General features: G+C 71.2%; 53 protein-coding genes, 6 tRNA genes and 1 pseudogene (1 of these 60 only partly in view). 22 read left to right on the plus strand and 38 right to left on the minus strand.

Annotated elements, in window-relative coordinates; translation table 11 throughout:
* From ABD366_RS14905 to ABD366_RS14935, 7 genes and pseudogenes are all read right to left on the minus strand, one after another.
* Window positions 1–1,111, minus strand: a pseudogene (locus tag ABD366_RS14905) (exo-rhamnogalacturonan lyase family protein); the annotation flags it as partial.
* Window positions 1,112–1,183: 72 nt separating this feature from the next.
* Complete coding sequence (locus ABD366_RS14910; RefSeq protein ID WP_324771498.1) at window positions 1,184–1,756, minus strand: hypothetical protein; 573 nt, start codon at window positions 1,754–1,756, stop codon at window positions 1,184–1,186.
* Window positions 1,753–2,628 (minus strand): carbohydrate ABC transporter permease, encoded by an 876-nt coding sequence (locus tag ABD366_RS14915; protein WP_324771497.1) that lies wholly within the window; start codon window positions 2,626–2,628, stop codon window positions 1,753–1,755. The genes ABD366_RS14910 and ABD366_RS14915 overlap by 4 nt, the downstream gene beginning before the upstream one ends.
* Window positions 2,625–3,590, minus strand: coding sequence for a carbohydrate ABC transporter permease (locus ABD366_RS14920; RefSeq protein WP_324771496.1), 966 nt, complete (start codon window positions 3,588–3,590; stop codon window positions 2,625–2,627). Before ABD366_RS14920 ends, ABD366_RS14915 begins: the two co-directional genes overlap by 4 nt.
* 13 nt (window positions 3,591–3,603) lie before the next feature.
* Window positions 3,604–4,887, minus strand: coding sequence for an ABC transporter substrate-binding protein (locus ABD366_RS14925; protein ID WP_324771495.1), 1,284 nt, complete (start codon window positions 4,885–4,887; stop codon window positions 3,604–3,606).
* Between the two features lie 212 nt (window positions 4,888–5,099).
* Window positions 5,100–5,171 (minus strand) — tRNA-Val (locus tag ABD366_RS14930).
* A gap of 60 nt (window positions 5,172–5,231) precedes the next feature.
* The gene (locus ABD366_RS14935) at window positions 5,232–5,669 is read right to left on the minus strand and encodes a TIGR02611 family protein (protein WP_324771494.1); all 438 of its coding nucleotides are present in this window, start codon (window positions 5,667–5,669) and stop codon (window positions 5,232–5,234) included.
* A gap of 190 nt (window positions 5,670–5,859) precedes the next feature.
* Between ABD366_RS14935 and ABD366_RS14940 the strand changes: the two genes are divergently transcribed.
* Complete coding sequence (locus tag ABD366_RS14940) at window positions 5,860–6,273, plus strand: SsgA family sporulation/cell division regulator (protein ID WP_004002642.1); 414 nt, start codon at window positions 5,860–5,862, stop codon at window positions 6,271–6,273.
* 255 nt (window positions 6,274–6,528) lie between these two features.
* The gene (locus ABD366_RS14945) at window positions 6,529–7,098 is read left to right on the plus strand and encodes a CGNR zinc finger domain-containing protein (protein ID WP_324771493.1); all 570 of its coding nucleotides are present in this window, start codon (window positions 6,529–6,531) and stop codon (window positions 7,096–7,098) included.
* 33 nt (window positions 7,099–7,131) lie between these two features.
* Here ABD366_RS14945 and ABD366_RS14950 read toward each other — a convergent pair whose 3' ends face one another.
* Window positions 7,132–7,338 carry a hypothetical protein gene (locus tag ABD366_RS14950; protein WP_324771492.1) on the minus strand — a complete coding sequence of 69 codons (207 nt, stop codon included), beginning with the start codon at window positions 7,336–7,338 and terminating at the stop codon, window positions 7,132–7,134.
* A 168-nt stretch (window positions 7,339–7,506) separates the two neighbouring features.
* On the minus strand, window positions 7,507–7,968 hold the full coding sequence (locus ABD366_RS14955; RefSeq protein ID WP_324771491.1) for a hypothetical protein: 462 nt from the start codon (window positions 7,966–7,968) through the stop codon (window positions 7,507–7,509).
* Between the two features lie 177 nt (window positions 7,969–8,145).
* Between ABD366_RS14955 and ABD366_RS14960 the strand changes: the two genes are divergently transcribed.
* Complete coding sequence (locus tag ABD366_RS14960) at window positions 8,146–8,649, plus strand: DsbA family protein (protein WP_324771490.1); 504 nt, start codon at window positions 8,146–8,148, stop codon at window positions 8,647–8,649.
* A gap of 21 nt (window positions 8,650–8,670) precedes the next feature.
* Here ABD366_RS14960 and ABD366_RS14965 read toward each other — a convergent pair whose 3' ends face one another.
* The 3 genes from ABD366_RS14965 to ABD366_RS14975 form a co-directional block, all read right to left on the minus strand.
* Window positions 8,671–9,495 (minus strand): GNAT family N-acetyltransferase, encoded by an 825-nt coding sequence (locus tag ABD366_RS14965; RefSeq protein WP_324771489.1) that lies wholly within the window; start codon window positions 9,493–9,495, stop codon window positions 8,671–8,673.
* Window positions 9,496–9,701: 206 nt separating this feature from the next.
* On the minus strand, window positions 9,702–10,523 hold the full coding sequence (locus tag ABD366_RS14970) for an aminotransferase class IV (RefSeq protein WP_324771488.1): 822 nt from the start codon (window positions 10,521–10,523) through the stop codon (window positions 9,702–9,704).
* A 58-nt stretch (window positions 10,524–10,581) separates the two neighbouring features.
* The gene (locus tag ABD366_RS14975; protein ID WP_324771487.1) at window positions 10,582–11,628 is read right to left on the minus strand and encodes a chorismate-binding protein; all 1,047 of its coding nucleotides are present in this window, start codon (window positions 11,626–11,628) and stop codon (window positions 10,582–10,584) included.
* Window positions 11,629–11,795: 167 nt separating this feature from the next.
* Between ABD366_RS14975 and ABD366_RS14980 the strand changes: the two genes are divergently transcribed.
* The 5 genes from ABD366_RS14980 (at window position 11,796) to ABD366_RS15000 (ending at window position 12,299) form a co-directional block, all read left to right on the plus strand.
* A tRNA-Gly gene (locus ABD366_RS14980) sits at window positions 11,796–11,868 on the plus strand.
* Window positions 11,869–11,903: 35 nt separating this feature from the next.
* Window positions 11,904–11,977, plus strand: a tRNA-Cys gene (locus tag ABD366_RS14985).
* A 1-nt stretch (window position 11,978) separates the two neighbouring features.
* A tRNA-Val gene (locus ABD366_RS14990) sits at window positions 11,979–12,050 on the plus strand.
* A 39-nt stretch (window positions 12,051–12,089) separates the two neighbouring features.
* Window positions 12,090–12,161, plus strand: a tRNA-Val gene (locus ABD366_RS14995).
* 63 nt (window positions 12,162–12,224) lie between these two features.
* Window positions 12,225–12,299: transfer RNA gene (locus ABD366_RS15000), tRNA-Val, on the plus strand.
* A gap of 58 nt (window positions 12,300–12,357) precedes the next feature.
* On the opposite strand, the gene ABD366_RS15005 is transcribed toward ABD366_RS15000, so the two are convergent.
* From ABD366_RS15005 to ABD366_RS15015, 3 genes are all read right to left on the minus strand, one after another.
* A complete protein-coding gene (locus tag ABD366_RS15005) occupies window positions 12,358–12,639 on the minus strand; it encodes a TFIIB-type zinc ribbon-containing protein (RefSeq protein ID WP_324771486.1) in 282 nt (93 codons plus the stop codon).
* Between the two features lie 70 nt (window positions 12,640–12,709).
* Window positions 12,710–13,666: a phosphotransferase family protein gene (locus ABD366_RS15010; protein ID WP_324771485.1), complete on the minus strand. Its 957-nt coding sequence runs from the start codon at window positions 13,664–13,666 to the stop codon at window positions 12,710–12,712.
* Window positions 13,667–13,883: 217 nt separating this feature from the next.
* A complete protein-coding gene (locus ABD366_RS15015) occupies window positions 13,884–14,093 on the minus strand; it encodes a hypothetical protein (RefSeq protein WP_324771484.1) in 210 nt (69 codons plus the stop codon).
* 623 nt (window positions 14,094–14,716) lie between these two features.
* On the opposite strand from ABD366_RS15015, the gene ABD366_RS15020 reads away from it, so the two are divergent.
* Complete coding sequence (locus ABD366_RS15020; protein WP_324771483.1) at window positions 14,717–15,916, plus strand: serine/threonine-protein kinase; 1,200 nt, start codon at window positions 14,717–14,719, stop codon at window positions 15,914–15,916.
* Window positions 15,917–15,929: 13 nt separating this feature from the next.
* Here ABD366_RS15020 and ABD366_RS15025 read toward each other — a convergent pair whose 3' ends face one another.
* The 10 genes from ABD366_RS15025 to ABD366_RS15070 form a co-directional block, all read right to left on the minus strand.
* Window positions 15,930–16,757 (minus strand): TrmH family RNA methyltransferase, encoded by an 828-nt coding sequence (locus ABD366_RS15025; RefSeq protein WP_324771482.1) that lies wholly within the window; start codon window positions 16,755–16,757, stop codon window positions 15,930–15,932.
* A gap of 54 nt (window positions 16,758–16,811) precedes the next feature.
* A complete protein-coding gene (gene cobA / locus ABD366_RS15030; RefSeq protein ID WP_324771481.1) occupies window positions 16,812–18,047 on the minus strand; it encodes a uroporphyrinogen-III C-methyltransferase in 1,236 nt (411 codons plus the stop codon).
* 119 nt (window positions 18,048–18,166) lie between these two features.
* Window positions 18,167–21,619 (minus strand): nicotinate-nucleotide--dimethylbenzimidazole phosphoribosyltransferase, encoded by a 3,453-nt coding sequence (gene cobT / locus ABD366_RS15035; protein ID WP_344441854.1) that lies wholly within the window; start codon window positions 21,617–21,619, stop codon window positions 18,167–18,169.
* Between the two features lie 369 nt (window positions 21,620–21,988).
* Entirely contained in the window at window positions 21,989–23,206 is a 1,218-nt protein-coding gene (gene cbiE, locus ABD366_RS15040) for a precorrin-6y C5,15-methyltransferase (decarboxylating) subunit CbiE (protein WP_324776837.1), read from the minus strand.
* Between the two features lie 144 nt (window positions 23,207–23,350).
* A complete protein-coding gene (locus tag ABD366_RS15045; protein WP_324776839.1) occupies window positions 23,351–23,989 on the minus strand; it encodes a GNAT family N-acetyltransferase in 639 nt (212 codons plus the stop codon).
* A gap of 140 nt (window positions 23,990–24,129) precedes the next feature.
* On the minus strand, window positions 24,130–24,951 hold the full coding sequence (locus tag ABD366_RS15050) for a MetQ/NlpA family ABC transporter substrate-binding protein (protein ID WP_324776841.1): 822 nt from the start codon (window positions 24,949–24,951) through the stop codon (window positions 24,130–24,132).
* Entirely contained in the window at window positions 24,951–25,781 is an 831-nt protein-coding gene (locus tag ABD366_RS15055; RefSeq protein WP_324776843.1) for a MetQ/NlpA family ABC transporter substrate-binding protein, read from the minus strand. Before ABD366_RS15055 ends, ABD366_RS15050 begins: the two co-directional genes overlap by 1 nt.
* Before the next feature lie 67 nt (window positions 25,782–25,848).
* A complete protein-coding gene (locus ABD366_RS15060; protein WP_324776845.1) occupies window positions 25,849–26,661 on the minus strand; it encodes a methionine ABC transporter permease in 813 nt (270 codons plus the stop codon).
* Window positions 26,658–27,704 (minus strand): methionine ABC transporter ATP-binding protein, encoded by a 1,047-nt coding sequence (locus ABD366_RS15065; protein WP_324776847.1) that lies wholly within the window; start codon window positions 27,702–27,704, stop codon window positions 26,658–26,660. Before ABD366_RS15065 ends, ABD366_RS15060 begins: the two co-directional genes overlap by 4 nt.
* Before the next feature lie 428 nt (window positions 27,705–28,132).
* Window positions 28,133–28,783 (minus strand): HAD family hydrolase, encoded by a 651-nt coding sequence (locus ABD366_RS15070; protein ID WP_324776849.1) that lies wholly within the window; start codon window positions 28,781–28,783, stop codon window positions 28,133–28,135.
* A 70-nt stretch (window positions 28,784–28,853) separates the two neighbouring features.
* On the opposite strand from ABD366_RS15070, the gene ABD366_RS15075 reads away from it, so the two are divergent.
* Window positions 28,854–29,213 (plus strand): hypothetical protein, encoded by a 360-nt coding sequence (locus tag ABD366_RS15075; protein WP_324776851.1) that lies wholly within the window; start codon window positions 28,854–28,856, stop codon window positions 29,211–29,213.
* A 1-nt stretch (window position 29,214) separates the two neighbouring features.
* Window positions 29,215–29,664 carry a hypothetical protein gene (locus ABD366_RS15080; protein WP_324776853.1) on the plus strand — a complete coding sequence of 150 codons (450 nt, stop codon included), beginning with the start codon at window positions 29,215–29,217 and terminating at the stop codon, window positions 29,662–29,664.
* On the opposite strand, the gene ABD366_RS15085 is transcribed toward ABD366_RS15080, so the two are convergent.
* From ABD366_RS15085 to ABD366_RS15095, 3 genes are all read right to left on the minus strand, one after another.
* Window positions 29,654–30,169: a GNAT family N-acetyltransferase gene (locus tag ABD366_RS15085; protein WP_324776855.1), complete on the minus strand. Its 516-nt coding sequence runs from the start codon at window positions 30,167–30,169 to the stop codon at window positions 29,654–29,656. The two genes, ABD366_RS15080 and ABD366_RS15085, sit on opposite strands and share 11 nt — an antisense overlap.
* A gap of 39 nt (window positions 30,170–30,208) precedes the next feature.
* Window positions 30,209–30,724 carry a sigma-70 family RNA polymerase sigma factor gene (locus ABD366_RS15090; protein WP_324776857.1) on the minus strand — a complete coding sequence of 172 codons (516 nt, stop codon included), beginning with the start codon at window positions 30,722–30,724 and terminating at the stop codon, window positions 30,209–30,211.
* Window positions 30,725–30,798: 74 nt separating this feature from the next.
* Window positions 30,799–32,010 (minus strand): glycerophosphodiester phosphodiesterase, encoded by a 1,212-nt coding sequence (locus ABD366_RS15095; protein ID WP_324776859.1) that lies wholly within the window; start codon window positions 32,008–32,010, stop codon window positions 30,799–30,801.
* A gap of 185 nt (window positions 32,011–32,195) precedes the next feature.
* On the opposite strand from ABD366_RS15095, the gene ABD366_RS15100 reads away from it, so the two are divergent.
* On the plus strand, window positions 32,196–32,948 hold the full coding sequence (locus ABD366_RS15100) for a lysophospholipid acyltransferase family protein (protein WP_324776896.1): 753 nt from the start codon (window positions 32,196–32,198) through the stop codon (window positions 32,946–32,948).
* Between the two features lie 96 nt (window positions 32,949–33,044).
* Here the strand turns inward: ABD366_RS15100 and ABD366_RS15105 are convergent, their stop codons facing one another.
* Both ABD366_RS15105 and ABD366_RS15110 read right to left on the minus strand, forming a co-directional pair.
* Window positions 33,045–34,574, minus strand: coding sequence for an MFS transporter (locus ABD366_RS15105; protein ID WP_324776861.1), 1,530 nt, complete (start codon window positions 34,572–34,574; stop codon window positions 33,045–33,047).
* Window positions 34,571–35,122: a TetR/AcrR family transcriptional regulator gene (locus ABD366_RS15110; RefSeq protein WP_324776863.1), complete on the minus strand. Its 552-nt coding sequence runs from the start codon at window positions 35,120–35,122 to the stop codon at window positions 34,571–34,573. Before ABD366_RS15110 ends, ABD366_RS15105 begins: the two co-directional genes overlap by 4 nt.
* Window positions 35,123–35,244: 122 nt before the next feature.
* On the opposite strand from ABD366_RS15110, the gene ABD366_RS15115 reads away from it, so the two are divergent.
* Window positions 35,245–35,514 carry a hypothetical protein gene (locus tag ABD366_RS15115; RefSeq protein ID WP_324776864.1) on the plus strand — a complete coding sequence of 90 codons (270 nt, stop codon included), beginning with the start codon at window positions 35,245–35,247 and terminating at the stop codon, window positions 35,512–35,514.
* Between the two features lie 126 nt (window positions 35,515–35,640).
* Here ABD366_RS15115 and argH read toward each other — a convergent pair whose 3' ends face one another.
* Window positions 35,641–37,068 (minus strand): argininosuccinate lyase, encoded by a 1,428-nt coding sequence (gene argH, locus ABD366_RS15120; RefSeq protein ID WP_324776866.1) that lies wholly within the window; start codon window positions 37,066–37,068, stop codon window positions 35,641–35,643.
* 181 nt (window positions 37,069–37,249) lie between these two features.
* Between argH and ABD366_RS15125 the strand changes: the two genes are divergently transcribed.
* The 6 genes from ABD366_RS15125 to ABD366_RS15150 all read left to right on the plus strand — a co-directional run bounded on the left by ABD366_RS15125 (window position 37,250) and on the right by ABD366_RS15150 (window position 43,624).
* Entirely contained in the window at window positions 37,250–38,002 is a 753-nt protein-coding gene (locus tag ABD366_RS15125; RefSeq protein WP_411293908.1) for a L,D-transpeptidase family protein, read from the plus strand.
* A gap of 149 nt (window positions 38,003–38,151) precedes the next feature.
* On the plus strand, window positions 38,152–39,195 hold the full coding sequence (locus ABD366_RS15130) for a bile acid:sodium symporter family protein (RefSeq protein WP_324776870.1): 1,044 nt from the start codon (window positions 38,152–38,154) through the stop codon (window positions 39,193–39,195).
* An 85-nt stretch (window positions 39,196–39,280) separates the two neighbouring features.
* The gene (locus ABD366_RS15135; protein WP_324776871.1) at window positions 39,281–40,000 is read left to right on the plus strand and encodes a GntR family transcriptional regulator; all 720 of its coding nucleotides are present in this window, start codon (window positions 39,281–39,283) and stop codon (window positions 39,998–40,000) included.
* Window positions 39,997–41,043: an ADP-ribosylglycohydrolase family protein gene (locus tag ABD366_RS15140; RefSeq protein ID WP_324776873.1), complete on the plus strand. Its 1,047-nt coding sequence runs from the start codon at window positions 39,997–39,999 to the stop codon at window positions 41,041–41,043. Before ABD366_RS15135 ends, ABD366_RS15140 begins: the two co-directional genes overlap by 4 nt.
* A gap of 47 nt (window positions 41,044–41,090) precedes the next feature.
* Window positions 41,091–42,566: a purine-cytosine permease family protein gene (locus ABD366_RS15145; protein WP_324776875.1), complete on the plus strand. Its 1,476-nt coding sequence runs from the start codon at window positions 41,091–41,093 to the stop codon at window positions 42,564–42,566.
* Window positions 42,563–43,624: a PfkB family carbohydrate kinase gene (locus ABD366_RS15150; RefSeq protein ID WP_324776876.1), complete on the plus strand. Its 1,062-nt coding sequence runs from the start codon at window positions 42,563–42,565 to the stop codon at window positions 43,622–43,624. The genes ABD366_RS15145 and ABD366_RS15150 overlap by 4 nt, the downstream gene beginning before the upstream one ends.
* 213 nt (window positions 43,625–43,837) lie before the next feature.
* Here the strand turns inward: ABD366_RS15150 and ABD366_RS15155 are convergent, their stop codons facing one another.
* The 5 genes from ABD366_RS15155 to argC are packed head-to-tail and all read right to left on the minus strand — an operon-like array spanning window position 43,838 to window position 48,765.
* Entirely contained in the window at window positions 43,838–44,419 is a 582-nt protein-coding gene (locus ABD366_RS15155; protein WP_324776878.1) for an arginine repressor, read from the minus strand.
* A 17-nt stretch (window positions 44,420–44,436) separates the two neighbouring features.
* Window positions 44,437–45,645, minus strand: coding sequence for an acetylornithine transaminase (locus tag ABD366_RS15160; RefSeq protein WP_324776880.1), 1,209 nt, complete (start codon window positions 45,643–45,645; stop codon window positions 44,437–44,439).
* Entirely contained in the window at window positions 45,642–46,592 is a 951-nt protein-coding gene (gene argB, locus ABD366_RS15165; RefSeq protein ID WP_324776882.1) for an acetylglutamate kinase, read from the minus strand. Before argB ends, ABD366_RS15160 begins: the two co-directional genes overlap by 4 nt.
* Entirely contained in the window at window positions 46,589–47,740 is a 1,152-nt protein-coding gene (gene argJ / locus ABD366_RS15170) for a bifunctional glutamate N-acetyltransferase/amino-acid acetyltransferase ArgJ (protein WP_324776884.1), read from the minus strand. Before argJ ends, argB begins: the two co-directional genes overlap by 4 nt.
* Window positions 47,737–48,765 (minus strand): N-acetyl-gamma-glutamyl-phosphate reductase, encoded by a 1,029-nt coding sequence (gene argC / locus ABD366_RS15175; protein ID WP_324776886.1) that lies wholly within the window; start codon window positions 48,763–48,765, stop codon window positions 47,737–47,739. Before argC ends, argJ begins: the two co-directional genes overlap by 4 nt.
* Before the next feature lie 168 nt (window positions 48,766–48,933).
* On the opposite strand from argC, the gene ABD366_RS15180 reads away from it, so the two are divergent.
* Complete coding sequence (locus ABD366_RS15180) at window positions 48,934–49,926, plus strand: aldo/keto reductase (protein WP_324776889.1); 993 nt, start codon at window positions 48,934–48,936, stop codon at window positions 49,924–49,926.
* Between the two features lie 132 nt (window positions 49,927–50,058).
* On the opposite strand, the gene ABD366_RS15185 is transcribed toward ABD366_RS15180, so the two are convergent.
* A complete protein-coding gene (locus tag ABD366_RS15185; RefSeq protein WP_324776891.1) occupies window positions 50,059–52,554 on the minus strand; it encodes an alpha-L-arabinofuranosidase C-terminal domain-containing protein in 2,496 nt (831 codons plus the stop codon).
* Window positions 52,555–52,697: 143 nt separating this feature from the next.
* On the opposite strand from ABD366_RS15185, the gene ABD366_RS15190 reads away from it, so the two are divergent.
* Window positions 52,698–53,147, plus strand: a complete 450-nt coding sequence (locus ABD366_RS15190; protein ID WP_324776893.1) for a DUF6314 family protein — start codon at window positions 52,698–52,700, stop codon at window positions 53,145–53,147.
* Here the strand turns inward: ABD366_RS15190 and ABD366_RS15195 are convergent.
* Complete coding sequence (locus ABD366_RS15195; protein ID WP_344441865.1) at window positions 53,122–54,585, minus strand: aminotransferase-like domain-containing protein; 1,464 nt, start codon at window positions 54,583–54,585, stop codon at window positions 53,122–53,124. The genes ABD366_RS15190 and ABD366_RS15195 overlap by 26 nt on opposite strands.
* Between ABD366_RS15195 and ABD366_RS15200 the strand changes: the two genes are divergently transcribed.
* Window positions 54,584–55,027 carry the 5' end (the start) of a DMT family transporter gene (locus ABD366_RS15200; RefSeq protein WP_324768279.1) on the plus strand. Its footprint extends 492 nt past the window's final position, so only the first 444 of its 936 coding nucleotides appear in the window; the start codon lies at window positions 54,584–54,586; its stop codon lies beyond the right edge, outside the window. The two genes, ABD366_RS15195 and ABD366_RS15200, sit on opposite strands and share 2 nt — an antisense overlap.

The following is a 55,027-nucleotide window of genomic DNA, read 5'->3' on the forward strand; positions in this document are numbered from 1 at the left end:
AGCCGTGTCCCTTCTTGGTGCGCTTGCGCAGGGTGAAGCCGTCGGCGGAGAGCTGGGAGAGGGTGTAGTCGCCCCAGTGGGGGATGTACTGGAGGCGGGTGGTGACGCGCTGGTCCCAGGTGGCGGGGTCGGGCAGCTTCTCCCCCGCGAACTGGGCCGCCTGGACGGCCGCGCCCGGATCGCGGCGCAGCCCCGTGATGCCCTGGACGGCTTCCCGGATCATGCCGGTGTCCTCGCCGCCGATGCGGATGTGCCGGTCGTACGCGGCGTCGCGAAGGGGGACGGTGAAGCGGACGCCTAGCCCGCGGATGAAGTCGCCGGAGGCCTTGCCGGGTTCCTGCGTCCCGTCGAACGTGATCGTGTGCACCATGCGGAACGAGTCGGCGCCCGCGTAGAAGTAGAGCCGGACCGAGAAGGGCAGCCAGCTGCGGTTTCCCTTGCGGTGCTTGCCGTCGATGCGGACGACGGCGCGGACGGGCCCGTCCTGCTCGACCTTCGTCTCCTCGATGACACTCTCGAACCGCTCGTACTTCTGGGCGCCTTGGTCGCCGTCCTCGATCTCGCCCTGGCGCAGCAGGACGAGCCGGCCGTCCTTGGCGATCTCGGTGGAGCCGCGGGTGACGGTCTTGACGAGGGTCGAGCCGCTCTTGCCGAGTTTGGCGACGATGACGCCGGTGTCGACGGTGACGGTGCCGCCCTTGGTCGACACGCTCACCTTCTTCTCGGGCGCGGCGGCGTTCCCGGCGGTCAGGGTGAGCTTTCCGGCACCGGCGCCGGGTCCGACGGCGTGGGCGGTCCACTTCAGCGAGCCGTCCGGCCACTGCGCCAACGGCCAGGTCTGTACGGGTACGTGCTTGCCGTCGGCGTCCGTCAGCGCGAACTCCTGGCCCTTCTCGTACGCGCCCTTGGGCCAGGGCACGCCGACGGTGGAGCCGGGAGCGGCGCCGAGTCCGCCGTCCTCCAGCCAGCCGAGGGTGACGGGCTCGGCCTCGGCGGCGGGGGCGCCCGGCGCGGCCTGCGCCTCCTTGCTGCCGAGGGCCCAGCTGAACTGGGCGGCGGCCCCGGCGACGGCGGCGGCCTTGAGGAGGGATCTGCGGGGAATGGGAGACATCGTCGTACCTTTCCGTGCATGCCAAAGGTGCTGTACGAGAAGGGAGTTGAGGTGTCCTGCGGGGCCGGGCCCTCAGCGGGCGCGTTCCTCCACGGCGACGGCCGCGGCGGCGAGGATGCCGAGGACGGGGACGGCGAGCGGGGCGAGGAATCCGGCGCACAGGATGACGATCGCGAGGCCGCACACGAGGAGGAGGGACCCGGCGGGCGCCCGGACGGTGCGCCGGGCGGCGGCCGCGAGCAGCGGCCGCCAGCGCGCTCCGGGCTCCCAGACGGCGGCGGCACGCAACACGGTGACCGCTGCGGCGAGCAGAGCGAACACCCCCACTGCTGCCGCGAGTTGGCCGCCGGGGAGTCCGGAGCGCGCGACCCGCAGGTCGATCCAGACGGCCGTACAGGCGGCGATCCCTGCGAGGCCGACGAGCCATCCGCGCCGGGCCGCGATCCGCAGGTCGGCCACGAACTCGCGCCATCCGCCGAGGTGTTGACCCAGGTGGCGGCGCAGATGCCGGGAGCCCGCCGCGAACGCCGCGGGCGCGGTGACGACGGGCACGGACGCGAGCGCGATCCATACGCCGGTCAGCAGGCACTCGGCGAAAACGCCGAACCCGACGCGCCGCCGGGACTCCACCGGTGGCGCGCTCATCCCTTGAGTCCCGAGGTCGCCATGCCGTCGATCAGGTAGCGCTGGAAGGCGAGGAAGAAGGCGATGACGGGGATCAGCGCCACCATCGACATGGCGATCATGCCGCCGTAGTTGGAGATGCCCTCCTGGTCGCGGAACATCATCAGGCCGAGCGAAACGGTGTATTTGGAGGGGCTGTTGAGGTAGATCAGCGGCCCCATGAAGTCGTTCCAGGCGTTGATGAAGGTGAAGATGGCGCTGGTGATGATCGCGGGCCGGCTCAGCGGCAGCACGATGGACCAGTACGTGCGCAGGTGCCCGCAGCCGTCGAGCTTGGCCGCCTCGTCCAGTTCCTTGGGCAGTCCGCGCATGAACTGCACCATGAGGAAGACGAAGAACGCCTCGGTGGCGAGGAACTTGCCCGCGACGAGCGGGACGAGCGTGTCGATGTAGCCGAGGTTGCGGAAGAGCACGTACTGCGGGATGAGCAGCACGTGGTATGGCAGCAGCAGTGTGCCGATCATCAGCGTGAAGAGCAGGTTCCGTCCGGCGAACCGGATCTTGGCGAAGGCGTACGCGGTGAGCGAGCTGGAGAGCACGACGCCGACCACGGCGAGGACCGAGTACATCAGCGAGTTGGTGAAGAAACTGCTGATCGAAATACCGGAGATGCCGTCGGCGAGGCCGGAGAAGTTCGACCAGATCGGCTTGACGGGGAGCAGGTCGAGGCTGCCGACGATGTCCTTGCTGGGTTTGACGGAGGCCCCGACCACCCAGATCACGGGGTAGAGGACGACGGCGAGCACGACGAGCGCGCCCACGTGCCAGACGACGGATCCGGTACGCCGCCGCTCGCTCGGGGTGCGGACGACAGGGCTGGTGGCGCTGGTCACTTGGCGGCCTCCGTGTTGTCGTCGTAATGCACCCATTTCTTCTGCGACCAGAACAGAACGGCGGTGACGAGTGCGACCGCGATCACGAGCGTCCAGGCCATCGCGGAGGCGAAGCCCATCTGGGACTCCTTGAAGCCCTTTTGGTAGAGGTAACAGGTGTAGACGAGCGTGGCGTCGGCCGGTCCGCAGCGGGTGTCGGAGACGACGTAGGCGGAGCCGAACACCTGGAAGGCGTGGATCGATTCGAGCAGGACGTTGAAGAAGAGGACCGGGGAGATCATCGGCAGGGTGATGTTCCAGAACCGGCGCAGCGGTCCCGCCCCGTCGACCTCGGCGGCCTCGTACAGCTCCCGGGGCACCTGCTTGAGGCCGGCCAGGAAGATGACCATGGGCGCGCCGAACTGCCAGATGGAGAGGGCGACCAGGGCGTACAGGACGTAGTCCGGGTTCCCGATCCAGCCGCCCCAGTCCAGGCCGAAGATCTTCTGCGTCCGGTCCACGACGGCGTCGTCCGAGAAGAGGGCCCGCCATACGAAGCCCACGGAGACGCTGGCGCCGATGAGGGAGGGCAGGTAGAACGCGGCGCGGTACAGGGCCTGGCCGCGGCGGCTCTGGGCGAGCAGCAGGGCGACGCCGAGTGCGAGCAGCAGTTTCAGGGGCGTGGCGACGACGACGTATTTGAGCGTGACCTGGACCGACTTCTGCCAGCGCGGGTCCTGGAACATCGTCGTGAAGTTGTCGAGGCCCACCCACTGCGGCGGGGTGAAGAGGTTGTAGCTGGTGAAGGCGTAGTACAGCGAGGCGATCATGGGTCCGGCGGTGAGCAGCAGGAACCCGGCGAGCCACGGCGACATGAAGAGGTAGCCGACGAGGGTCTCGCGGCGCCGCCCGCGGCGCCCGGGGGCGGGGGCGGCGGACCGCCCCGTCCCGAGGGCCGCGGGGGCTTCCTTGACGAGCGTCATGACGTACGTCCCCTCAGCCCGCGAACGCGGCCTTGGCCTCGCCGAAGAACTGCTTGGCTGCGGCGGCCGGCTTGTTCTTGCCCTGGGCGACCTCGCCCCCGATGCGCAGGAACGCGGCCTCGATGACGTCGGCCCCTGACGGGTGCGGGGTGATCTTGCCGAGCACGCCGGCCGCGGAGACCTCGTCCTCGTAGGCCGCGACGCCCTTGTTGTTGGCGTCGGCCGGCTTGTACGCGTCGTACTGCTCGGTGGTGGCGAGGATGCCGCGGTCGTAGCCCATGATCTTGCCGACCTCGGGGTCGTGGACCATGAAGTCGATGAACTGGGCGACTTCCTTGGGGTGCTTGGTGCCGGTGAAGGCGCTGAGCATCAGGGAGCCGAGGTACTGGCCGGTGTCCTTGCCGTCGGTGGTGGGGATCGGCGCGAGCCCGTAGTCGGATTCGCCCTCGCCCTCGTAGCGGATCGAGAAGTTGTCCCAGGTGAATTCGGACGCGGCGAGCCCGGCCGAAAGCCCGGACTTCGGCTTGACCTGCTCGATCTTCTTCGGGTCGGCGACGAGGCCGGACTTCACACGCTTGTACCCGTCGTTCCACCACTGCGTCAGATCGGCTTCGGTGAAACCGAGTTCGGTGTCGGTGAAGAAGGCCTTGCCGTTCTGACGGAGATACAGGTCGTAGAGGTACATGATGCTGAAGTAGCCGGTGTCGCCCGCGATCTTCTGGGTGTCCTGGATCTTTTGGAGCGCGTCGAAGTAGTCGTCCCAGGTCCAGCCCATCTTCGGGGCGATGCCCGCCTTTTTGAAGACTTTGAGGTCGACGACGAGCGACATGGTGTTGGCGCCGACGGGTACGCCGAGCTGTTTGTCCTCGACCTGACCGGCCGTCAATACGCCGTTGCGGAAGTTCTTGAGATTCAGATTCCCGGCGTCCGCCTGGGACTTGAGATCCATCAGGACGCCACGCTTGTCGTACTTGCGCAGAAAGGCAACCGAATTCTGGAAAACGTCCGGCGGATTTCCGCCGGAGGCCTGGGTCTGGAACTTCTCCCAGAACGACTCGTAGTCAGTGAATTCGGGCTTGATCTTGATCTTCGGGTACTTCTTCTCGAAGAGCGCGATCGTCTTCTTGATCGCGATCGTCCGCGGCTCCCCGCCCCACCACGCGTACCGAAGGGTCACCGGGCCGTCCCCCGAGCCGCTTCCGCCGCCGCAGCCGGCCGCCGTCAGACCGAGCGCCGCGAGCGACCCTCCGGTGACCTTCAGCAGGCCACGCCGGTCAAGATCCCTGTTCGTAGGCACAGTTCGCCCCTCCACCCTGCGCATTGAATCGTTTTAGGTAAGCGCTTGCCGGGCAAAGGTAGAGACGGGGCGCAGGCGCGTCAACGGTTCGGGCAAGAATCGCGTCGAAGCGCTTCGAACGAGCAGCTCACAGCGGCATCCGGGCCGAGATACCGAACGCGGGAACGCCGAAGGCCCCGGAGACTCGATGTCTCCGGGGCCTTCGGTCCGGGTGGGCGATACTGGGTTCGAACCAGTGACCTCTTCGGTGTGAACGAAGCGCTCTCCCACTGAGCTAATCGCCCGGGCGCAGGAAGAACATTACCCCATGTCAGAGGGGTCTCCGACCACCCGCACCACCCGGCTCACTGCTTGATCTTCCAGGGCATCTCGAGCCCGAACTTCCAGACGTACACCCCGACCAGTACGGCGATGATCACCAGGCCGACCGTGGTCAGGATGATGTTCCGCCGCCGCACCCTGGGGTCGAGGGCGCGCTGCGTGGCCTCCGTGACCTTCCGCTTCGTCCAGCGCAGCACCAATTGGGCCCAGACGAACTCGGTCGCCCAGATCGCCATGCCGCCGAAGATCACCAGCCAGCCGGGACCCGGCAGCGGCAGCATCACGATGCCCGCGCCCACCACCGCGAGCCCCACGATGAAGACGCCGACCTGCCAGCTCAGATGCAGCGCCTTGCGCTCCTGGATGAATCCCGGCGCCCGCGAACCCAGCGGCTTCGCCCCGGATGTGTCCTCATCGGCACCGGCGACCGCACCGGCCGCCTCGTCACTCCCCGTATTCATGGCACCAAACCTACCGGACTCATTCGCGTCACCGGAATGGCCGTTACCCACCAGATAAGACTCGGCCGTACGAGCTACGTAAAGGCGCCCAAAACACTCAGAGGGGTTTACAACGGCACCGTAGGTGGCATGTCGATTTCGCCGACGTGCGAATCCCCGAGCGCACACTGAGCGAAAGGCCCTGGCGCTTATGAACACCACGGTCAGCTGCGAGCTGCACCTGCGCCTCGTTGTGTCGAGCGAGTCCTCACTGCCTGTACCCGCAGGACTGCGGTATGACACGGCCGATCCGTATGCCGTGCACGCCACCTTCCATACCGGAGCCGAGGAGACGGTCGAGTGGGTTTTCGCCCGCGATCTCCTCGCCGAAGGCCTTCACCGGCCGACCGGCACCGGCGACGTCCGAGTCTGGCCGTCCCGCAGCCACGGTCAGGGCGTCGTCTGTATCGCCCTGAGCTCCCCGGAGGGCGAGGCTCTGCTCGAGGCCCCGGCGCGGGCCCTCGAGTCCTTCCTGAAGCGGACGGACGCCGCCGTGCCCCCAGGCACGGAGCATCGTCACTTCGATCTCGATCAGGAGCTCTCGCACATCCTCGCGGAAAGTTAACCGCGCGGGAGGCCCACGCCGGCAGCCGGTCGGCGTGAGCGGAGCGGGAACGCCTCGCGCCTGTCCACTCGGGGAGACGGCGCGGTTCAACAAGTGCAGGAACAATCGCATAGGGCAGACACCGGCGTCGCCGCCGTGGGACTTTCCACGGAGGCGGCGCTGTTGCGTGCGGGCGACTCCCCCGGCCCGGAAGGGCGCTAGGGTCTGTCTGCATCGGCGGGCGCAGGCCCGACCCCCCAGGCCAGGGAGCGAATCGTGCTGATCACCCACGACACCCGGTGCGCGCTCGACACCGTGGTCGATCTGGTGAACACCGCGCCGGACAGCCATGAGGGCTCCCGGGAGACCGACGGCCTCGCGACGGTGGCGGCACTGGCCGAATTCGTAGGAGAGCACGACATCAGCGATGTCGGTGTGCTCGCGGAGCGTGACCTCGGCATGGTCCACGCGATCCGCGCGAAGTTCGCACAGGTGTTCGCAGCACCGGATCCGCACAGCGCGGCGACGGTGATCAACGATCTGGTCGCGGCGGCCGGCACCACACCGCGCCTCACCGACCACGACGGCTACGACTGGCACGTCCACTACTTCGCGCCCGGCGCGTCCGTCGCCGACCACCTGGCGGCCGACTGCGGAATGGCCCTGGCGTTCTTCGTCGTCGCCGGGGAGCAGGAGCGGCTGCGGCGCTGCGAGGCGCCGGACTGCCGGTACGCGTTCGTGGATCTGTCCCGCAACCGCTCGCGCCGCTACTGCTCCAGCCGCACCTGCGGGAACAGACTGCATGTGGCCGCCTACCGGGCGCGCCGCAAGGAAGCCGCGGGCTGAGCCCGCCCCGGGAGTGGCGGGACCCGCGCTCCCTCACAGCAGCAGCAGGTCGTGCAGCGCGGCCATCAGGAAGAGACAGCCGATCACTCCCAGGAAGATCATCAGCGGTGGCTGGGAGAGCGCGAAGAGGCAGCCTCGCTGCTTGTCGGAAGGTGCGGGTGTGGGCGGCGCGGGCTCGCCGGTCGGCGCCTGCCCCTGGTCGGCGTCCAGCTGGTCGGGCAGCTGCGGTGTGTCGAGCATCTCGCTGTGATGATGTCGCGGCTCACGACCGCCGCTTGCCCAACGCACGCTTTCAAGGCGGTAGTTCGCCAGATTACGTGACTTTCACCCGGGCACCTGCGCGAAGAAATCGGCACTGGTCGTACGTGCGTCCAGTCGTCCGGGACCTTCGCCGCGGGGATGGCCGCGTCAGATGCCGTGCTTCTTCAGAATCGCCTCGATGTCGCTGAAGTCGTCGGCCGCGCCGGCCTTCTGCTTCGACTGCGGCTGCGGTTGCGGCTGGGCGACCGGCGCGGGGCGCGCGCCCTGGCCGAGCGAGGGCGCCGAGGCGGCCGGGGCCACGGCCTCGCGGCGCGCGGCCTTCGCCGCCGCCCTGCGTTCCTTACGGGTGCCGCCGCCGCGCCGCTCCACCGCGCGGGTCCCCAGGAACATCAGCCAGGCCACGCCCAGCACACCGAAACCGGCCCACGCGGTCGGGCTGAACGCGGTGTCCGCGACCCAGCCGACGGCGCCGGTCATCACCAGGCCCAGCGGGACCAGGGAGTAGGCGGCCGTGCGGGCGGCCGCGAGGAACCGCTTGCGGTAGGCGGTGACCGCGGCGATGCCCAGGCCCGCCACGGACACGGCGGAGCAGACGGTCTCGGCAATCATCCGGTCCTCCTGGGCTCGGGCGGTTCGGTCGTGGACGCGGCGTTCCGTCCCCTTCCATCCTGCACCGCCGGGGCTGTCCGGGGCCACGGCCCCGGCGGACCTCAGGGAGATCTCGGGGTCGCCTCTCCTCCGCAGGTCCAGGTTGGGGGTGGTGACCCGGCCTGGGAGACTGGCCCCATGAACGCCCCGAACCCGATTCTTGACGTGTGGTGCGAGCTGCAGTGCCCCGACTGCCGCTCGGCCCTGGACGACGTACGCGCGCTGCGCGAGCGCTACGGCGACCGCCTCGAGCTGCGGCTGCGGCACTTCCCGCTGGAGAAGCACAAGCACGCCTTCGCCGGTGCGCAGGCCGCCGAGGAGGCCTTCGAGCAGGGCAAGGGGTGGGCCTACGTCGAGGAGGTGCTCGGCCGGGCCGAGGAGTTCGACCGCGCGGGCGAGCCGTTCCTGATCGAGGTGGCGCGTGAACTCGGCCTGGACGCCGAGGAGTTCGACACCGCACTGATCGACGGCCGGCACATCCTGATCGTCGACGCCGACCAGGCCGAGGGCAAGGCGATCGGGGTGACGGGCACGCCCACGTACGTCATCGGCGGCGAGCGTCTCGACGGCGGCAAGAGCCAGGACGGGCTGCGTGCCCGCATCGAGGAGATCGCCGACCGTCTCCTCGCCGAGCAGCCGTGACGGGGGCGGGGCCCGCCCCCGTCAGAGCAGTTGCTTGTACAGGTGGTGCTGGGTCGGTTCGTAGCCGAGCGACTCGTACAGGCGCAGCGCGGCGGTGTTGCCCGCGAACACGTTGAGGCCGATCCGGGTGGCGCCCGCCGCGATCGAGTCGGCCTCGGCCAGCAGCATCAGGGAGCGCCCGTGGCCCCGGCCCCGGTGGCCGGGCGCCACCTCCACGTCGTAGACGTACGCGCCGTCGGAGCGCTGGGCCAGCCACAGGGTGCCGACCTTCTCCCCGTCGTGCTCCAGGACGCTGAGCAGGACGTCCGGGGTTGCGATGCCCTCGGGCAGCAGGGCGGCGTGGTCGCGCTCGGCCTTCGCGCGGGCCTCCTGCGGTGTGGCACCGCGCTCGACCACGGTGTGCGCGTACCGCTCCTCGGCCTGCGCCAGCCACGGCCCGAACTCCGCCTCCGTCATCCGGCGCCCGCCGCTGCCCCCGGGGAGCGGCGGCGGCAGTTCGGGGAGCGTCTTCGCCATGTTCCGGTTGCGCTCCACGTAACCGAGCGCGGCGGCGAGCCGGAGCACCTCCTGCCGGCCCGCGGGGACCGTCGTCTCGATGCGGCGGCAGTTCCAGGAGCGGGCCACCTCTTCGGCGGCGAGGGCGGCGACGGTGCCGCGGCCGCGCCCCCGGTCCGGCTCGTCGACGCGCAGGTCCAGGACCTGGGCGACGGCCGGGCCGAACACGGGGTGCGTGGCGAGGTGGAGCGTGCCGACGGGACGGCTGTTCACACACACCGCGTAGTGACGCGAGCGTGACCCGTCGGCCGTGCGCTGAAGCGGCTCGGTCGGCCGCAGAGTCGTGGTCATCACGAGTGTTCTACCCGCCCGTACACCGCGGACCACAGCGCTTTTACGGGGCCGGGCGGTCCGTACGCCCACGGGCCCGGGCGGTCCGGCTGGTCCGTAGGTCTTCGGGCCCGGCTGGTCCGTAGGTCTTACGGGCCCGGCTGACCCGTAGGTCGTACGGGTTCGTAGGTCTTACGGGCCCGGGCGGTCCGGCTGGTCCGTAGGTCTTACGGGTCGAGGTGGTCCGCGGCCCGCTCGTCCCAGATGCTCATCGCCTTCGCCGTGACCGGGCCGGGCGCGTCCGGCAGATCGCGGTCGTCGATCCGGTGCACGGCCTGGATGTCGCGCAGCGTCGAGGTCAGGAACACCTCGTCGGCGTCGGCGAGCACGGACAGCGGCAGATCCGTCTCCTTCGCGCCGGTCCACTCGACGGCGAGGGCGCGCGTGATGCCCGCCAGGCAGCCGGAGGCGACCGGCGGGGTGTGGATCTCCCCGTCCAGGACGACGAAGACGTTCGAGCCCGTGCCCTCGCACAGCCGGCCCAGCGTGTTCGCGAACAGCGCTTCGGACGCGCCGAATTCCCGGGCGCGGGCCAGCGCCACGACGTTCTCCGCGTACGAGGTGGTCTTCAGGCCCGCGAGGGCACCGCGCTCGTTCCGCGTCCAGGGCACGGTGATCACCGCGGTGGAGTCGGGGCGGCGGGTCACCTCGCCGAGCGCGACCACGAGCGTGGTGCCGGCCTCGCCGCGGTCGGAGCCGAGCGGGGAGAGCCCGCCGGTGTACGTGATGCGCAGGCGGCCCAGGGCCATCGGGTTGGCCTCGACGACGGCGGCACAGGCGCGGCGCACCTCGTCGAGGTCGGGCTCGGGCAGCCCGAGCCCGCGTGCGGAACGGGCCAGCCGGTCGAGGTGGCGGGTGAGTGCGAACGGCTTGCCGCCGAGCGTCTTCACGGTCTCGAAGATGCCGTCGCCCACGGTGAGCCCGTGATCGAAGACGGAGACGCGCGCCTCCTCGGTGTCCCGCAGCCTGCCGTCGAGCCAGATCTTCACGTGAGGTCCTTCCGCCTTGTCCGGTTGTCCGGGCCTTTTTCCCCGGGCTTCCCCGGAACTACGAACCGCTCGTGTGCCCGTCGTACCCCTCCGACGCTACCGCCAGCAGCCGCGAGGCCTTCAGCTCGGTCTCCCGCCACTCCCCCTCGGGGTCGGAGCCCCAGGTGATCCCGGCGCCGGTCCCGAAGCGCAGGACCGCACCCGCGTCGCCCCGCTCGATCCAGAACGTCCGGATGCCGACGGCCAGTTCCCCGGTTCCGCGGTCCGCGTCGACCCAGCCGATGCCGCCGCAGTACGGGCCGCGCGGCGCCGTCTCCAGTGCGTCGATGATGCGCAGCGCGCTGGATTTGGGTGCCCCGGTCACGGACCCGGGCGGGAAGGTGGCGTCGAGCAGCTCGGCCCAGCCGGCCCCCTCGCGCAGTTCGCCGCGTACGAGCGACACCAGGTGGACGAGCCCGGGGTGCTTCTCGACGACGCACAGGTCGGGGACGGTCATGGTGCCGGGCGCGCAGACGCGACCCAGGTCGTTGCGGACCAGGTCCACGATCATGACGTTCTCGGTGTGGTCCTTCTCCAGGAGGTCCGCCTCGGTGCGGCCGGTGCCCTTGATGGGCCCGGATTCGACGAGGGCGCCCTCGCGGCGCAGGAACAGCTCGGGCGAGGCCGTCGCGATCTCCACGCCGTGGCCGGGCAGCCGGATCGTGCCCGCGTACGGGGCCGGGTTGCCGCGGGCCAGGAGAGCGGTGAGGGAGTCGACGTCCGCGCCGTCCGGCACCGGCGCGGACAGCACGCGGCAGAGGTTGGCCTGATAGACCTCGCCGGTCGCGATGTGTGCGCGTATGCGTCGTACGCCTTCCGTGTACGCGGCGTGGTCGAGCGACGACGTCCAGTCGTCCGACGCCGGCCCGTGCCAGGCGCCGGGGCGTGGGGCGGGCACCGGCTCCCTGCGGACGTCGCCGAAGCGGGCGCAGATCAGGCGTCCCTCGAAATCGGCGGCCACCGCCCAGAAGCCCGTGGAGTCCAGGGCCGCGGGGTCGCTGGTCACCTCGCGCAGATCGGTGGCGAGGAGTTCGCCGAAGCGAGCGAGCGGAGGGAGGTCGATCACGCCATCGAGTCTATGGCGGGTTACGGGACGGTGACCTGGAGTGGAGGTTTCACCGTCGCTCCGCCGGTCGCACCTCAGCACGCTGCGCAAACGCGTTTTTGTACTGGCCCAGGAATCCGCTAGAGTTCAACACGTCGCCGGGACGCGCAAGCGGAACGGAAAGACACGCGAACGTAGCTCAGTTGGTAGAGCGCAACCTTGCCAAGGTTGAGGTCGCCGGTTCGAACCCGGTCGTTCGCTCGATGTGGGGGATCTTCCCGAACCCCTTCACTCCTGGTGGAGTGGCCGAGAGGCGAGGCAACGGCCTGCAAAGCCGTCTACACGGGTTCAAATCCCGTCTCCACCTCCATGCGCGATTAGCTCAGCGGGAGAGCGCTTCCCTGACACGGAAGAGGTCACTGGTTCAATCCCAGTATCGCGCACTGGATCTTCGGACTCCGGTTCGTATGCCATCCACCCCCGCGCGATTAGCTCAGCGGGAGAGCGCTTCCCTGACACGGAAGAGGTCACTGGTTCAATCCCAGTATCGCGCACGCAGCACTACGCAGTACCCGGCAGTACCCTTCGCGGCGCCTGATAGAGTCTGGCCCGTTCCCGCGCGATTAGCTCAGCGGGAGAGCGCTTCCCTGACACGGAAGAGGTCACTGGTTCAATCCCAGTATCGCGCACCAGCAAGAAGCCCCCGGTTCCCGGACCGGGGGCTTCTTCGTGCCCGGGGGCCTTGGACGCTCAGGACGAGAAGAGCATCCGGCCGAAGCCCTTGTTGTGGTGGCCGTGGTGCCCGTGGTGTCCGCCGTGGTGCGGTGCTCCCCACGCCGGGGCCGGGGCGGCCGGGTACGCCTGCGGGGCCGGCGGCGGCGGGGCCTGCTGCTGCCACTGCGACTCCAGGCGGGTCAGCGACTCCAGCTCGCCGTAGTCGAGGAAGATCCCGCGGCAACCGCTGCACTGCTCGATCTGGACGCCATTGCGGTTGTACGTGTGCATCGGTGCGTGACACTTGGGGCACTGCATGGGTCGGGTCAACTCCTCGCCGTTCGGCACTGCTTCGCCGGAACACTTCCCGGCTTCCTTCCTGCGCAGCCTACTTGGCGGCGGCGGAACCCAACTGGGCCGGTATGCCCGCCATTCGGTCGCAGGCGTCGACGACGGCCACCTCCACCTCGTCGAGCGGACGGCCCGCCTCGGTGGCCTTCGCGACGGCGAGGGCGGCCGTCTGCACGGTCAGGGCGCGGGCGGGGACGTCCAGGGCGGGCCACGGGTCCGCGGCGCTCAGCTGTGGCGCCCCGCCCGCGCTCCGGTACGCGGCGAGGAAGCGGGCCCAGTCGTCGGCGGGGAGCAGGCCGCAGGCGAACCAGGCCGCCGGACGGGCCAGGTCCCAGGCCGGGTCGCCGAGTCCGAGGTCGTCGACGTCGATGAGGAGCCAGGGCCCCGAGCCGGCCCGGCCGCGCACCAGCTGCCCGAGGTGCAGGTCACCATGGCACAGGGCGCGGGCATGGTCGTACGGGGCCTCGGCGCGGGCCCACGGCGGGAGGGTGCGCCACGCCTGCCCGACGGGCCGGGCGGCGGGATGGTCCGGGGCCGCGGCGCGCAGCCTGGCCAGGGCGCGGGCCGCCTTGACCGGGCCCCTCATCGGCGGGAGCCCGGGCGGGAGCCCACGCAGGGGCGTCGCGTGCAGGCGGGCCAGGAGCGCTGCGGCGGCTTCCCAGGGGGCGTTCTCCGGATGGTCCGGGTCGACGGGGGTGCCGTGGGGCCAGAACGTGACGAGACGGCCGTCCAAGGGCGTCGCCGCGTCGCGCAGGGGTGGCAGGAGCACACCGGCGAGTGCGGGGTGGGCCGCCACGGCCAGGCGCAGCCGCAGCTCGGCCGCGTCCGTGTCGGGGGCGTGGGCCTTGGCGACCGTGTCGCCGTGCCGGACGACGGTGCCATCGGGCCGGTCGGCGAGCGTCACCGCGACACAGCCGCCGCACCGGGCCGCCGGCCCCTCGTGCAGCGTGCCGCGGACCGCGATGTGGAAGGCGGAGGCTATGGAGGTGCTCACGCGGGTGAGCGTACGGGGCGGGGCGTGGGTGGGTCTTGGTGTGGGTGGGCCGGGGCGTGGGTGGGTCCGGTTGTGGATGGGCCGGGGGAAAAGCAATGCCGCGTGCAGCTCCCCAGCTGCACGCGGCATTTGTGCCGTCCGCCGCACCCCCGTCCCCACGGGGTTTCCTGGTCGGATGTCCCCGCCCGGACCGCTCATCCGGGCCTGGAGGCGCCGCTCAGCGCCCCAGCATCACGCCCACGGACGACGCTTGTGTGACCACCGCGTCCCAGCCGCCGAAGACGACGACGAGAAGGGCCGCGAGAGGGAGAACCATGGCCGTGGCCACCAACGGGTGCCGGCGGCCGGTCGCGGGGCTGGCAAAAGGCACAGTCCTGCGGGTCCACGTGCTGCGGAACGCTGTCGTCCGCGGTGTCGTGTCCGCCATGGTCCTCTCCCGGTCGAATCCTCAGGTCCCGCCGGACGGCTCCGGAGGGATCGTGAAGTGTGGCAGCGGCGGGTACCTGACCTCGGGGGACGAGTGCTGCACCCGCCGCTTGACCTCAAATCTATGGGCGGCGGCCGGCGGGGACGTCATGCCCTCGTACCGAATGCCGGGCCTCCCGGAGGATGACCGCTCCCCTCCCGCGTACTCCCCTGGGTGGAGACGGCGTCCCGCCTCTCGGGGTGTTCCCCGAAGGGACGGCCGGCCGCAAGGGGGCACGACGGCGCACGGGGTGACTTCTCTCACTTCCGCACCCCCTGCGCGCACCGCGGTCACCGCTCCACGGGCTGTCCGGCCGGACCTCCCCACGTCCCTGCCCGGCGGGTCTCCGGCCCCTGTGACCCTTCCGGTCCGGTCGGCCGGCTCGGGGTCAATCCCCCCTGTGCGCCGGGGGGTTGCTCACCTGCCCCGTATCAAGCCGCCTTGTCCCCGCGGTACCTGACCGACTCTCATGTCTTCCGTCCGGCACAGACAATCGAAATCGGCGTGAGGGCGCGGCCTGAGCACACAGTCGGCCGCGTAAACGTAAGCTGTCGCTCGTCAGACGAGACCGGGCAGCAGCGGGGATGGACATGGCGATGATGCGCCTGAGGCGCGAGGACCCGCGCGTCGTCGGCTCGTTCCGGCTTCACAGACGGCTCGGGGCCGGCGGGATGGGTGTCGTCTACCTCGGCTCCGACCGGCGTGGGCAGCGGGTCGCGCTCAAGGTGATCAGGCCCGACCTGGCGGAGGATCAGGAGTTCCGGTCGCGTTTCGCACGCGAGGTCTCCGCGGCGCGCCGGATCCGCGGCGGCTGCACCGCCCGGCTCGTCGCCGCCGATCTGGAGGCGGACCGGCCGTGGTTCGCGACGCAGTACGTGCCCGGCCCCTCGCTGCACGACAAGGTCGCCGAGGAGGGCCCGCTGGCGGCTTCCGACGTGGCGGCCGTCGGTGCCGCCCTGTCCGAGGGGCTCGTCGCCGTGCACGAGGCCGGGGTCGTGCACCGCGACCTCAAGCCGTCCAACATCCTGCTGTCCCCGAAGGGGCCGCGGATCATCGACTTCGGTATCGCGTGGGCCACCGGCGCCTCGACGCTGACCCATGTCGGGACCGCTGTGGGCTCCCCCGGGTTCCTCGCGCCGGAGCAGGTGCGCGGCGCGGCCGTCACCCCGGCCACCGACGTGTTCTCCCTCGGGGCCACGCTCGCGTACACGGCCACGGGTGACTCGCCCTTCGGGCACGGCAGCTCCGAGGTCATGCTCTATCGCGTGGTCCACGAGGAGGCGCAGCTGCACGGGGTGCCGGACGCGCTCGCGCCGCTGCTGCGCGCCTGCCTCGCCAAGGACCCGGAGGAGCGGCCCAGCACGCTGCAACTGTCGCTGCGGCTCAAGGAGATCGCGGCCCGCGAGGCCCAGGGTCTGGGCGAGGCCCGGCCGCCGGCGCCGCGCTCCGAGACGGACCGGCCGACGGGACGGCTCGCGGAGAGTTACGCGGAGCAGCGCACCCAGCGCAGCACCCAGCGGCGTACGCAGTCGGGCGCGCCCGTGTCGCGCACCGGCAGCGGGCGCACCGGTGGCGGCTCCGGACCGCGCTCGACCACGTCCCGGTCCGGGAACAGGCCCGCTGCGCGCAGTGGCACCGGCCGCCCGGCGCCTCGTACGAACGGGACGGGTGCGGGAAAGAAGCTGCGGCCCGCCAATCCGCGGCTGCTGCGGCAGCGGCTGTTCGTGTTCGTGGTGGTGACGCTGCTCGTGGCGCTGATCATCGCGGTGGCTCAGAGCCTGTGAGACCGGGCCGCGGTCAGAGTTCCGGCCGGCCCGTCGCCACCGCGTAGAACGCGACGGCGGCCGCCGCGCCCACGTTGAGCGAGTCGACGCCGTGGGCCATCGGGATACGGACCCACTCGTCGGCCGCCATCAGGGCCTTGGTCGACAGGCCCTCGCCCTCCGCGCCGAGCAGCAGCGCGACGCGGTCCATGCGGTGCGGGGCGACCTCGTCCAGGGACTTGGCCTTCTCGGCCGGGGTGAGCGCGAGCAGGTTGAAGCCTGCCTCGCGGACGGTCAGCAGAGATTTCGGCCAGGATTCCAGGCGGGCGTAGGGGACGGAGAAGACCGCGCCCATGGAGACCTTCACCGAGCGGCGGTAGAGCGGGTCCGCGCAGTCGGGTGAGAGCAGGACCGCGTCCATGCCGAGCGCCGCCGCCGAACGGAAGATGGCGCCGATGTTGGTGTGGTCGTTGACCGACTCCATGATCACCAGGCGGCGGGCCGTGGTGAGCAGGTCGTCGGCCGTGGGCAGCGGCTTGCGCTGCATGGAGGCGAGGGCGCCGCGGTGCACGTGGTAGCCGGTGACCTGTTCGGCGAGGTCGGGGGCGACCGCGTAGACCGGGGCCGGGACCTCGTCGATGACGTCGCGCATGACGTCGACCCACTTCGCGGAGAGCAGCATCGAGCGCATCTCGTACCCGGCCTGCTTGGCGCGCCGGATGACCTTCTCGCCCTCGGCGATGAACAGGCCCTCGGCCGGTTCCCGCTTGCGGCGCAGCTCGACGTCGGTCAGGCCCGTGTAGTCGCGCAGGCGCGGGTCGTCGGGGTCTTCGATGGTGATGAGACCTTGGGGTTCAGCCACGGGTCGATACTGCCTTGTCCTGGTGGTGGTGCCAACGGTTGAGCACTGTGCTTGTTACCGCTGGTTACGGTTGGGGCTCTCGTGCACCACGGGGCCGATGACGATGACCGCCGGGGGCCTGACGCCCTCCGCGATCACCGTCTCGCCGACCGTCGCGAGCGTGGCGTCGACCCGGCGCTGGGCGGTCGTGGTGCCTTCCTGCACGAGCGCGACCGGGGTGTCGGGGGCCTTGCCGTGCGCGATCAGGGCCTCGGCGATCTTCCCGATCTTGTCGACGCCCATCAGGATCACGAGGGTGCCGGTCAGCTTGGCGAGCGCGGCCCAGTCGACCAGGGAGCGCTCGTCGTCCGGCGCGACATGGCCGCTGACCACGGTGAACTCGTGCGCCACGCCGCGGTGGGTGACCGGGATGCCGGCGGCGCCGGGGACCGAGATCGAGCTGGAGATGCCGGGGACGACGGTGACCGGGATGCCCTCGGCGGCCAGCGCCTGCGCCTCCTCCATGCCCCGGCCGAAGACGAACGGGTCGCCGCCCTTGAGCCGGACGACGGCCTTGCCCTGCTGGGCGTGCTCGATCAGCGCGTTGTTGATCGCCTCCTGCGCCATGAAGCGGCCGTACGGGATCTTCGCGGCGTCGATCACCTCGACGTGCGGCGGGAGTTCGTCGAGCAGGTCGCGCGGGCCCAGGCGGTCGGCGATGACGACGTCGGCCTCGGCGAGGAGGCGGCGGCCGCGCACGGTGATCAGGTCCGGGTCGCCGGGGCCGCCGCCGACCAGGGCGACGCCCGGGGTCCGGGTCCGCTCCGTGCTGACGGTGCCGTCGCGCAGGGCCTCCACGAGGGCGTCGCGGACGGCGGCGGTGCGGCGCGGGTCACGGTCGGCGGCCTCGGTGGACAGGACGGCGATCGTCACGCCCTCGGTACGGCCGGTGGCCGGGGTCCAGGCGGTGGCCGCCTCCGCGTCGTCGGAGCGCACGCACCAGATCCGGGCCGCTTCCGCCTCGGCCGAGGCCTGCTCGTTCGCGGCGCGGTCGCCGGTGGCGATGAGTACGTACCAGGCTCCTTCGAGGTCGCCCTCCTCGTAGCGGCGCCTGACCCAGGTCAGTTCGCCCGCGTCCGCCATGGCTTCCACGGACGGGGTCGCCGAGGGGGAGATCAGGGCGAGGTCCGCGCCGGCCGCGATGAGCGCGGGCAGGCGGCGCTGGGCGACCTGGCCGCCGCCGATGACAACGGTCTTGCGGCCGGTGAGGCGGAGTCCTACCGGGTAGGCGGGGTGCTGTGCGGCGGGCATGGGGCGCTGCTCCTCGGGCGGGGCGGTGAGGGGGCTACGGCTCCGGAGCTCCCCGGCTATGTGCAGGTCAGACTACGTGGGGGCACCGTGCGCCGGTGCCCCCACGTGTCTCGTACCGGTTACTTCTCGGTGACGCCCGCCGAGTCGAACGTGGCGACCTCGTGCATCGCACGGGCCGCGCTCTGCACGATCGGGAGGGCGAGCAGGGCGCCGGTGCCCTCGCCGAGCCGCAGGTCCAGGTCGACCAGGGGGCGCAGGCCCAGCTTGTTGAGCGCGGCGACGTGGCCGGGCTCGGCGCTGCGGTGGCCCGCGATGCAGGCGGCCAGTACCTCGGGGGCGACGGCGCGGGCGACCAGGGCGGCGGCGCCGGCGCTGACGCCGTCGAGGATGACCGGCGTACGCAGCGAGGCACCGCCCAGGAGCAGGCCGACGAGCGCCGCGTGCTCCAGGCCGCCGACCGCCGCGAGGACGCCGATCGGGTCGGCCGGGTCGGGCTGGTGGACGTCGAGGGCGCGGCGCACGACCTCCACCTTGCGGGCGTGCGTCTCGTCGTTGATGCCGGTGCCGCGCCCGGTGACCTCGGCGGGGTCGGCGTCGGTGTAGACGGAGATCAGGGCGGCGGACGCGGTGGTGTTCGCGATGCCCATCTCGCCGGTGAGGAGCGCCTTGTTGCCCGCCGCGACGAGGTCGCGGGCCGTCTCGATGCCGACCTCGATGGCCGCCTTGACCTCTTCGCGGGTCAGGGCGGGGCCGGTCGTCATGTCTGCGGTGCCCGCACGGACCTTGCGGGGCAACAGGCCCGGCGTGGCCGGGAGTTCGCTCGCCACGCCCACGTCGATGACGCAGACCTCGGCGCCCACCTGGTTCGCGAACGCGTTGCAGACCGCGCCGCCGCCCAGGAAGTTGGCGACCATCTGGCTGGTGACCTCCTGCGGCCACGGGGTGACGCCCTGGGCGTGCACCCCGTGGTCCCCGGCGAAGATCGCGACGGCCGCGGGCTCCGGGATCGGCGGCGGGCACATCCGGGAGAGACCGGACAGCTGCGCGGAGATGATCTCCAGCATGCCGAGCGCGCCCGCGGGCTTGGTCATCCGCTTCTGCCGCTCCCACGCCTCGCCGAGCGCCTTGGCGTCCAGCGGGCGGATGTTGGAGACGGTCTCGGCGAGCAGGTCGTGCGGGTCCTCGCCGGGCAGGGCGCGGCGCCCGTACGTCTCCTCGTGCACGACCCAGGAGAGCGGGCGGCGCTTGGACCAGCCCGCCTGCATCAGCTCGGGCTCCTCGGGAAACTCGTCGACGTAGCCCACGCACAGGTACGCGACGACTTCGAGGTGCTCGGGCAGGCCGAGGGTGCGGACCATCTCGCGCTCGTCGAAGAAGCTGACCCAGCCGACGCCGAGGCCTTCGGCGCGGGCGGCGAGCCACAGGTTCTCCACGGCGAGGGCGGAGGAGTACGGGGCCATCTGCGGCTGGGTGTGCCGGCCGAGGGTGTGGCGGCCGCCGCGGGTCGGGTCGGCGGTGACCACGATGTTGACCGGGGTGTCGAGGATGGCCTCGATCTTCAGTTCCTTGAACTGCTTCGCCCGGCCCTTGGGGAGGGACTTGGCGTACGCGTCCTTCTGGCGCATGGCCAGTTCGTGCATGGTGCGCCGGGTCTCCGCGGAGCGGATGACGACGAAGTCCCAGGGCTGCGAGTGCCCCACGGACGGGGCCGTGTGAGCGGCCTCCAGGACACGCAGCAGGACCTCGTGCGGGATGGGGTCGCTACGGAAGCCGTTGCGGATGTCGCGGCGCTCGCGCATGACGCGCAGGACGGCCTCGCGCTCGGCGTCCTCGTACCCGGAGGCGGCGGCCACGCCCGGATCGGGGTCGGCCGCCGGCAGCGGCCCGGACTCGGCGTCGGGCTCGGTCGGGGGCAGCTCGTCGACGGTCTCCGCCGACGGCTGCACGGGCTGGTGGCCGGGCACCGGGGCGACCTCGATCAGCTCGGGGTCCTCGGGCTCGAACCCGTCCTGCTCGGGCAGGGCGGCGGGGCCGCCGTCACGGGGCGCGGGCACGGCGGCCACGATCTCGGCCTCGGCCGGCTCGTCGGCGGGGGCCTCGGCGGCCGGGACCTCGACGGGCGGGGCCTCCACGGACGCGGCCTCCACGGGCGCAAGCTCCTGCGCCGGGTCCTCGGCGGGTGCGACCTCCGCGGGCTCGAGGCCGGGCTCGACGACAACCGACTCATCGACGGCCAGCTCGTCGAGGGCCTGCTCGTCGAGGGCCGGCTCATCGGCGACGGGCTCGACGACGACCGGCTCGACCGCGACCGGCTCGACGGCCTCGGGCTCCACGGCCTGCGGCTGCACGGTCTCCGCGTCCGGCTCGACGGGCTGTTCGACCGGCTGCTCGACCGGCTGTTCCGCGGGCTGCTCGGCAACCGCCACCGGCTCGGCGACGGCGACCGGCTCCGGCTCCGCGACCGGTGCCGCCACAGCCACCGGCTCCACGGCCGGCGCTCCCTCGTCCAAGGACGGCTGCTCGGCGAAGGCCGGCTGCTCGGCGAAGGCCGGCTGCTCGGCGAAGGAGGGCTGCTCGCCGACGGCGGCGACCGGCTCCTGAGGGGTCCCGGGCTGCTCGGCTCTCTCAGCAGCCTCGGCGGGCTCCGGCTCCGGTTCGGGCAGCGGCGGGACGACCATGGCCTGCGGCGGCGTCGGCGCCAGGTGCGGAGTCGTGGGCACCGTGCCCTCGACCGGCACGAACTGGCCGAGCGGCTGCTCCGGCGCTGGCTCCTGCGGGAAGTCGTACGCCTGCGGCTCGTTCGCGGCGTACTGGTCGGCGTACTGGCCCGGCTGCGCGGCCTGGTCCGCGTAGGCGGCGACCGGCGTGGGCTCGGCGACGGGCGCGAACTCCTGGGCGGCGACCGCGTCCTGCGGCTGGGGGAACTGCGGGGCCGGCTCGCCGTAGAAGGACTCCGGAGCGACCGCTTCCGGCGCCGTCGCCGGTGCGGCCTGCGGCTGCGGGGCCCCGGCGGGCTGCCAGGGGGCGCCGCCCTGCGGCGGGATGTCGAGGTACTCGGGGCCGGTCGTGGGCGGGCCCGCCTGGCGCACCGGCATCGGGTGCGGCGGGGTCTGCTGCGCGGGGCCGCGGTCGGCCAGCGAGCGCACGGGGCTGCTGCCGGTGTCGGGCGTGGGCGGGCCCATGTGCAGCGGGCGGCGGGCGGCGGCCTGGGCCTGTGCCTGTCCGGGCTGCGCCTGGACGGGCACCTGCATCGCGCCGAGGTCGTGGTGGCCGCTGTCGCGGCCGCCCGTCTCGTGCGGGCCCGGCTCGTGCACGGCGGGCGTCTGCGGGTACTCCGTGTACTCCGCGTGCCCGGTGTGGTCGGCGGGGTACTGCTGCTGCGCGGGCATCGCGGCCTGCGGCTCGCCCCAGGCGCCCTGGGAGCCGGGCATGAGGAGCATCTCGTCGTCCTCGACGACGGCTTCGGCGGGATCGAGGTAGGTGTAGGCCCCCGGGGCGGGAGCGCCCGGCTGTCCCACCGCGCCTGCGTTCTCCGGCAGCCCTTCGCCCGGAACCTGACCGGTGTCGGTCATGCCTACCCCTCGCCCATCGATGAGAACTTCCTGGCCGCTCCCGGCCGTGCGCCGGAGATGCGAGCCCCTTCCGAGCCACTGTCCGGAGTGGCACGTCCACTCCTCATGTCTTCATGAAGAACGAGCACGCGCGCCGCGCGGCACGAACCGCCCCGGACAACAGGTATTGTCCCGGCCGGATCGGGACCATGGCACCTGGATCGGCCACGGCCTTCTGTGGACTGCGCCACGTTGCGCGTCCTCCGGTCGCTGCCGTACCACACGCGCTCCAAAAGTGGTGCGTTTCCCGGACATTGGCCGACGAACCGGTGCATGTCCTGGTGCGGTACAACGATCGGCCAGCCTACCGCGCGCGTTGGGCCGTCAGGGTCACGGGTTGCGGTCGGGAAGGGTCCCGGAGAGCAGGAACCCCACGGTCCGCTCCTTCTCCGTCCAGGCGCGCGTGTCCAGTTCGACGGATTGCAGGAGGGCGCACTCGACGTCGTATCCGTGCTCCGTCAGATCCCTGCCGACGAGTTCGGCGGCGTCGCGTGTCGCGGCGTGCGTGACGATGCGCGCGGGCCGCCGGTCGGCGACGGCCGAGACGACCGCCGCTCCCCCGCCCCCGACGCGTACGACATCGGGTTCGGGCAGGTCCTCCAGGACGTGCGGGGCGGTGCCGTGCACGATCTGGGTCTGGACGCCGAAGCGGCGCGCGGTGGCGAGGGTGCGGGCGCAGGCCTCGGAGTCGCGGTCGACGGCGATGACGGCGGCGCCGAAGCGGCCCGCCTCCGCCGTGAAGGCGCCGCTGCCGCAGCCGATGTCCCACACGAGGTCGCCGGTCCTCGGGCCGAGGCGGGCGAGTTGGGCCGCGCGCAGTTGTTCGCTCTCGCCCTCGCCGAAGGGGCCCGCGTACTCGGCGGCGGGCAGCGCCCAGCCGCGGGGCAGCACGTCGGGATCGCCGCCGGCCAGCCAGCCGCCGTTCTCGGAGGCGCCGACGGTGACCGGGCCGCCGATGACGATGACGACGTTCGGGTCGCGCCAGGTGTGGTCGGCGGCCTTCTCGGAGGTGACGACGGTGACCTGTTCGCGGTCGGTGCCGAGTTCCTCGCAGATGACGAAGGTGCGGTGGACGCCTTCGAGGAGGAGGCCGAGTTCGGCGGGGCCCGCGCCGGGTGAGGTGAGGACGGCGACCTTGGTGCGGGCGCGGCAGACGTTGACCGCGCGGCGCAGGGTGCGGCGGTGGGCGACGACGACCTGGGCGTCGTCCCAGGGCATGCCGGCGCGGGCGAAGGCCTGGGCGACGGCGGAGACGGCGGGTACGACCTCGACCTCCAGGCCGTACTCGGGGGCGCGCAGGGTGCGCACGACGCCGAAGAAGCCGGGGTCGCCGTCGGCGAGGACCACGGCGGTGCCGCGGTGTCCGGCGATGCGGCGGGCGGCGAGTGCCACGCTGCCGAGGCGGATCCGCTCGGCGCGCTCGGGCACCTCGGGCAGTGCCAGGTGGTGGGCGGCTCCGGCCACGAGGGTGGCCGCGGCCAGCGCGGAGCGGGCCGCCGCGGTCGGCGGAGAGCCGTCCCAGCCGATCACCGTGACCCGGTCGGCCATCGTCGTCAGTCTCCAGAGTGTGCTCGGGTGCGTACACGGGCGGTCGCGTACACGGATCAGGGGAAGCCGCCGGGCGACAAGGGGCCGGGCGGGGCACCGAGAGCGTACCTGGTGGGTCTGGCGACTGCCTGTGGGGTCAGAGCCTCAGTTCCAGTCCGAGAAGGCGGTGAAGCCGCCGGCCTCGGCGAGCTGCTCGGTGACGCCCTCGATGTCCTCGGGCAGCAGGCTCCACACGATGAAGTCGGTGCGGACCTCGGCCAGGGCGCCGTCCTCGGTGCGGGTACGCGCTATGCAGGCGTTGCGCAGGACGCCCTCGCTGATGCAGCCGATCTTCTGGGCGACCTGCTGGGAGGCGGTGTTGTCGGCGGCGGTGCGCAGCTCGATGCGCTCCAGGCCCTGGTCGCGGAAGAGCCACTGGGCCATGGCGAGCGCGGCCTCGGAGGCGTAGCCCTCGCCGCGGGCCCAGGGGGCGATGATGTAGGACAGCTCGGTGGAGCGTACGTGCCAGTTCGTCTTGGTCAGCTGGATGACGCCGACGAGGCGCTGGGTGAGGAACTCGGTGACGGCGAGGTCGAGTCCGGTTCCGGCGGCGCGCTCCTTGGGCGCGTACTCGGTGATCCAGTCACGCGCGCCGTCCTCGTCGAAGGGCTGCGGTACGGACGTCCACGCGGCGATCAGCTCGTCGTTCATCATCTCGGCCAGAGCGGGCACGTCGTCCTCGTCGAGCGGCCTCAGCACCAAGCGCTCCGTGCTGATGGAGATCTCGGGGAAGGTGTTCGTCATACGCCGCTCCGTAACCTTCGTGGCCGCCTTCAGGCATCGCGTCGGCCGGGTGAAGTGCCCAGCATGCAGCATGAAGGCACGTAACTGCACATGGGGGCCGCCCCTGTTGTCAGGAGCGGCCCCCGTGCGAGGTGCGCAGTTCAGGCCCCGGTGACCGGAAGTACGGAGCCCTTGTACTTGTCCTCGATGAACGTCTTCACCTCGGCCGAAGTCAGCAGTTCCGCCAGCTTCTTGACGCGCGGGTCGTCCTCGTTGCCCTTTTTGACGGCGAGGACGTTGTTGTACGGGTTGTTCTTCGCGTTCTCCAGAAGGATGGCGTCCTTCTTGGGGCTCAGGCCCGCGTCGAGCGCGAAGTTGTTGTTGACGGCGGCCACGTCGACGTCGTCCAGGGAGCGCGGCAGCTGGGCGGCTTCGAGCTCCTTGAAGGTGAGGTGCTTCGGGTTCTTCGCGACGTCCTTGGGAGTCGCGTTCACGCCGGCGCCCTTCTTGAGCTCGATGACGCCCTGGGAGGCGAGGAGTTCGAGCGCCCTCGCCTCGTTGGTCGCGTCGTTGGGCAGGGCGACGGTGGCGCCTTCGCGCAGTTCGGTGACGTCGCGGGTCTTCTTGGAGTAGAAGCCCAGCGGCGGCAGGTAGACCTGTGCGACGGCGGTCAGGGTCGTGCCCTTGGACTTGTTGAAGTCCTCCAGGTACGGAGTGTGCTGGTACAGGTTGGCGTCGAGCTCGCCCTGCTGGAGCGCGGTGTTCGGCAGGACGTAGTCCGTGAACTCCTTGATCTCCAGGTCGAGTCCGGCCTTCTTCGCCAGGTTCCGCTGTACGTACGTGAGGACTTCGCCGGCCGGGGTCGGGGTGGCGCCGACGACGAGCTTGCCGTTCGCGCTGTCGGCCTTGTCGGAGCCGCAGGCCGTGAGGCCGAGGGCGAGTGCCCCGGCGATCACGGCGGCGGGAATCGTGTACGTACGCATCAGAAGGAGGGGAGCACCGAGCCCTTGTACTTGTCCTCGATGAACTTCTTCACCTCGGGCGACGTCAGGAGCTTGGCGAGCTTCTTGACGCGCGGGTCGTCCTCGTTGCCCTCCTTGACGGCGAGCACGTTGTTGTACGCGTTGTTCTGGGTGGACTCCAGGGCGAGGGCGTCCTTGGCGGGCTTGAGGCCGGCGCCGATGGCGTAGTTGCCGTTGATCACCGCGGCGTCGACGTCCTTGAGGGAGCGCGGCGTCTGGGCCGCCTCGACCTCCTTGAACTCCAGGTTCTTGGGGTTCTCCGCGATGTCCTGGGGCGTCGCGGTGGCCTCGGAGCCGCTCTTGAGGGTGATGATCCCGTTGCGGGCGAGGAAGCGCAGGGCGCGGCTCTCGTTGTCGGCGTCGTTCGGGAGGGCGATGGTGCCGCCCTTCTTGAGGCCGTCGAGCTTCTTGGCCTTCTCGGAGTAGAGGCCGAGCGGCTCCAGGTGGACGGTGGCGACCGACGTGAGGTGCGTGCCCTGCTTCTTGTTGAAGTCCTTCAGGTACGGCGTGGTCTGGAAGTAGTTGGCGTCCACGGACCCGTCCTCGGTCGCCGTGTTCGGCGTGACGTAGTCGGTGAACTCCTTGACCTCGAGGTTGAGGCCGGCCTTCTTCGCCAGGTCCTTCTTGATGTACTCGAGGATCTCGGCGTGCGGGACGGGGGTCGCCGCGACGACCAGCTTGTCGTTGGCGTCGGCCTTGGTGTCGCCCTTGTCGGAGCCGCACGCGGTCAGGCCCAGGGTGAGGGCGCCGGTGGCGAGGACAGCTGCGGTGATCTTGGTGGTGTTACGCACGAAAAGTGCCTTTCTCCATGGGTGGTGCAACCCGCCGGGGTGGGACGGGGAGGCAGGTATCTGCGGGTCAGCGGGTTTTGGTGACGGGGACGCTCTCCGCAGGGACGCCCTCAGGGACGCCCTCCGTAGGAGCGGTCTCCGCGGGAGCGGTCTTCGCACCGGCCGGGCCGCCGGGCAGGAAGCCGCCGAGGACGCGGAAGCGGAGCGGTTCGCCGCCCTTGCCCGCGCGGCGGTGCAGGACGCGGGCACCGCTGTCGCCCGCGAACTGGATGAGGGCGATGACGACCGCGAGGATCGCCACGATGATCCACATCATCTGGGTCTCGAAGCGCTGGTAGCCGTAGCGGATCGCGAGGTCGCCGAGGCCACCCGCGCCGACCGTGCCGGCCATGGCGGAGTAGCCGATGATGGCGACGATCGTCGTGGTGGTCGCGGAGATCAGCGACGGCAGCGACTCCGGGACGAGGGCCTTGCGCACGACGGTCCAGGTGTTGCCGCCCATCGACTGCACGGCCTCGACGAGCCCGCCGTCGACCTCGCGCACGGACGTCTCGACGAGCCGGGCGAAGAACGGGATGGCGCCGACGGCGAGCGGCACGATGGCGGCTTCGCGGCCGATGGTGGTGCCGACGATCCAGCGCGTGAAGGTCATCAGGGCGACCATCAGGATGATGAAGGGCATCGAGCGGACGATGTTCACGATCTGCCCGATGACCTTGTTCGCCACGACGTTCTGCAGCAGCCCGCCGCGGTCGGTGAGGACGAGCAGGATGCCGAGCGGGAGGCCCACGACGACGGCGATCAGCGTGGACCAGCCGACCATGTAGAAGGTGTCCCAACACGCCTGGGACAGCAGGGGCTGCATCTCCGACCAGGTCACTTGGTGACACCTTCCTTCAGCAGTACGGACGCGCGGTCCTCGTGACCCTGTATCTCGACCTGGAGGCCCTGCTCGCGCAGGAAGCCGATCGGGACGACGTTCTCGTCGTAGCGGCCGGGCAGCTCGATGCGCATGCGGCCGACCTGCTTGCCCGCGACGGTGTCCATCGCGGCGCCGAGGATCGAGATGTCGATGTTGTAGGTGCGGGCGAGCTGCGAGATGACCGGCTGGGTCGCCGACTCCCCGTGGAAGGTGACGTCGATGACGGTGCGGTCCGCGCCGGAGGCGTCGCCGCTGACCGGGAAGAGCGCCGCGGCCAGTTCCGAGCCGGGCGTCGCGAGCAGCTCGCTGACGGTGCCGGACTCGACGATCTGCCCGCTCTCCATCAGGGCGGCGGAGTCGCAGACGGTCTTGACGACGTCCATCTCGTGCGTGATGAGCAGGACGGTCAGGCCGAGCTGCCGGTTGAGGTCGCGCAGGAGCTGGAGGATGGAGCGGGTGGTCTCCGGGTCGAGGGCGCTGGTCGCCTCGTCGGAGAGCAGCACCTTCGGGTCGCCGGCGAGCGCGCGGGCGATGCCGACGCGCTGCTTCTGGCCGCCGGAGAGCTGGGCCGGGTAGGACTTCGCCTTGTCGGCGAGGCCGACGAGGTCGAGCAGCTCCAGCGCCTTGGTGGAACGTTCCTTCCCCGACTTGCCGAGGATTTCGAGCGGTAGCTCGATGTTGTCCTGGACGGTGCGTGAGGAGAGGAGGTTGAAGTGCTGGAAGACCATGCCGATGCGGCTGCGCGCTTCGCGGAGCTCCTTGCCGGCGCGTGATCCGCGCCCGGCGAGGGCGGTGAGGTCCTGGCCGGCGACCGTCACGGTGCCGGCGGTGGGACGCTCCAGGAGGTTCACGCAGCGGATCAGCGAGGACTTGCCGGCGCCTGACTGGCCGATGACGCCGTACACCTCACCTTCGCGCACGTGCAGATCGACGCCGTCGAGGGCGGTGATCTCGCGGCCGCGCGAGCGGTAGACCTTTGTGAGGCCCTGGGTGGTGATCACGTGGGTTTCCGTCACTGTCGAGTGCGCGGCACGGGTGGCGCCGGGCACGGGGCATACATCTCGGGAACTTGCGGAGTTTCCGGGCGCGGCAGGCTCTCGCTCCGGACACGGAGCGGTACTGGCTTCAGTACGGAGAATCTGTGCGCGGGGCGGGCCCGGTCACGTAGCGGACTGGTTTCTCCCTGCGGAGTCACTCCCTACGGACGGGGCGCGCGGGCACTCGCTTCGGGGCGCGGGTGCGGCTGATGCGGGGGCCCTCAGAAGGCGCACATTCGACACATACAACGAGCACCGGGCGTCATCGTCGCCTCGGTCGCAAGGGTGCGGCTGCTCGTCGTGGTCATGCGGGCAAGTAAAGCAGAAGTGAGGGAAGACCCCGCCCGCGCTGTCCGAATAGCGGACAGCGCTGGACGGGTACGCGGGGGCGTTCACGCCCGGGCGGTGATCTCCACGCCGGCCTCGGTGACCAGCGCTGTCACGGCCGAGAGGTCCTTCACCACGACATCCGCGATGAGCTCGTGCGCCTCGTGCGTTGTGGCCAACGCCACGGTGGTCATGCCGCCCGCGTGACCGGCCGTGAGTCCGGCCGGGGCGTCCTCGAAGACGACGCAGCGCGCCGGGTCCACGCCCAGTTTCCCGGCGGCGAGCAGGAACGGCTCGGGGTCGGGCTTGCCGCGCACGATGTCGTCGGCGGCGATCAGCAGCGGCGGCTCGATGCCGACCGCGGCGAGCCGGGCCTCGGCGAGGCGGCGGGTGGCGGAGGTGACGACGGCCCAGCGCCCCTCGGGCAGCGAGGCGAGCAGTTCTTTGGTGCCGGGCAGGACGTGGGTGCCGCCGTTGGGCACGTCCTCGACCTCCAGCTCCTCGATGCGGGCCACGGCCTCGGCGACCTTCTCGGCGGGCAGCAGATCGGCCGCGATCTCGGCGGCGGGGCGGCCGTGCAGCTCGACGGCGGCGAACTCCTCGGCGGTGATCCCGTACTCCTGCGCCCAGCGCGTCCAGCAGCGGTACACCGACTCCATCGAGGAGAGCAGGGTTCCGTCGTTGTCGAACAGCAGGGCGTCAGCGGTGATCTTCATGTCTCCCAAGGCTACGGGGCACGCCGGGGCCGGGCGCAGCGGGTCCTTTTCGCCGTAATAAGGTCTGCCCATGCTCTCTGCCCTGACCCTGGTGACGGGGATCGCCGCGCTCGCGCTCGCCGCGTGGTGCGGTTTCGCCGCCTCCCGGGACCAGCCGACCAAGGACTGGCACTTCATCGGCATGGCCGTCGTGTCGGTCCTCGCGCTGGCGCAGCTGGTGATCGGGATCGTGCAGCTGGCGCGGGGTGAGAAGCCGGAGCAGGGCACGACGATCTTCGTCGCGTATCTGATCGGGGCGTTCGCCTGTGTGCCGGCGGCGGGGTTCATGTCGCTGGCGGAGCGCACGCGCTGGGGTTCGATCACCGTCGCCGCGGGCGGCGTGGTCCTCGCCGTGCTCGAAGTACGGCTCTACGACATCTGGGGAGGCTGAGGTGACCGCCACCTCCGAGAACAGGCAGGACACCGGGCCCGGGGAGAACACCGGGTCCCGGCGGCTGACCAGCGGTCCCGGCACGCTGCTCGTGTGGCTGTACGGCGTGATGGTCGTGGGCGCCGTGTCGCGCTCGGTCTTCCAGATCGCGACGGACTTCGGCAAGGCGCCGCTCGCGTACACGCTCTCGGCCGTCGCGGGCGTCGTATACGGCTTCATCACGTACTCGCTCGTACGCGGCGGGGACACGGCGCGCAAGGCGGCGCAGGTGTGCTGCGCCGCCGAGCTGGTGGGCGTACTGGCGGTCGGGACCTGGACGCTGGTGGAGCCCTCGGCGTTCGCGGACTCCACCGTCTGGTCCGACTACGGGATGGAGTACCTGTTCATCCCGGTGCTCCTGCCCGTCTCCGCGCTGTTCTGGCTGCGCCGGGCGCGGACCGCTACGCGGTAGTCGCGAGCGCGCCGGCCGCGGCGCCCGCCTCGACGTCCTTGGCCAGCGTCACGACGGTCAGCCGGTCGTCGACCCGCTTCGTCGACACGGACGTGTAGCCGTGCTTGCGGTAGAGGCGCAGATTGTGCTCGCTGCGGTGGCCCGTGAGGAGTTCGAAGCGCTTGGCCGTGCCCGCCGCGCCGAGCGAGGACTCGACGGCGGCCAGCAGCCGTCCGCCCAGGCCGTGGCGCTGCATGCGCGGGTGCACGATGAGCTTGTCGATCCGGGCCGTGCCGTCCGCGCCGACCGTGCCGCGCACGGACGCCACCACTTCGTCACCGAGTCGGGCCACCAGGACGGTCCCGCGCGTCAGTTCGGCCCTGACCGAGTCGAGGGACTGGGTGAGCGGCTCGATGGAGTAGTCGCCGTAGAGCTGCGCCTCGCTCTGGTAGCAGAGGTACTGCAGTTTGAGTATCTGCTCGGTGTCCGCTTCGGTCGCCGCAGAGATGGTCACGCTCATGCCCATGTGTGCATGCCTCCCGCTCACCTGTCCGCCTGTTGTCCCTCAGCCTTTTCCCCTACGGGCCATGGGCGCAACCTCGGATCCGAGGATTCTGCGCAGGCATCCCAGACATCTGGAACGTTCTGGCCCAAGACTGCCCTGTGACATACCCAACTCGCCTGCGATTTCACGGTAAGTGAGGTCTTGCGGGGACAGCAGCGCACCGATGAGGCGGGGGCAGCGGCCGGGGAGCCTGCGGATCGCGGCGTGCAGCGCGGCGGCCCTCTCCCGGTCCAGCGCCTCGCGCTCGGGGTCCGATCCGGCCGTCTCTGCGGCAGGTTCGGTGACGTAGGGCTGCTCGCTGCGGTCCGCGCCTCGCTGGCGGTTCGCCTCGGCGCGGACCGTCGCCGTGAGCCAGGCCGCCGGGTCCGCCGGCGGGCCCTGGGTGCCGAGGTGTTCCAGGAGGCGGACCCAGACGGCCTGTTCGAGGTCGCGGGGCTCGGCGGCGCCGGGGAGTTCGGCGCGGACCTCGGCCGCGAGCAGGGGCCGCAGGGTCTCGATCACCGTGTCGTACGTCATGCCCGGCGGGACGCGGCGGCGCGGGCACCTGGTTGCCGTCGCCGCCGCGTCTCACTCCAACCGGCTCGGGCGGGTCAGCCGTTGACGAAGTCCTCGCGGGCGAGGAGGGCGGTGTCGCAGTTGTCGGAGAAGATCCCGTCGATCCCGGTCGCGAAGTACGCCTGGAAGGCGCCGAACGCGTCACCGTAGGCGTTCGGGTCCGTGCCCTTCTTGAAGTCGGCGGGCAGGAAGGTGTTCTCGTTGCGCATCGTGTACGGGTGCAGGATCAGCCCGGCCCGGTGCGCGTCCCGTACGAGGGTGGTCGGCTCCTTGAGCCTGCCCGCCGCGTCCTTGGGGATGATCAGGTCCAGGGTCGGGCCGATGCCCTGCGCGTACGTCGCGATCTCCCCCAGCCCCTTGGGGGTGATCAGGTCGGCGACGGTGCGCGGGTCGCCGATGTCGACGAAGTCGGCCGGGCGGGAGTTCGCCGTGGAGAGCAGGACGACCAGCGGGTTGCCGACCAGCTTGTTCAGGCGCTGGATGCTCGTCGGCTCGAAGGACTGGAGGAACGCGGGCGAGTTCTTCTTGTCGAGCCGGTATGCGCGCAGCAGCTTGGCGAGGCGCTCCTCCAGACCCAGGCCCAGCTTGCGGAAGTAGGTGGGGTGCTTGGTCTCGACGTGGATCCACACCTCGCGCCCGCGCTTCTTGCTCTGCGCCGCGCGCCACTTGAGGACCTCTTCGAAGGTGGGGATCTCCCAGCGGCCGTCGTAGAGGGTGTTGTGCTGCCGGGTGCCCGGGATGCGTTCCTTGGCGCGCAGCGTCTTCAGCTCGGCGAGCGTGAAGTCCTCGGTGAACCAGCCCGTGGTGGAGACCCCGTCGATGACCTTCGTGGTCTTGCGGCCGGCGAACTCGGGGTGCGCCGACACATCGGTGGTGCCGCCGATCTCCGGTTCGTGACGGCATACGAGGTGACCGTCCTTGGTGGGGACGATGTCACCCGCTTCTATGACATGTGCGCCCATGTCGAGCGCCAACTGGTACGAGCCCAGGGTGTGCTCGGGGCGGTAGCCGCTGGCGCCTCGGTGCGCGACGATCGTGGGCACGGGCAGGCTCTTGTACCCCCGTCCGGAGTGATTCCCGCCACTGTCACGGTCGGCGGCCGCTGCCACTCCGGGGGCGGCGAGGGCGGCCGCGCCCGCGCTCAGGACCGCGGCGCCCAGCAGCGAGCGCCGGCCCAACGCCCCCTCGGTCCGCGCCTCCTGCGCGCCCTGCGCCTTCTGCGACTTCTGCGACTTCTCGTTCCCCATGAAGCACTCCTCCGCCAAGTCCCGCCTCGCACCTGTCAAAGCGGGTCGATCGTAGGTGGGCGGGAGTGACTAGTGGGAGACCCCGGGCCTAACGTCAGGGTGATGCGGGATGACTGCTGGGGCTCGCTCCGGCACAAAAGGGGTGTGGATTCAGGTCAACTCTGCGTATCGACTCCGTGAACCCGATGTGCAAGGGGTACCCGGCCGCGAGTATCGTCCTCACCTGCACAATCCCCACCATCCATTCCTTGACACCGGAGGGCCCGTTGTCCGGCTTCGCGTTCATCAAGGCAGTGCTCGGACCGATCATGCGCCTGATGTTCCGCACGCGTGTGGAAGGCGCCGAGAACATTCCGGGCACTGGCCCCGTCATTCTGGCGGGCAACCATCTGACGTTCATCGACTCGATGCTCCTGCCGCTGGTCTGCGACCGGCAGGTGTGCTTCATCGGCAAGGACGAGTACGTCACCGGCAAGAGCTTCAAGGGCCGCCTGATGGCCTGGTTCTTCACGGGCGTCGGCATGGTCCCGGTCGACCGGGACGGCGCCAACGGCGGTGTGGCCGCGCTGATGACCGGCCGCCGGATCCTGGAGGAGGGCCGGATCTTCGGGATCTACCCGGAGGGCACCCGCTCCCCCGACGGCCGCCTCTACCGCGGCCGCACCGGCATCGCGCGGCTCACCCTCATGACGGGCGCGCCCGTCGTCCCCTTCGCGGTGATCGGCACGGACAAGCTGCAGCCGGGCGGGTCCGGGATGCCGCGGCCCGGGCGCGTGACCATCCGGTTCGGTGAGCCGATGGAGTTCTCCCGGTACGACGGCATGGGCCGCGACCGCTACGTGCTGCGCGCCGTGACCGACTCCGTGATGGCGGAGGTCATGCGCCTTTCGGGCCAGGAGTACGTGGACATGTACGCCACGAAGGCGAAGGCCGCGTAAGACACACACCTGGGCCCCGGCCGCCGGAATCATCCGGTGACCGGGGCCCAGGTGTGTGTCGGGCGTGTCGGGCGTGTCGCTGTCGGGCGTGCCGGGCTACTTCTCCAGGTGCTGGCCCCTGAGCAGGAACCAGGCCGCGACCGCCGTCGCCAGCAGGACCGCCGCGCCGATGCCCGCCGCCACCTGGAGGCCGTCCACGAAGGCGGTCTGCGCCGATGTCAGCAGGGTGTGCGCCTGCTCGGCCGGGAGCGACGAGGACGCCTCGACCGCGCCGCCCAGCGATTCGTGCGCCGCCGACGCGACGTCCGCGGGGGTGCCTGGCGGCGCCGTGAAGCCCGCGTAGACGCCCGTGACGATCGAGCCGAGCAGGGCGATGCCGAGGGCCGCGCCGAGTTCGTAGGCCGTCTCGGAGACCGCCGAGGCCGCGCCCGCCTGTTCCTTGGGCACGCTGGAGAGGATCACGTCCGCGGTGACCGTGAACGCGAAGCCGGCGCCGACCCCGACGATCAGGAGCACCGCGCCGAGCAGCGGGTAGCCCGTGTCCTGGCTCAGGGTCGTCAGCGCGGCCAGGGCGAGGCCCACGGCGGCCAGTCCGCCCGCGACGACGGCACGCACCGAGAAGCGGCGCGCCACCATTCCCGCGACCAGACCGGCAGCCACCGCGCCCACGGCGGCGGGCAGTTCGGCCAGCCCTGCCTCGAACGGCCGCCGCCCTTGCACCAGTTGGAGGAACTGGGACAGGAAGAAGACGAGCCCGGACAGGCCGAGGATGGTCAGGAGGTCGGCCAGGACCGCCCCGGAGAAGCCCCGGTTGCGAAACAGCCGCATGTCCAACAGGGGCGAGGACAGTGTGAGTTGGCGGCGGACGAACCAGGTGAGCGCCGCGACGCCGAGGACCGCGGACACGGCCACGTCCCAGCGGAAGCCGTGCGCCGCCGCTTCCTTCACCGCGTAGACGACACCGATCATGCCGACGAGGGAGAGCCCGACACTGACCAGGTCCCAGGGGCCCGGGACCGGGTTCTTCGACTCGGGGATGAGCTTCGCGCCGACCACGACCAGGACGGCCATCACGGGCAGGTTGATGAGGAAGACCGAGCCCCACCAGAAGTGTTCGAGCAGGAAGCCGCCGACCACCGGGCCGACCGCCGCGCCCGCCGACGCCATGGCGCCCCAGATGCCGACGGCCAGCGAGCGCTCGCGCGGGTCGTGGAAGATGTTGCGGATCAGGGCCAGGGTCGACGGCATGAGCGTCGCGCCCGCCACGCCCAGCAGGGCGCGGGCCAGGATCATCAGCTCGGGCGTCGTGGCGTACGCGTTGAGGACCGAGACCGCGCCGAACGCGACCGCGCCCACGAGGAGCAGCTTCTTGCGGCCGATGCGGTCGCCGAGGCTGCCCATGGAGACGAGGAGGCCGGCGATGACGAAGGAGTAGACGTCGCCGATCCACAGGAGCTGGGTGCCGGAGGGCTTGAGGTCCTCGCTGATGTACGGGGTCGCCAGGCCGAGGACCGTCGCGTCCACGGCTACGAGCAGCACCGCGAGCACGAGGACGCAGAGGGCGAGCCACCGTCCGGGGCGCGACACCACCTCCGCCGCGGGGGCGTGCTGCTTCGTGCCGGTCATGCTTCCACTCTCCGTCGTGCGCCGCCGAGCAGCAGCTCGGCGATCATGTAGGTGAAGTCCTTCGCCGCCACGCGGCCGTCCTGTACGGCCCAGGCGCCGCTGCCGATGAGTCCGTAGAGCGCCTCGGTCAGCCAGGCGGGGGTCAGATCGATGCGGAACTCGCCCGCTTCCTGGCCGCGCCGGAACAGCGCCGCGATGCGGGTGTCCAGGCGGGCCCAGCCCACGTTCTGCCCGTCGCCCTCGAAGAGCTGGTTCTCGGTGACGAGGAGGGCGAGCAGCGGGGCCGCGTGCTCTATTTCGCCGATGAGCCGGCGCAGGGCGTCCTCGGCCCGGTCCTCGTCGAGACGGGCCCGGTCGAGCGCGGTCTCGCACTCGCGGATGCCGAGATCTTCCAGGGCCCGTACGAGGGCGTCGCGGCCCGCGAACTGGCGGTGCAGGGTGGCGCGGCTGATCCCCGCGGCCCGTGCGACCTCGTCCATCGTGGCCGTGGACTTGCGGGTGAGCAGGGCGGCGGCGCTGCGCAGCACCTGTTCGCGGTCTACAGACATGAGACGAGAATAACCCAGATGAGACATACATGTCTCACCGAGAGTGGCCCGCTACTCCGGTAGCCCGATCGCTCACCCAGTGTTACGACTGTCAGTACGTTCGCGTCCTTGGAGGTACGGGCATGGGGTGCTGCATCTTCGCGGCGATGGCGGCGATCGGGCCGCGGGTCGCACTCGTCCTCACCTGGCTGTTCACGACTCTGGTGGATCGCGCCTTCACCGGTGTGCTGCTGCCGCTGCTCGGGCTGATTCTGCTGCCGTGGACGACCTTGGGGTTCGTCTTCGCGTACGCGCCCGTGGCCGGGGTGCACGGTGTCGGGTGGCTTGTGGTGCTGATCGGGCTGTTGCTGGATCTGTCGAGCTATGGCGGCGGGGCGCGGTCCCGGCGCTGAGCCGACACCGCCCCCGCCCCCGCAGAGGTACGCCGAAGGGCCCGGCTCGTCCACGTACGGACGAACCGGGCCCTCCGGCGTTGCGTTGCTTACGGCCGCTGCTCCTTGACGTCTTCTTCTGGGCGCCTACTTCTTGGCGTCGGCCCACTCCCGCTGCACCGTCAGGTCCTGCTTGACCTCGGCGAGCTGGATCGCGACCGCGCTCGGCGCCGTGCCGCCGCGGCCGGACCGGGAGGCCAGCGCCCCCGGCACGTTCAGGACCGTGCGGACCTCGGGCGTGAGGTGCTCGGAGATCTTGGCGAACTGATCGTCGGTGAGCTCGTCGAGCTCCTTGTCCTCGGCTTCGGCGACCTTCACGCACTCGCCGGCGACCTCGTGCGCGACACGGAACGGCACGCCCTGCTTCACCAGCCATTCGGCGATGTCCGTGGCGAGCGAGAAGCCGGCCGGGGCGAGCTCCTCCATGCGCTCCCGGTTGACCGTGAGCGTGGCCATCATGCCGGTGAACGCGGGGAGCAGGACTTCGAGCTGGTCGCAGGAGTCGAAGACCGGCTCCTTGTCCTCCTGAAGGTCGCGGTTGTACGCGAGCGGGAGGGCCTTGAGGGTCGCCAGCAGGCCCGTGAGGTTGCCGATGAGGCGGCCCGACTTGCCGCGCGCCAGCTCGGCGATGTCCGGGTTCTTCTTCTGCGGCATGATCGACGAGCCGGTGGAGAAGGCGTCGTGGAGGGTGACGAAGGAGAACTCCTTCGTGTTCCAGATGATGACCTCCTCCGCGATCCGGGAGAGGTTGACGCCGATCATCGCGGTGATGAAGGCGAACTCGGCGACGAAGTCACGGGAGGCCGTGCCGTCGATGGAGTTGGCCACCGAGCCGTGCTCGAAGCCGAGGTCCGCCGCGACGGCCTCCGGGTCGAGACCGAGCGAGGAGCCCGCGAGCGCGCCCGAGCCGTACGGCGAGACCGCCGTCCGCTCGTCCCACTGCCGCAGCCGCTCCGCGTCCCGGGAAAGGGACTGGACGTGGGCCAGGACATGGTGCGCGAAGAGCACCGGCTGGGCGTGCTGGAGGTGTGTGCGACCCGGCATGGCGACGTCGGGGTGCGCCTCGGCGAGACCGACGAGGGCCTCCTGGAGCTCCGCGAGGAGTCCGCCGATGATGCGGGCGTGGTCGCGCAGGTACATCCGGAAGAGCGTCGCCACCTGGTCGTTGCGCGAGCGGCCCGCGCGCAGCTTGCCGCCGAGGTCCGGGCCGAGGCGCTCGAGAAGGCCGCGCTCCAGGGCGGTGTGCACGTCCTCGTCGGCGATGGTGCCGACGAAGGAGCCGTCCGCGACGTCGGCCTCCAGCTGGTCCAGGCCGCCGATCATGCGGGTGAGCTCGTCCTGGGTGAGCAGGCCCGCCTTGTGCAGCACGCGCGCGTGGGCACGGGAGCCCGCGATGTCGTACGGGGCGAGGCGCCAGTCGAAGTGGACGGAGGCGGAGAGTTTCGCCAGGGCCTCGGCGGGGCCGTCGGCGAACCGGCCGCCCCAGAGGCGGACATCGCCGGTATTGCTGCTCACGTGCTCTGCTCCTCAAGCCGGATGATGGGCGACCACTTGCGCTGACCACAGTATCGCTCTGCATGATTATGCAGAGCGTCGCATGAATCGTCAATCCCGCACCCCGCGAAAACGCGTCGACTTCAGCCTGGACGGACCATCGGAGCTGCCGTCCCCGCTGCCGCCCGCTACGTTCTCACCCATGCGCCTTCTATGCCGTTTAGGGGTTCTTCGCCGCTTAGGGGTTCTTCGCGCCGGAATCATCACGTCCGCCGTGTTGCTGTGCACGCTGGGCGTCGCCGCCCCGCCGGGCAGCGCCGCCGTCGCCCCGCTGCCCGCCCGCATGGCAGACACGGGCGGCGGCAGCCAGCTCATCACCGCGGAGGCCCGGCGGGCCTCCTCGACCAGCGGCACGGTCACCTGGTGGAACCGGCGGGCCGGCGGGCGCTGGGTGAAGGCCGGTTCGGCGCCCGCGCGGTTCGGCGCGAAGGGGCTCGTCGAGGGGGGCCGGCGCAAACAGGGCACGAACACGACGCCCACCGGCCTGTACGACCTGCCGTTCGCGTTCGGCAACGCGGCGGCGCCCAAGGGCACGTCGGTGGTGTACCGCCGGGTGCACCGCGCCTCCTGGTGGTGCCAGGACAACGACTCGCGCTCCTACAACCGCTGGACCGAACCACGCCCGCGCGACTGCCGCGCCGCCGAGTCCGAGCACCTCGCCGACTACAAGAAGCAGTACGCGCACGCGCTGGTCATCGGCTTCAACTACCACCGCCCGGTGCGCGGCCGCGGCGCCGGGATCTTCCTGCACGTGAACGGCCGCGCGGCGACGGCCGGCTGCGCCTCCGTGCCGAAGGCGGACATGCGGCGGATCCTGAAGTGGGTGCGGCCCGGGCGGTCTCCGCACCTGGCGATCGGGACGGCGGGCGGGGCGACGGCCATCACCCGGTACTGAGAGCCCTCCCCCGAACCCCCGTCCGCGCGGGCCGGTACCGCCGCGGACAACCCGCCCCGATCGCGTACAAGCCGGTCCCGATACGCGTGTAGCGACCACATATCGAGACGCGGTTGCGTCCGCGTACAGCGGCGGCGTTGCATCGCCCGGTGCACAGCGAAACCGAACAGACGCTCCCCAGTCCCCCCGAGAAGTCGCCGCGGCCGGGCGGGTCCGCCGACCGGGCGGCCCGGCTCGCGGTCACCGTGTTCCCCGTACTCGTGCTCGTCGCGGGCGCGCTGGGGCTCCTCACCCCCGGCACCTTCGCCGGGTGGGGCACGAACGTGCCCTACCTGCTGGGCGTCGTCATGTTCTGCATGGGGCTGACCATGACCCTCGGCGACTTCAAGGGCGTCGCACAGCGTCCGTGGGCCGTGGGGCTCGGGCTCGTCGCGCACTACGTGATCATGCCGGGGCTCGGCTGGGTCATCGCCCACGCGCTCGGACTGTCCCCGCAGCTGGCGGCCGGCGTCATCCTCGTCGGCTGTGCGCCGAGCGGCACGGCGTCCAACGTCGTGACCTATCTCGCCCGCGGCGATGTCGCCCTGTCGGTCTCCGTCGCCACGGTCTCCACCGTGCTCGCCCCGCTGATCACCCCGCCGCTGACACTGCTGCTCGCGGGTGAGTACCTGCCGGTGGACGCGGGGTCGATGATGACGGACATCCTCAAGACCGTGCTGCTGCCGGTGCTCGCGGGCCTGGTGGTGCGGCTGGTGCTCGGCCGCTACGTGGACCGGGTGCTCCACGTGCTGCCGTGGCTGTCCGCGCTCACGATCGCGGTGATCGTGGCCGTGGTGGTGGCCGGCAGCGCCGAGACGATCAAGTCGGCGGCCGCGCTGGTGCTGCTCGCCGTCGTGCTGCACAACGGACTGGGGCTCGCCCTCGGATACGGCGCCGGCAAGGTGGCGCGGCTCGGGCCGCCTGCGTCGCGCGCGATGGCGTTCGAGGTCGGTATGCAGAACTCCGGGCTCGCCGCGTCCCTGGCCACGGCCCACTTCAGCCCGCTGGCCGCACTGCCCGCGGCGGTGTTCTCCGTGTGGCACAACGTGTCCGGCGCGCTGGTCGCGGCATGGATGGCGTACCGGTCGAGGGCTGCCGAGGCCGCTGGATCCGCCGAGGTCGCTGGGGCCGCAGGAGCTGCCGAGAAGGGCTGAGCCGTAGCCGCGTAGAAGAGAAGCCGGCCAAGTCGACACTGGACAGGTGTAGACAGGTCGGCTTCTTCGTGTCTACGGTCTAGACATGCCTGGACAGGTTCATAAGCATCATCGTGTCGCCCATGTGCTGGCGGAGGAGATCCGCAGCGGTGTGCACGCCGACGGCAGCAGGCTGCCCGGCGAGCACGCGCTGCGGGAGCGGTTCGGGGTCAGCCGGACGACCGTGCGGCAGGCCCTCGGTGTCCTCGGTGAGCAGGGGCTCATCGAGACGCACGCCGGGATCGGCTCGATCGTCACCTTCGACGGCACCCCGCTCGACCAGCGCCTCGGCTGGACCCGGGCGCTCGCCGAGCAGGGCACCGAACTGACCACGCGGACCCTGCGGTTCGAGCGGACACGGGATCCGGAGCTCGCCGCCGAACTCGGTCTGCCGAGCGACGGGTTCATCGCGCTCGACCGTGTCCGCCGGCTGTCCGACGGGCAGGGCGTCTCGCTGGAGTTCAGCCGGGTGCCCGCGGTCGGGCCGCTGGCCGATCTGGTCGAGCGCGGTCTCGACGGCGGCTCGCTGAGCCGGTCGCTCGCGGCGGCCGGCCGGGTCCCCGACTCCGGCGAGGCGCACATCGCCGTCTCCGGACTCGGCGCGGACGACGCGGAGACCCTGCACCGCGCCCCCGGCGAGTCCTTCCTCCGTGTCGCCCAGGTGTTCCGCGACGCGGACGGGAGCGTGGTCGAGCAGGTCACGAGCCTGCTGGATCCGTCCCGGTTCCAACTGCACGTACGTAGCGGCCGAGGAGGCCACCCTTGAGCACCACCCCCGATCACGACCTTCATCACGACGGTGAGCCCGGCCTTTTCGACCGTGCCGCCGGAGCGTTCTACGGGCTCGCGCTCGGTGACGCCCTCGGGATGCCGACGCAGGTGATGTCGCGCGAGGAGGTCGTCCGCGCCTACGGCACGCTGAGCGGCTTCGAACCCGCGCGGCACGACAACCCGGTCAGCGCCGGTATGCCCGCGGGGTCCGTCACCGACGACACGGACCAGGCGGTCATCGTGGCGCGGCTGATCGTGGAGGGCGGGGGGCACGTCGACCCGCTGCGGTTCGCCGAGGAACTCCTCGCCTGGGAGCGGGAGATGAAGGCCAAGGGCTCCTTCGACCTGCTCGGCCCGTCGACCAAGGCGGCCCTCGACGCCGTGGCCCGGGGCACCGACCTGAAGGAGGCCGGCAAGTACGGCACCACGAACGGGTCGGCGATGCGGGTCACCCCGGTCGGGATCGCCTTCCCCTGCGCCCCGGACGACATCGAGCCCTTCCTGGACCGGGTCGTCGAGTCCTGCCAGGTCACGCATGACACGACCATCGGTGTCGCGGCCGCGGCGGCCGTCGCCGCGGCCGTCTCCACCGGTGTCGCCGGTGGCTCGCTCGACGAGGTCTTCGACGCCGCGATCGCCGCGTCGGCGGCCGGCGGACGGCGTGGCCACTGGATCGCGGGGGCCAGCATTCCGGCGCGGATCGCGTGGGCGCGCGAGCTGGTCGCCGGTCTCGACGAGGCCGAGGCGCTCGACCGGATCGACGCGCTGATCGGCACCAGCGTGGCCAGCCAGGAGTCCGTCCCCGCGGCCTTCGCGGTGCTCGCGCTGACCGGCGGCGACCCGTGGCGCTCCGCGCTCCTCGCGGCGAACCTCGGCGGGGACAGCGACACGATCGGCGCCATCGCGGGCGCGATCGCCGGTTCCGTCCGCGGTCTGGGCGCACTGCCCGCCGACGCCGTACGCACCCTGCGCGAGGTCAACGGACTCGAACTGGAGCCGCTGGTCCGGCAATTGCTGACCTACCGCACCGCCCTCTGAAAACCCACACCCCCGTCAGTACCGAGCTGGAGCAAGGAGGTTCCGCCATGGCCGCTTCAACGAAGAACGACCGCGTCGGCACCGTGGAGACCCGAGGGATCGAACCGGTCCCCGACAGCGAGCGGCACGGCCACGCCGGCCAGATGTTCTGGACGTGGTTCGCCGCCAACATCTCGATCCTCGGGCTGCCGCTCGGCGCGACGCTCGTCGCCTTCCGCGGCCTGAACATCTGGCAGGCCGTGCTCGTCGCGGTGGTCGGCGCGGTGGGCTCGTTCGCGCTGGTCGGCGCGCTCAGCCTGGCGGGCAAGAAGGGCGGGGCGCCCGCTCTGACCCTGTCCCGCGCGGTCTTCGGGCAGCGCGGCAACCACGGGCCCACGCTCATCTCGTGGCTCAGCCGGGTCGGCTGGGAGACGATCACCACGACCACGGCGGCGTACGCGCTGCTGGCCCTGCTCAACACCCTCTTCGGCGTCGGCAGGGGCACCGTCCTCACCCTCGTCTGCCTGCTGGTGTTCATCGTCTGCACGTTGCTGATCAGCGGGCTCGGGCACGCCACGATCATGTGGATCAACAAGTGGGCCACCGTCCTCTTCGGCGTCCTGAACCTGGTCGTGATGGGTTTCCTCGTCGCGACCGTGGACTGGTCGAAGGTCCTGGACACCCCGGCAGGGCCGGTCAGCGGTGTCGTCGCGGGCATCGGCTTCATCGCCGCGGGCACCGGCATCGGCTGGGCCAACGCGGGTGCGGACTACGCCCGTTACCTGCCGAAGTCGATCCCCGGCGGGCGGCTCGTGCGAGCCTCCGCGTTCGGCGCTGGCATTCCGCTGGTGCTGCTGATCTCGCTCGGCTCGCTGCTCACGGCGGGCGACCCGTCGCTCGCCACGTCGGCGGACCCGGTCGCGGCGATCAACGCGATGCTGCCGTCGTGGATGGCGGTGCCGTATCTGATCGCGGCGTTCGGCGGACTGCTGATGTCCAACCATCTGTCCACGTACTCGGCCGGCCTGACGATGATCACGCTCGGGCTTCGGGTGCCGCGGGCCTGGGCGGTCATCCTGGATGTCGTCCTGATGTTCCTCGGCGGCGTGTACTTCATGCTGATCGCGGACGACTTCTACGGCCCGTTCAGTACGTTTTTGACGCTGCTCGCCGTGCCGATCTCGGCGTGGATCGGCGTGATCGCCGTCGACATGCTGCGCGGCCGTGCGTACGACCCTGCGGGGGTCATGAACACGGGGCGCGGCAGCCGGTACTGGTACAGCGGCGGCTTCCATCTGCCCGCCGTCGTCGCGTGGGTGGCGGCGATCGTGGCGGGGCTGCTGTTCACGACGGCGTCGACGAGCGCGGACGACGTGTGGTTCGAGGGCCCGCTGGCCGGGTCGTGGTTCGGTGAGAACGGGCTCGGCTGGCTCGTCGCGATCGTGGTGGGCGGTGCTCTGTACGCGCTGCTCGGGCGCCGTTCGCCGGTCACTTTCGACTCCCCCGATGCCGATTCAGTCGCCCTTGAGGAGGCCGCCCGATGAGTGCCCCGATCACTGATCCGGTCGCTGAGCCGATCACTGCCGGTTCTCGTGTGGTGCTCGCCGGGAACGTCATCGCCGATCTCGTCATCGACGTGCCCGCGCTGCCCGAGCGCGGCGGCGACGTCATCGGTACCCGTACCGCGCTGTACGCGGGCGGTGGCTTCAACGCCCTGACGGCGGCGCGGCGGCTCGGTGCCCCGGCCGTGTACGCGGGGTTGCACGGCACCGGCCCTTATGGGGAGCTGGTGCGGTCCTCGCTCGCGGCGGAGGGTGTCGAGGCGTTGCTTCCGGTACGTACCGACGGTGACACGGGGTTCTGTGTGGCGCTGGTCGACGGGGGCGGCGAGCGGACGTTCGTGACGAGTTTCGGGGTCGACGCGCGGATGACGCCGGACGAGGCGGCGGGGATCGCCGCGTCGGTGCGCGGCGGGGACCTTCTCCAGGTCTCCGGGTACGGGCTGGTGATGGAGGTCAACGGGCCGCTGCTGTCCGGCCTGGTGGCGGGTCTGCCCGACGATGTCCGGGTCTGTTTCGATCCGGGGCCTCTGGTGGCGGACATTCCGGCGGCGGTTCTGGATCCGGTGCTGGCCCGCGTGGACTGGCTGAGCTGCAATGCGCGGGAGGCCCGGCTGTTGTCCGGCGTGGCCGGGCCCCGGGAGGCGGCGGAGGTGTTGCGCGGGCGGTTGCGGAGTGGGGCCGGGGTGCTGGTGCGGGCCGACGCGGACGGGTGTTTTCTGGCTCTGCCCGAGTCCGGGGGCGGGTCCGGGTCCGGGTCCGGGTCCGAGTCCGGGTCCGGGTCCGGGTCCGGGTCCGGGGGCGTGGTGCATGTGCCCGGGTTTCCTGTGGAGGCCGTGGACAGTAATGGGGCCGGAGATGCGCATGTCGGGGCGTTTTTGGCGCTGTTGGGGCGGGGGGTGCCTGCTGTGGATGCCGCTCGGGGGGCCAATGCGGCTGCGGCGGTTGCCGTTACCCGGCGGGGGCCTGCGACCAGTCCTACTCGGGGGGAGTTGGCGGCGTTTGTCGGGGCCGGGCTGGCGGGTGTGCTTCGGCTGGTGTGAGGCTCCCCCGGCGCTGGGGCTCAGGTCACGGGGCTCTGCCCCGGGCCCCGCTCCTCAATCGCCGGAGGGCTGAATATTGCCGGGCCCCGGCGCTGGAGTTCGAGGCACGGGGCTCCGCCCCGGACCCCGCTCCTCAAGCGCCGGAGGGGCTGAGTTTTGCCGGACGCCGCTCCTCAAGCGCCGGAGGGGCTCGATTTTGGGCGTAGCCCGGGGCTAGTGGTCGTTCTGGGCCAGGCGCAAGAGGTGTTCTGCCAGGGCCTGGCCGCCTGCTGGGTCTCGGCTGATCAGCATCAGGGTGTCGTCGCCGGCGATCGTGCCGAGGATGACGTGCAGTTCGGCTTGGTCGATGGCCGAGGCGAGGAACTGGGCGGCGCCCGGTGGCGTACGGAGCACCACCAGGTTCGCCGACGCCTCCGCCGAGATGAGCAGCTCGCCCGCGAGGCGGCGCATGCGCTCCTCCTTGGCGGACTCCCCGAGCGGGGCCTGCGGGGTGCGGTAGCCGCCCTCGCTGGGCACGGCGTAGATCAGCTCGCCGCCCGTGTTGCGGATCTTGACCGCGCCCAGCTCGTCCAGGTCACGGGAGAGTGTGGCCTGGGTGACGTTGAGTCCGTCGTCGGCGAGCAGCTTCGCCAGCTGGCTCTGCGAGCGCACCGGCTGCCGGTTGAGGATGTCCACGATCCGGCGGTGGCGCGCGGTGCGCGTCTGCGGCACGGCGGGGCCATGAGGGTGCTGGGCGAGTGCGGCGTTCGTGGCGGCCCGCTCCAGGTTTTCTGCGTGCTCCGCTTTGCTGGTCATCGTCGTCGTCCCATTCCTCAGGCTCCTGCTTCCCCGTCGGCCGCGGCCGCGTCCAGGACCGCGGGCAGCGCCGCGAGGAACGCGTCCGCTTCGGCGTCGGTCAGGTTCAGCGGGGGCATGAGCCGGACGACGTCGGGTGCGGGCGCGTTCACCAGGAGGCCCGCGTCCTGGGCCGCCTGCTGCACCTGGGGTGCGCGCGGCCCGGTGAGCACGATACCCAGCAGCAGGCCCGCGCCCCTGACATGGCCGACCAGCGGGTGGCCGAGGGATTCGATTCCGGCCGTGAGCTTCTCGCTCATGCTCTTGGTGTTCCCCAGCAGGCCCTCGGCCGTGATGGTGTCGAGGACGGCGAGTCCGGCGGCGCACGCGACAGGGTTGCCGCCGAACGTCGTGCCGTGCTGGCCCGGCTTCAGCAGTTTCGCCGCCTCGCCGAAGGCGATGGTCGCGCCGAGCGGCAGGCCGCCGCCGAGGCCCTTGGCGAGCGTGACGACATCCGGCTCGATGCCTTCTTCCGCCTGGTAGGCGAACCAGTGGCCGGTCCGGCCGACGCCGGTCTGCACCTCGTCGAGGACGAGCAGCGTGCCGGTGGCGCGGGTGATTTCGCGGGCGGCCTTGAGGTAGCCGTCGCCGGGCATGACCACGCCGTTCTCGCCCTGGATCGGCTCGATGATGACGAAGGCGGTGTCTTCGGTGACCGCTGCCCGGAGTGCCTCCACATCCCCGTACGGGACGTGCGTGACGTCGCCGGGCAGGGGCGTGAAGCCGTCCTGCTTGCCGGGCTGGCCGGTGAGGGCGAGGGCGCCCATGGTGCGGCCGTGGAAGCCGCCGGTCGTGGCGACCATGTGGCGGCGGCCGGTGAGCCGGCCGATCTTGAAGGCGCCTTCGTTGGCCTCGGCGCCGCTGTTGCAGAAGTAGACGGCGCCGTCCCGGCCGAAGAGCTGGAGCAGCCGCTCGGCGAGCGCGATGGGCGGCTCGGCGATGAAGAGGTTCGAGACGTGGCCGAGGGAGGCGATCTGGGTGCTGACCGCTTCGACGACCGCCGGGTGGGCGTGGCCCAGCGCGTTGACCGCGATGCCGCCGACGAAGTCGAGGTACTTCTTGCCGTCGGCGTCCCACAGCTGCGTGCCCGCGCCCTTGGCCAGGGGCAGGCGCGGGGTGCCGTAGTTGTTCATCAGGGCGCCCTGCCAGCGCGTCGTCAGCTCCGCGTTCGTGGCGTGCTCGCTCATGTGGTGCTGTCCCCCTCTGCGTCGGGCACGACCATCGTGCCGATGCCTTCGTCGGTGAAGATCTCCAGCAGGATCGAGTGCTGGACGCGGCCGTCGATGACGCGGGCGGTGTGCACGCCGTTGCGCACGGCGTACAGGCAGCCCTCCATCTTCGGGACCATGCCGCTCGCCAGCTCGGGGAGCAGCTTTTCGAGTTCGGTGGCGGTGAGCCGGCTGATGACCTCGTCGGAGTTCGGCCAGTCCTCGTAGAGGCCTTCGACGTCGGTCAGCACCATCAGCGTCTCGGCGTCCAGCGCAGCAGCGAGTGCCGCAGCCGCCGTATCAGCATTGACGTTGTAGACATGGTGGTCGTCCTGGGAGCGGGCGATCGAGGAGACGACCGGGATGCGGCCGTCGGCGAGCAGGGCCTCGATGGCGCCGGTGTCGATCTCGGTGATCTCGCCGACGCGGCCGATGTCGACCAACTCGCCCTCGATACGGGGCTGGTGCTTGGTGGCGGTGATGGTGTGCGCGTCCTCGCCGGTGAGGCCGACGGCGAGCGGACCGTGCTGGTTGAGCAGGCCGACGAGCTCGCGCTGGACCTGTCCGGCGAGCACCATCCGTACGACGTCCATGGCGTCCTCGGTGGTGACGCGCAGGCCCGCCTTGAACTCGCTGACGATGCCGTGCCGGTCGAGGGCCTTGCTGATCTGCGGGCCGCCGCCGTGCACGACGACGGGCTTGAGTCCGGCGTGGTGCAGGAAGACGACGTCCTGCGCGAACGCGGATTTCAGCTCCTCGTCCACCATCGCGTTCCCGCCGAACTTGATGACGACGGTCTTGCCCTGGTGCCGGGTCAGCCAGGGGAGCGCCTCGATGAGGGTGCGGGCCTTGGGAAGCGCGGTGTGCTTGCGCGCGGTGGGCTGTTCCTGGTCCTGGCTCTGGCTCTGGCTCTGGCTCTGGCTCATGAGGAGTACGCGCTGTTCTCGTGGACGTAGTCGGCGGTCAGGTCGTTCGTCCAGATCGTCGCGGTCTCGGTGCCCGCGGCGAGGTCGGCGGTGACGGTGACCTCACGGAACCGCATGTCGACCTTGGTGCGGTCCTCGCCGACGCCGCCGTTCTTGCAGACCCAGACGCCGTTGATCGCGACGTTCAGCTGATCCGGTTCGAAGGCCGCCTTGGTGGTGCCGATCGCGGAGAGGACACGGCCCCAGTTCGGGTCCTCGCCGTGGATGGCGCACTTGAGGAGGTTGTTGCGGGCGATGGAGCGGCCCACCTCGACGGCGTCGTCCTCGCTCGCCGCGTTGATGACCTCGACCTTGATGTCCTTGCTGGCGCCCTCGGCGTCGCCGATGAGCTGCCGGCCGAGGTCGTCGCAGACGGAGCGGACGGCCTCCGCGAACTCCGCGTACTCCGGAGCGACTTGAGAGGCTCCGGAGGCGAGCAGCAGCACCGTGTCGTTGGTGGACATGCAGCCGTCGGAGTCGACCCGGTCGAAGGTGGTGCGGGTGGCGTCGCGCAGCGCCTTGTCGAGGATCTCGCTGTCGAGGTCGGCGTCGGTGGTGAGGACGACGAGCATGGTGGCGAGGCCGGGGGCGAGCATGCCCGCGCCCTTGGCCATGCCACCGACGGTCCAGCCCGAACCCTCGTACACGGCGGTCTTGTGCACGGTGTCGGTGGTCTTGATGGCGATGGCGGCCTTCTCGCCGCCGTGCTCGGAGAGCTTGCCGGCGGCGGTCTCCACACCGGGGAGCAGCTTGTCCATGGGGAGCAGGACGCCGATCAGCCCGGTGGAGGCGACGGCGACCTCGCCCGCGTTCAGGTCGAGTGCGTCGGCGACCTTCTCGGCGGTGGCGTGCGTGTCCTGGAAGCCCTGCGGCCCCGTACAGGCGTTGGCGCCACCGGAGTTGAGGACGACGGCCGAGACGAGGCCGCCCTTGAGGACCTGCTCGGACCAGAGGACCGGGGCGGCCTTGACGCGGTTGGAGGTGAAGACGCCCGCGGCGGCCAGGCGGGGGCCTCGGTTGACCACGAGGGCCAGGTCCGGGTTCCCGCTCTCCTTGATTCCGGCGGCGATGCCCGCGGCCTGGAATCCCTTGGCTGCCGTCACACTCACGGCGCGACTCCGATCGTTGTCAGCCCGGTGCTCTCGTCGAGGCCCAGGGCGATGTTCATGGACTGCAGGGCGCCGCCGGCGGTGCCCTTGGTGAGGTTGTCGATGGCGCTGATGACGATGACGCGGCCGGCGGCCTCGTCGAGGGCGACCTGGATCTGCACCGCGTTCGACCCGTACACGGCGGCCGTGGCGGGCCACTGGCCCTCGGGCAGCAGCTCCACGAAGGGCTCGTCGGCGAACGCCTTCTCGTACGCGGCCCTGACCGTCTCGGCGGTGACGCCGTCCTTGGCCTTGGCGCTGCACGTGGCGAGGATGCCGCGCGGCATCGGGGCGAGCGTCGGCGTGAAGGAGACGGAGACCCGCTCACCGGCGGCCGCGCTGAGGTTCTGGATCATCTCGGGGGTGTGCCGGTGCCCGCCCCCGACGCCGTACGGCGACATGCTCCCCATGACCTCGCTGCCGAGGAGGTGGGGCTTGGCCGCCTTGCCCGCGCCGGAGGTGCCGGACGCGGCTACGACGACGGCCTCGCTCTCCACTAGCCCCGCCCCGTATGCGGGGAACAGGGCGAGGGAGACGGCCGTCGGATAGCATCCGGGGACCGCGATGCGCTTGGTCCCTTCCAGCGCGGTGCGGCCGCCGGGCAGCTCGGGCAGTCCGTAGGGCCACGTACCGGCGTGCGGGCTGCCGTAGAACTTCTCCCAGTCGCCCGCGTCCTCCAGCCGGAAGTCGGCGCCCATGTCGACGACGAGGACGTCCGGGCCGAGCTGCTCGGCGACGGCGGCGGACTGCCCGTGCGGCAGTGCCAGGAAGACGACGTCGTGCCCGGCGAGCACGTCAGGGGTGGTTTCCTGGAGGATGCGGTCGGCGAGCGGGCGCAGGTGCGGCTGTAGCGTGCCGAGCCGCTGCCCCGCGTTCGAGTTGCCCGTCAGGGCGCCGATCTCCACCTCGGGGTGGGCGAGCAGCAGGCGCAGGACTTCCCCGCCCGCATATCCACTCGCTCCCGCCACTGCAGCGCGTACCGCCATGGAACCCTCCTCCTAGATGGCATGACTATACGTCGCGGTGCACGTTTATGCAATCAAGAGTGGCGGAAGCGGCCTGCTTGACCTGGAGCGCACTCCAAGCCATAGCGTCGAGTACGCGTTCCGCACCGGCACTCTCCCGCACCGGCACTCTCACAGGAGGCAGCACTCATGACGGACCTTCCCAATCGCCGCCTCGGCTCACTCACGGTCTCCGCGCAGGGGCTCGGCTGTATGGGCATGAGCCACGCGTACGGGCCGTCCGACGACGAGCAGTCGGTCGCCACACTGCACCGCGCGCTCGATCTGGGCGTCACCCTGCTCGACACGTCCGACTTCTACGGCCAGGGGCACAACGAGGAGCTGATCGGCCGGGCCCTCGCCTCGCCCGGCCGGCGCGAGCAGGCGGTGCTGGCCACCAAGTTCGGTTTCACGAACAAGCTCGGCGAGGAGACCGGGATCCGCGGCGACGCGGCCTACGTACGTCAGGCGTGCGAGGCGTCGCTGCGGCGGCTCGGCGTCGATCACATCGATCTGTACTACGTGCACCGGGTGGACCGCGAGGTGCCGATCGAGGAGACCGTGGGCGCGCTCGCCGAGCTGGTGAAGGAGGGCAAGGTCCGCCATCTCGGGCTGTCGGAGGCGGGCGCGGACACCCTGCGCCGGGCGTACGCCGTGCATCCGATCGCGGCGCTGCAGAGCGAGTTCTCGCTGTGGACCCGGGACGTGGAGGCCGAGGTGCTGCCGGTCTGCCGGGAGCTGGGCATCGGGCTCGTGCCGTTCTCGCCGCTGGGCCGGGGCTTCCTCACGGGCCGCTACAAGTCGACGGAGGGCTTGCAGAAGGGGGACATGCGGCGGAGTCAGCCGCGGTTCGCCGAGGGGAACCTGGAGCGCAATCTCGCCATCGTCGCCCGCCTGGAGGAGCTGGCGGCCCGCAGGGGTGTCACGGCGGGACAGCTGGCGCTGGCGTGGGTGCAGCACCAGGGCGACGACGTGGTGCCGATCCCGGGGACGCGGCGCCAGAAGTACCTGGAGGAGAACGTCGCGGCCGCCACGCTGGAGCTCTCGCCCGACGATCTCGCGGCGATCGACGCGGCAGCGCCCGCGGACGCGGTGGCGGGCGCCCGCTACGACGACGGCAGCATGCGATTCGTGAACGGCTGAGCGCAGCTGAGGTTCGTGAACGGCTGAGCGCCGCTGAGGTTCGTGAACGGCTGAGGTCCGTGAACGGCTGAGCGCCACCGGCGGGGCGGCGGCCCGGACGCCGCCGAGGAGAGTCCGGGCCACCGGCCGGCGTCAGCGCTTCTTGATCCGCAGGAACGTCACCGAGTTCGCCGGGAACGTGTAGGAGAAGGTGTCGGCGACCCCTGCGAAGGTCGAGGTCACCGGTTTCACGGGGGTCCCGGTCGCGGTGTTCTCGGCGTCGGGCGCCGCGGCGAGCGTGGTCACGGCCGCGGACTTCGCGACCTTCGCGCCGCCGAGCTGCACCGTCGTACGGGCCTGCGCGTCCTGCGCGTTGACGACCTTGACGATCAGGTCGCCGGTCTTCTGGTCGCGCGTGACGACCTGGCGGAACGGCTCGGCGGGCTTGTCGTCCTTGAAGGAGCCCCACTCCTGGCCGTCGAGGTAGAGGGTCACCTGGCGGCCGCGCACCTTGATGTCGATGTCGTAGGAGCGGCCGGTCTCGATCGAGCCCGCCTTGGCGAGGAGCGTCGACTTTCCGCCGTTCACGGCCTGTTCGACGGCGGACTGGGTGTTGTTCCAGCCGCCCAGGTTCCACCAGTAGTAATTGCCCGTGTCCTTGACGCCGAACGCGACGAGGAAGCCCTCCTTGCCGGACTTCTTGGTGGCCTTCGCATGCAGGTCGTAGTCGTGCCAGGCCGGGTCGCCCGCGGTGACCAGGGTGTTCTCGGCGGCCTCGTCGGACTGGACGTAACTCCCGTCCTGGACGCTCCAGCTGCCGCTGCCGGTCGTGGTCCACTGTGCGGCGTCGCCGCTGAAGTCGTCGTCCAGCAGGCTCGTGCCGTCGGCGCCGGTGACGCGTACGTCGTCGTAGGCCGCGCTGGTCGCCCAGGTCGACAGGCCGACGGCGCCGGTGATGGGCGCGGTCGTCGAGGGGGTGCTCGTGGCGGTGGACGGAACGACCCGGTCGCCGACGTTGCGCATGAACAGCTTCTGCACCTCGTAGTCGGCGGAACCCCATGACTTCTGGTCGTCGAACCAGATCATGTCGGGCCGCCACTGGACGGTGTCCTCACGGGCGAGCAGCGGCGCGTAGGAGGCGAGCTTGACGACGTCCGCGTTGCGTTCGAGCCCTGTCATGTAGGCGGCTTCGGAGAGGGCGTTGGCGAAGGTGTTGCCGCCCGAGGCGTACTCGCCGAGGAAGACCTTGGGGCCGCCGCGGTCGTAGGAGTCGTAGCGGTCGTTGTTCTGGAGGAACCACTGCGGGCTGTTGTAGTAGTGCTCGTCGACCATGGCGACGTCGGCGTCCTTGTTGAGCTTCCACGCCGTGTCGAAGGTCGTGCCGCTGTCGTCGGGGCCCGAGTTGGAGATGACGGTGACGTCGGGGTACTTGGCCTCGATGGCCGCGCTGAACTCCTTGAAGCGGGCGAAGAACTGCTCGGGCAGGTTCTCCTCGTTGCCCACTTCGAGGTGCGTGAGGTGGAAGGGCTTCGGGTGCCCCATCTGGGCGCGCTTCCTGCCCCACTCGCTCGTCACGGGGCCGTTGGCGAACTCGATGAGGTCGAGCGTGTCCTGGATGTGCCGCTTGAGCAGCGCGTCGTCGTCGACGGCCTGGTTCTGGCCGCAGCCGGTGACGAGGGCGGGCACGACGGGCAGCGGCATCGCGCCGATGTCCTCGGAGAACTGGAAGTACTCGTAGTAGCCGAGCCCGTAACTCTGGTTGTAGCCCCAGAAGTTGGCGTTCGTGGCGCGTTGCTCGACCGGGCCGACCGTGTCCTTCCACTGGTACGCGCGCTTGCGCTGGTAGCCGGAGGCGGCGTCGTAGCCCTCCATGGAGCCGGTGTTGACGAGGCAGCCGCCGGGGAAGCGCACGAAGCCGGGCTTCAGGGCGGCGATCTTCTCGGCGAGGTCCTTGCGCAGGCCGTTCGCGCGGCCGTTATACGTATCACGGGGGAAGAGGGACACCATGTCGAGGGCGGCGTCCCGGGTGGTGGCGACGGAGAGGCGGCCAGTCGTGCTCGCGCGCGTGGCGGTGAAGCTCGCCGTGTACTTGGCCCAGCCGCCCTTGGCCGTGACCCGCTTCGGCGTGGCCAGGGCGCCGTCCGCGTCGGCCAGGGTGACGGTGAGCGCGGAGTCGGCGCGGGCCCAGACCGAGAAGTCGTACCTGGCGCCCTTGCGGACGGTGAGGCCGGTGCCGTAGCCGGAGTTGGTGACGGACGATCCGGCGCCCAGCGACAGGTAGGTGCGGTTGCGGGCGTTCAGCCGGCCGTCGTCGTCGACGGTGCGGGCGGTGCCGGTGGTCGTCCACGCGGTGAGCGGGGTGTACGCCTTGTTGTCGGCGGTCGCGTACTCGAAGGACCGGTTCTGCACCAGTTCGGCGTAGAGCCCGCCGTCGGCGGCGCGGTTGATGTCCTCGAAGAAGACGCCGTACATGGAGTCGTCGATGGCCGCGCCCGTGCGGCTCGGGTCGACGGTGACCGTGTAGTCGACGGCGTCGGTGACGTCGGCCGTGTCGGCGGCCGACGACGGCAGTACGGCGGTCCCGGCGAGCAGCGAGCCCACCGCGGCCCCGAGCCCGATCCTCCAGCGCCTGCGTCGTCCACGCGTCATGCGCACACTCCCCTGATTCGGCTTGCCCGGTCATCGATTCGTTCGATTCGTTCGAGATTTCGTACGGTGTCCTAAACTCCGAACGGCAAGATAGGAAGCGGCGGTACGCGCGTCAACGGTTCGCGCAGAGGTGTACGGGAGTGATGTACGTGACGAGTGAACTCTGTCCGGTTTCCGATGCGTTGGCGTTCCTGGCGGGGAGCTGGCGCGTGGAGCGGACCGTGCGGGATCTCGCCGACGACGTGACCGGCACCTTCACCGGCACCACCGACTTCACGGCGGAGCCCGGCGGGGGGCTGCTGCACTTCGAGTCGGGCACGTTCGCATGGCGCGGGGTGGCGCGGCCCGCCGAGCGGACGCTGCGCTATCTGCCGGACGAAACGCCCGGCACCGCAGTCGTGCGCTTCTCGGACGGCCGCTTCTTCCACGGCCTCGATCTGCGCGACGGCCACCACATCGCCGACCATCCCTGCTCGGCGGATCTCTACCGGGGCGAGTTCGAGGTGTACGACGCCGATCGCTGGCGCACGGTGTGGCGCGTGAAGGGCCCGGCGAAGGACCTGGTCCTCACGACGGACTACCGCCGGACCTGAGGCGCCTGGGCAGCACCTCGTCGCGGGCCGCGGCCAGACGGCGTACCCCCTCGGTGATCTCCGCCGTCCCGGCCACCGCCACGAAGCTCAGCCGGAGGTACGGGGCCGGGGGCTCGGCCGGGAAGTACGGCCGCCCGGGGGCCACGGCGACGCCCGCCCGCAGGGCGCCGGCGACCAGCGCGCGCTCGTCCGTGCCGTCGGGCAGCCGCGCCCACAGGTGGTAGCCGCCGACCGGGACGTACGGCAGGGACAGCTCGGGCAGCCGCGTGGCGAGGGCGACGGCGAGGGCATCCCTGCGCAGCCTCAACTCCCCTGCCACCGTGCGCAGATGGCGCGGCCAGGCCGGAGAGCCGACGAGTTCGAGCGCGGCCTCCTGCAAGGGGCGCGGGACGAAGAACTGGTCGACGACCTGGATGGCGCGCAGCCGTTCCAGGACGGGGCCGCGGGCGGCGAGGCAGCCGATGCGCAGGCTCGGCGAGGTCGCCTTGGTGAGGGAACAGACGTGCACGACGACTCCGTCGGGGTCCTCACCGGCCAGGGGCCCGGGCAGCGGGCCCGCGTCGTCGTGCACGAGCCTGCGTACGAAATCGTCCTCCACGATGAACGCCCCGGCCTCGCGCGCGATGCGCAGCACCTCCGGGCGCCGCTCGGCGCTGAGGACCGCGCCGGTCGGGTTCTGGAACAGCGGCTGGCAGACGAACAGGCGGGCCCCGGTCGCCCTGAAGGCCTGCGCCAGCAGCTCCGGGCGGACGCCGTCCCGGTCGACGGGCACCGGCACGGGGCGCAGGCCCGCGGCCCGCGCGATGGCGAGCATGCCGGGATACGTCGGCGATTCGACCAGGACGGGAGCGCCGGGCGGGGCGAGCGCCTTGAGCGCCGTGGCGAGCGCCGACTGGCCGCCCGCGGTGATCAGCACTTCGGCGCCGGTGATCGCGCCGCCGATGCCGCGGGCGAACCAGTCGCGCAGTTCGGGCAGCCCGTCGACCGGCGGCCGGTCCCACGCGCCGGGGCGCCGGCCCGCGCGGGCGAGCGCGGCGGCCAGCGCGCCGACGGGCTGGAGCACCTGGTGGAGATAGCCGCCGTTGAACTCGATGACGCCGGGCGGCGACGCGGCCAGCGTCACCAGCACCCCGGAGGCGTCCACCGCGCGCGGCACCGGTTCCGTGGCGGCGTCGGCGCTCAGCGCGACCTCCTGCCAGGACGTGTCGCCCACGGCTGCGGCGGCGCGCGGCGCGGCCTTGAAGGCGCCGGCTCCGGGCCGGGTCACCACGAGCCCTTCCCCGGCGAGCTGGGCGAGCGCCCGCGTCACGGTCACGGGGCTGACCCGAAACCGGTCGACAAGAGCCCGGCTGGAAGGCAGCTTCTCACCCTCCGAGTAGCGGTTCAGCTCGTCTCGCAGCTGTTTCACCAGGTCACCCACACTGCTACGCTCGTGCATGAGGACAGAGAATAGCGCTACTGCGCCCAAGGCGATAGCGGTTGCCGAGCGGCACGCCCCACCGTCCCCGCCGCCGACGGCCGCCCCCGGCACGCTTCTGGCCGCGCTCGGCGTCCTCGCGTTCTCCCTCACCTTTCCCGCCACCGCCTGGGGTCTCGAAGGGTTCGGGCCCTGGTCGCTGGTGAGCGTCCGCAGCGTGCTCGCGGCCGTGATCGCGGGCGCCTGTCTGCTCGCGCTGCGCGTACCGGCGCCGCGGCGCGCGCACTGGGCGGGGCTCGCGGTCGTCGGGGCCGGTGTGGTTCTCGGCTTCCCGATGCTGACCACGCTCGCTCTGCAGTCGGCGACGACCGCGCACTCGGCGGTCGTCGTGGGCCTGTTGCCGCTGACCACGGCCGTGCTCTCCTCGCTGCGCACCGGGGCCCGGCCCTCGCGCGCCTTCTGG

The organism is Streptomyces kunmingensis, assembly GCF_039533535.1.
Lineage (GTDB): Bacteria > Actinomycetota > Actinomycetes > Streptomycetales > Streptomycetaceae > Streptomyces > Streptomyces kunmingensis.

Bases quoted from the DNA above. Each gene is read 5' to 3' on its own strand.
- ABD366_RS15070 (WP_324776849.1), bottom strand. From the start codon at position 28,783: ATGAAGATCACCGCTGACGCCCTGCTGTTCGACAACGACGGAACCCTG.
- ABD366_RS15020 (WP_324771483.1), top strand. From the start codon at position 14,717: ATGGACATGGCGATGATGCGCCTGAGGCGCGAGGACCCGCGCGTCGTC.
- ABD366_RS15015 (WP_324771484.1), bottom strand. From the start codon at position 14,093: ATGGCGGACACGACACCGCGGACGACAGCGTTCCGCAGCACGTGGACC.
- ABD366_RS15095 (WP_324776859.1), bottom strand. From the start codon at position 32,010: ATGGGGAACGAGAAGTCGCAGAAGTCGCAGAAGGCGCAGGGCGCGCAG.
- ABD366_RS15155 (WP_324776878.1), bottom strand. From the start codon at position 44,419: ATGACCAGCAAAGCGGAGCACGCAGAAAACCTGGAGCGGGCCGCCACG.
- ABD366_RS15105 (WP_324776861.1), bottom strand. From the start codon at position 34,574: ATGACCGGCACGAAGCAGCACGCCCCCGCGGCGGAGGTGGTGTCGCGC.
- ABD366_RS15075 (WP_324776851.1), top strand. From the start codon at position 28,854: ATGCTCTCTGCCCTGACCCTGGTGACGGGGATCGCCGCGCTCGCGCTC.
- ABD366_RS14935 (WP_324771494.1), bottom strand. From the start codon at position 5,669: ATGAATACGGGGAGTGACGAGGCGGCCGGTGCGGTCGCCGGTGCCGAT.
- ABD366_RS14950 (WP_324771492.1), bottom strand. From the start codon at position 7,338: ATGCTCGACACACCGCAGCTGCCCGACCAGCTGGACGCCGACCAGGGG.
- ABD366_RS15190 (WP_324776893.1), top strand. From the start codon at position 52,698: ATGTACGTGACGAGTGAACTCTGTCCGGTTTCCGATGCGTTGGCGTTC.
- ABD366_RS15180 (WP_324776889.1), top strand. From the start codon at position 48,934: ATGACGGACCTTCCCAATCGCCGCCTCGGCTCACTCACGGTCTCCGCG.
- ABD366_RS15150 (WP_324776876.1), top strand. From the start codon at position 42,563: ATGAGTGCCCCGATCACTGATCCGGTCGCTGAGCCGATCACTGCCGGT.
- ABD366_RS14940 (WP_004002642.1), top strand. From the start codon at position 5,860: ATGAACACCACGGTCAGCTGCGAGCTGCACCTGCGCCTCGTTGTGTCG.
- ABD366_RS15135 (WP_324776871.1), top strand. From the start codon at position 39,281: ATGCCTGGACAGGTTCATAAGCATCATCGTGTCGCCCATGTGCTGGCG.
- ABD366_RS15195 (WP_344441865.1), bottom strand. From the start codon at position 54,585: ATGCACGAGCGTAGCAGTGTGGGTGACCTGGTGAAACAGCTGCGAGAC.
- ABD366_RS15085 (WP_324776855.1), bottom strand. From the start codon at position 30,169: ATGGGCATGAGCGTGACCATCTCTGCGGCGACCGAAGCGGACACCGAG.
- ABD366_RS15185 (WP_324776891.1), bottom strand. From the start codon at position 52,554: ATGACGCGTGGACGACGCAGGCGCTGGAGGATCGGGCTCGGGGCCGCG.
- ABD366_RS15110 (WP_324776863.1), bottom strand. From the start codon at position 35,122: ATGTCTGTAGACCGCGAACAGGTGCTGCGCAGCGCCGCCGCCCTGCTC.
- argC (WP_324776886.1), bottom strand. From the start codon at position 48,765: ATGGCGGTACGCGCTGCAGTGGCGGGAGCGAGTGGATATGCGGGCGGG.
- ABD366_RS14910 (WP_324771498.1), bottom strand. From the start codon at position 1,756: ATGAGCGCGCCACCGGTGGAGTCCCGGCGGCGCGTCGGGTTCGGCGTT.
- argB (WP_324776882.1), bottom strand. From the start codon at position 46,592: ATGAGCCAGAGCCAGAGCCAGAGCCAGAGCCAGGACCAGGAACAGCCC.
- ABD366_RS15115 (WP_324776864.1), top strand. From the start codon at position 35,245: ATGGGGTGCTGCATCTTCGCGGCGATGGCGGCGATCGGGCCGCGGGTC.
- ABD366_RS15125 (WP_411293908.1), top strand. From the start codon at position 37,250: ATGCGCCTTCTATGCCGTTTAGGGGTTCTTCGCCGCTTAGGGGTTCTT.
- ABD366_RS14920 (WP_324771496.1), bottom strand. From the start codon at position 3,590: ATGACGCTCGTCAAGGAAGCCCCCGCGGCCCTCGGGACGGGGCGGTCC.
- ABD366_RS14965 (WP_324771489.1), bottom strand. From the start codon at position 9,495: ATGACCACGACTCTGCGGCCGACCGAGCCGCTTCAGCGCACGGCCGAC.
- ABD366_RS15005 (WP_324771486.1), bottom strand. From the start codon at position 12,639: ATGCAGTGCCCCAAGTGTCACGCACCGATGCACACGTACAACCGCAAT.
- ABD366_RS15100 (WP_324776896.1), top strand. From the start codon at position 32,196: ATGTGCAAGGGGTACCCGGCCGCGAGTATCGTCCTCACCTGCACAATC.
- ABD366_RS15160 (WP_324776880.1), bottom strand. From the start codon at position 45,645: ATGAGCGAGCACGCCACGAACGCGGAGCTGACGACGCGCTGGCAGGGC.
- ABD366_RS15145 (WP_324776875.1), top strand. From the start codon at position 41,091: ATGGCCGCTTCAACGAAGAACGACCGCGTCGGCACCGTGGAGACCCGA.
- ABD366_RS15090 (WP_324776857.1), bottom strand. From the start codon at position 30,724: ATGACGTACGACACGGTGATCGAGACCCTGCGGCCCCTGCTCGCGGCC.
- ABD366_RS15045 (WP_324776839.1), bottom strand. From the start codon at position 23,989: ATGACGAACACCTTCCCCGAGATCTCCATCAGCACGGAGCGCTTGGTG.
- ABD366_RS14955 (WP_324771491.1), bottom strand. From the start codon at position 7,968: ATGATTGCCGAGACCGTCTGCTCCGCCGTGTCCGTGGCGGGCCTGGGC.
- ABD366_RS15050 (WP_324776841.1), bottom strand. From the start codon at position 24,951: ATGCGTACGTACACGATTCCCGCCGCCGTGATCGCCGGGGCACTCGCC.
- cbiE (WP_324776837.1), bottom strand. From the start codon at position 23,206: ATGGCCGACCGGGTCACGGTGATCGGCTGGGACGGCTCTCCGCCGACC.
- cobA (WP_324771481.1), bottom strand. From the start codon at position 18,047: ATGCCCGCCGCACAGCACCCCGCCTACCCGGTAGGACTCCGCCTCACC.
- cobT (WP_344441854.1), bottom strand. From the start codon at position 21,619: ATGACCGACACCGGTCAGGTTCCGGGCGAAGGGCTGCCGGAGAACGCA.
- ABD366_RS14960 (WP_324771490.1), top strand. From the start codon at position 8,146: ATGAACGCCCCGAACCCGATTCTTGACGTGTGGTGCGAGCTGCAGTGC.